The sequence below is a fragment of the Bradyrhizobium mercantei genome (assembly GCF_001982635.1).
In the GTDB taxonomy this organism is placed as follows: Bacteria; Pseudomonadota; Alphaproteobacteria; order Rhizobiales; family Xanthobacteraceae; genus Bradyrhizobium; species Bradyrhizobium mercantei.
Map to the genome: position 1 here is coordinate 958,563 of NZ_MKFI01000003.1, position 57,671 is coordinate 1,016,233.

The 57,671-nt window shown below is 58.8% G+C and carries 38 protein-coding genes and 5 pseudogenes (1 of these 43 only partly in view); 23 read left to right on the forward strand and 20 right to left on the reverse strand.

All coding sequences use genetic code 11. The features are described 5' to 3' along the window. The 6 genes from sctT to BI327_RS18090 form a co-directional block, all read left to right on the forward strand. Positions 1 to 704, forward strand: the 3' portion of a protein-coding gene (gene sctT, locus BI327_RS18065; RefSeq protein ID WP_076862078.1) for a type III secretion system export apparatus subunit SctT. It extends 85 nt beyond the left edge of the window; 704 of the gene's 789 nt are visible here — the last part of the coding sequence; the start codon falls outside the window, past its left edge; its stop codon occupies positions 702 to 704. 6 nt (positions 705 to 710) lie between these two features. Then, complete coding sequence (locus BI327_RS18070) at positions 711 to 1,775, forward strand: EscU/YscU/HrcU family type III secretion system export apparatus switch protein (RefSeq protein WP_076862079.1); 1,065 nt, start codon at positions 711 to 713, stop codon at positions 1,773 to 1,775. A gap of 935 nt (positions 1,776 to 2,710) precedes the next feature. Further along, positions 2,711 to 3,214, forward strand: coding sequence for a SycD/LcrH family type III secretion system chaperone (locus BI327_RS18075; protein ID WP_136626172.1), 504 nt, complete (start codon positions 2,711 to 2,713; stop codon positions 3,212 to 3,214). Further along, entirely contained in the window at positions 3,204 to 4,337 is a 1,134-nt protein-coding gene (gene sctE / locus BI327_RS18080) for a type III secretion system translocon subunit SctE (RefSeq protein WP_083742123.1), read from the forward strand. The genes BI327_RS18075 and sctE overlap by 11 nt, the downstream gene beginning before the upstream one ends. Before the next feature lie 43 nt (positions 4,338 to 4,380). After that, positions 4,381 to 5,253 (forward strand): hypothetical protein, encoded by an 873-nt coding sequence (locus BI327_RS18085; RefSeq protein ID WP_143271645.1) that lies wholly within the window; start codon positions 4,381 to 4,383, stop codon positions 5,251 to 5,253. Positions 5,254 to 5,306: 53 nt separating this feature from the next. Next, positions 5,307 to 5,837 (forward strand): hypothetical protein, encoded by a 531-nt coding sequence (locus BI327_RS18090; protein ID WP_076862082.1) that lies wholly within the window; start codon positions 5,307 to 5,309, stop codon positions 5,835 to 5,837. A 156-nt stretch (positions 5,838 to 5,993) separates the two neighbouring features. Here BI327_RS18090 and BI327_RS43225 read toward each other — a convergent pair whose 3' ends face one another. Then, on the reverse strand, positions 5,994 to 6,389 hold the full coding sequence (locus BI327_RS43225; protein WP_076862083.1) for an MATE family efflux transporter: 396 nt from the start codon (positions 6,387 to 6,389) through the stop codon (positions 5,994 to 5,996). Between the two features lie 631 nt (positions 6,390 to 7,020). On the opposite strand from BI327_RS43225, the gene BI327_RS18100 reads away from it, so the two are divergent. From BI327_RS18100 to BI327_RS18115, 3 genes and pseudogenes are all read left to right on the forward strand, one after another. Then, the gene (locus BI327_RS18100) at positions 7,021 to 7,299 is read left to right on the forward strand and encodes a hypothetical protein (RefSeq protein ID WP_076862084.1); all 279 of its coding nucleotides are present in this window, start codon (positions 7,021 to 7,023) and stop codon (positions 7,297 to 7,299) included. Between the two features lie 564 nt (positions 7,300 to 7,863). Continuing rightward, positions 7,864 to 8,184 carry a thioredoxin gene (trxA, locus tag BI327_RS18110; RefSeq protein WP_076862086.1) on the forward strand — a complete coding sequence of 107 codons (321 nt, stop codon included), beginning with the start codon at positions 7,864 to 7,866 and terminating at the stop codon, positions 8,182 to 8,184. Positions 8,185 to 9,235: 1,051 nt separating this feature from the next. Continuing rightward, positions 9,236 to 14,275 (forward strand): annotated as a pseudogene (locus BI327_RS18115) (shikimate kinase). 1,867 nt (positions 14,276 to 16,142) lie between these two features. Here the strand turns inward: BI327_RS18115 and BI327_RS18120 are convergent. The 6 genes from BI327_RS18120 to BI327_RS18140 form a co-directional block, all read right to left on the reverse strand. Beyond that, the gene (locus BI327_RS18120; protein ID WP_076862087.1) at positions 16,143 to 17,453 is read right to left on the reverse strand and encodes a glutamine synthetase family protein; all 1,311 of its coding nucleotides are present in this window, start codon (positions 17,451 to 17,453) and stop codon (positions 16,143 to 16,145) included. Continuing rightward, positions 17,450 to 18,313 carry a MurR/RpiR family transcriptional regulator gene (locus BI327_RS18125; protein WP_076862088.1) on the reverse strand — a complete coding sequence of 288 codons (864 nt, stop codon included), beginning with the start codon at positions 18,311 to 18,313 and terminating at the stop codon, positions 17,450 to 17,452. Before BI327_RS18125 ends, BI327_RS18120 begins: the two co-directional genes overlap by 4 nt. Positions 18,314 to 18,905: 592 nt before the next feature. Next, complete coding sequence (locus tag BI327_RS18130; protein WP_143271646.1) at positions 18,906 to 20,120, reverse strand: MFS transporter; 1,215 nt, start codon at positions 20,118 to 20,120, stop codon at positions 18,906 to 18,908. Positions 20,121 to 21,032: 912 nt separating this feature from the next. Further along, on the reverse strand, positions 21,033 to 21,299 hold the full coding sequence (locus BI327_RS18135) for a hypothetical protein (RefSeq protein ID WP_076862090.1): 267 nt from the start codon (positions 21,297 to 21,299) through the stop codon (positions 21,033 to 21,035). 8 nt (positions 21,300 to 21,307) lie between these two features. Then, entirely contained in the window at positions 21,308 to 21,607 is a 300-nt protein-coding gene (locus BI327_RS42365) for a hypothetical protein (protein ID WP_159450466.1), read from the reverse strand. Positions 21,608 to 22,048: 441 nt separating this feature from the next. Then, positions 22,049 to 22,525 carry an Lrp/AsnC family transcriptional regulator gene (locus BI327_RS18140; protein ID WP_076862091.1) on the reverse strand — a complete coding sequence of 159 codons (477 nt, stop codon included), beginning with the start codon at positions 22,523 to 22,525 and terminating at the stop codon, positions 22,049 to 22,051. A gap of 156 nt (positions 22,526 to 22,681) precedes the next feature. Here BI327_RS18140 and BI327_RS18145 point away from each other — a divergent pair, with 156 nt between their 5' ends. The 3 genes from BI327_RS18145 (at position 22,682) to BI327_RS18155 (ending at position 27,683) form a co-directional block, all read left to right on the forward strand. Then, positions 22,682 to 24,196 carry an NAD-dependent succinate-semialdehyde dehydrogenase gene (locus tag BI327_RS18145; protein ID WP_076862092.1) on the forward strand — a complete coding sequence of 505 codons (1,515 nt, stop codon included), beginning with the start codon at positions 22,682 to 22,684 and terminating at the stop codon, positions 24,194 to 24,196. 10 nt (positions 24,197 to 24,206) lie between these two features. Next, positions 24,207 to 25,607 carry an aminotransferase gene (locus BI327_RS18150; protein ID WP_076862093.1) on the forward strand — a complete coding sequence of 467 codons (1,401 nt, stop codon included), beginning with the start codon at positions 24,207 to 24,209 and terminating at the stop codon, positions 25,605 to 25,607. Between the two features lie 564 nt (positions 25,608 to 26,171). Next, complete coding sequence (locus BI327_RS18155) at positions 26,172 to 27,683, forward strand: porin (RefSeq protein WP_076862094.1); 1,512 nt, start codon at positions 26,172 to 26,174, stop codon at positions 27,681 to 27,683. 757 nt (positions 27,684 to 28,440) lie between these two features. Here the strand turns inward: BI327_RS18155 and BI327_RS18160 are convergent. The 9 genes from BI327_RS18160 to BI327_RS41775 all read right to left on the reverse strand — a co-directional run bounded on the left by BI327_RS18160 (position 28,441) and on the right by BI327_RS41775 (position 35,907). Then, positions 28,441 to 29,340 carry a hypothetical protein gene (locus BI327_RS18160; RefSeq protein WP_143271647.1) on the reverse strand — a complete coding sequence of 300 codons (900 nt, stop codon included), beginning with the start codon at positions 29,338 to 29,340 and terminating at the stop codon, positions 28,441 to 28,443. Positions 29,341 to 29,426: 86 nt separating this feature from the next. Beyond that, positions 29,427 to 30,416, reverse strand: a complete 990-nt coding sequence (locus BI327_RS18165; RefSeq protein WP_076862096.1) for a TylF/MycF/NovP-related O-methyltransferase — start codon at positions 30,414 to 30,416, stop codon at positions 29,427 to 29,429. An 87-nt stretch (positions 30,417 to 30,503) separates the two neighbouring features. Then, entirely contained in the window at positions 30,504 to 31,109 is a 606-nt protein-coding gene (locus tag BI327_RS18170) for a 2OG-Fe(II) oxygenase family protein (protein ID WP_076862097.1), read from the reverse strand. Between the two features lie 33 nt (positions 31,110 to 31,142). Then, positions 31,143 to 31,577, reverse strand: coding sequence for a GFA family protein (locus tag BI327_RS18175; protein WP_210191212.1), 435 nt, complete (start codon positions 31,575 to 31,577; stop codon positions 31,143 to 31,145). A gap of 33 nt (positions 31,578 to 31,610) precedes the next feature. After that, the gene (locus BI327_RS18180; RefSeq protein ID WP_083742126.1) at positions 31,611 to 32,510 is read right to left on the reverse strand and encodes a fatty acid desaturase family protein; all 900 of its coding nucleotides are present in this window, start codon (positions 32,508 to 32,510) and stop codon (positions 31,611 to 31,613) included. Beyond that, positions 32,507 to 33,892, reverse strand: a complete 1,386-nt coding sequence (locus BI327_RS41110; RefSeq protein ID WP_083742127.1) for a preATP grasp domain-containing protein — start codon at positions 33,890 to 33,892, stop codon at positions 32,507 to 32,509. The genes BI327_RS18180 and BI327_RS41110 overlap by 4 nt, the downstream gene beginning before the upstream one ends. Before the next feature lie 16 nt (positions 33,893 to 33,908). After that, positions 33,909 to 34,694, reverse strand: coding sequence for a hypothetical protein (locus tag BI327_RS18190; RefSeq protein ID WP_076862099.1), 786 nt, complete (start codon positions 34,692 to 34,694; stop codon positions 33,909 to 33,911). 50 nt (positions 34,695 to 34,744) lie between these two features. Continuing rightward, a complete protein-coding gene (locus BI327_RS18195; protein WP_159450468.1) occupies positions 34,745 to 35,314 on the reverse strand; it encodes a 2OG-Fe(II) oxygenase in 570 nt (189 codons plus the stop codon). Between the two features lie 374 nt (positions 35,315 to 35,688). Continuing rightward, positions 35,689 to 35,907, reverse strand: a complete 219-nt coding sequence (locus BI327_RS41775; RefSeq protein ID WP_076862101.1) for a hypothetical protein — start codon at positions 35,905 to 35,907, stop codon at positions 35,689 to 35,691. A gap of 518 nt (positions 35,908 to 36,425) precedes the next feature. Here BI327_RS41775 and BI327_RS18205 point away from each other — a divergent pair. After that, a complete protein-coding gene (locus BI327_RS18205) occupies positions 36,426 to 36,647 on the forward strand; it encodes a hypothetical protein (RefSeq protein WP_143271648.1) in 222 nt (73 codons plus the stop codon). 485 nt (positions 36,648 to 37,132) lie between these two features. Here BI327_RS18205 and BI327_RS18210 read toward each other — a convergent pair whose 3' ends face one another. Continuing rightward, the gene (locus tag BI327_RS18210) at positions 37,133 to 38,830 is read right to left on the reverse strand and encodes a DUF262 domain-containing protein (protein ID WP_076862103.1); all 1,698 of its coding nucleotides are present in this window, start codon (positions 38,828 to 38,830) and stop codon (positions 37,133 to 37,135) included. A gap of 823 nt (positions 38,831 to 39,653) precedes the next feature. Continuing rightward, on the reverse strand, positions 39,654 to 40,931 hold the full coding sequence (locus BI327_RS18220) for an acyl-CoA dehydrogenase family protein (RefSeq protein ID WP_076862105.1): 1,278 nt from the start codon (positions 40,929 to 40,931) through the stop codon (positions 39,654 to 39,656). A gap of 448 nt (positions 40,932 to 41,379) precedes the next feature. Here BI327_RS18220 and ectB point away from each other — a divergent pair, with 448 nt between their 5' ends. The 6 genes from ectB (at position 41,380) to BI327_RS18245 (ending at position 50,206) form a co-directional block, all read left to right on the forward strand. Then, positions 41,380 to 42,675: a diaminobutyrate--2-oxoglutarate transaminase gene (ectB, locus tag BI327_RS18225; RefSeq protein WP_076862106.1), complete on the forward strand. Its 1,296-nt coding sequence runs from the start codon at positions 41,380 to 41,382 to the stop codon at positions 42,673 to 42,675. Between the two features lie 315 nt (positions 42,676 to 42,990). Continuing rightward, the gene (locus BI327_RS18230; RefSeq protein WP_159450469.1) at positions 42,991 to 43,986 is read left to right on the forward strand and encodes a phosphotriesterase family protein; all 996 of its coding nucleotides are present in this window, start codon (positions 42,991 to 42,993) and stop codon (positions 43,984 to 43,986) included. Between the two features lie 1,519 nt (positions 43,987 to 45,505). Then, on the forward strand, positions 45,506 to 47,050 hold the full coding sequence (locus tag BI327_RS18235; protein WP_076862108.1) for an MATE family efflux transporter: 1,545 nt from the start codon (positions 45,506 to 45,508) through the stop codon (positions 47,048 to 47,050). 67 nt (positions 47,051 to 47,117) lie between these two features. Further along, on the forward strand, positions 47,118 to 47,399 hold the full coding sequence (locus BI327_RS41780; protein ID WP_245334854.1) for a hypothetical protein: 282 nt from the start codon (positions 47,118 to 47,120) through the stop codon (positions 47,397 to 47,399). A gap of 272 nt (positions 47,400 to 47,671) precedes the next feature. Further along, positions 47,672 to 48,340 carry an SDR family oxidoreductase gene (locus BI327_RS18240; RefSeq protein WP_076862109.1) on the forward strand — a complete coding sequence of 223 codons (669 nt, stop codon included), beginning with the start codon at positions 47,672 to 47,674 and terminating at the stop codon, positions 48,338 to 48,340. A 108-nt stretch (positions 48,341 to 48,448) separates the two neighbouring features. Next, entirely contained in the window at positions 48,449 to 50,206 is a 1,758-nt protein-coding gene (locus BI327_RS18245) for a GMC family oxidoreductase (protein WP_245334855.1), read from the forward strand. A 342-nt stretch (positions 50,207 to 50,548) separates the two neighbouring features. Here the strand turns inward: BI327_RS18245 and BI327_RS18250 are convergent. After that, positions 50,549 to 50,686 (reverse strand): annotated as a pseudogene (locus BI327_RS18250) (transposase domain-containing protein); the annotation flags it as partial. Between the two features lie 75 nt (positions 50,687 to 50,761). Between BI327_RS18250 and BI327_RS18255 the strand changes: the two are divergent. Next, positions 50,762 to 51,776 (forward strand): annotated as a pseudogene (locus BI327_RS18255) (IS110 family transposase). A gap of 273 nt (positions 51,777 to 52,049) precedes the next feature. Here the strand turns inward: BI327_RS18255 and tnpC are convergent. Further along, positions 52,050 to 53,384 (reverse strand): annotated as a pseudogene (gene tnpC, locus BI327_RS18260) (IS66 family transposase); the annotation flags it as partial. Here tnpC and BI327_RS41120 point away from each other — a divergent pair. From BI327_RS41120 to BI327_RS41790, 3 genes and pseudogenes are all read left to right on the forward strand, one after another. After that, on the forward strand, positions 53,319 to 54,023 hold the full coding sequence (locus BI327_RS41120; RefSeq protein ID WP_083742146.1) for an ISAs1 family transposase: 705 nt from the start codon (positions 53,319 to 53,321) through the stop codon (positions 54,021 to 54,023). The pseudogene tnpC and the gene BI327_RS41120 overlap by 66 nt on opposite strands. 1,067 nt (positions 54,024 to 55,090) lie before the next feature. Beyond that, positions 55,091 to 55,837, forward strand: coding sequence for a Crp/Fnr family transcriptional regulator (locus BI327_RS18270; protein WP_245334856.1), 747 nt, complete (start codon positions 55,091 to 55,093; stop codon positions 55,835 to 55,837). 1,263 nt (positions 55,838 to 57,100) lie between these two features. Then, positions 57,101 to 57,271 (forward strand): annotated as a pseudogene (locus tag BI327_RS41790) (transposase domain-containing protein); the annotation flags it as partial. Between the last annotated feature and the right edge of the window lie 400 nt (positions 57,272 to 57,671).

The following is a 57,671-nucleotide window of genomic DNA, read 5'->3' on the forward strand; positions in this document are numbered from 1 at the left end:
TCGTCCCAGTCCTCGCGCGCAATATGATGACAGGAATGGCACGCAACAGCGTGATCATCGCATTGTCGTTCCCTGTAATGGGGCGCGCCTGGACAACAAGGCCTGAGGACCTCGACTTGGCCAGCCTGACGCTGATCCTGGGCCTCGGACTGAAGGAACTTCTGCTCGGGCTTGTACTCGGCTTGCCAGTTGCCGCCGTCATGTGGGGCGTGGAGGCGTGCGGCACGTTCATTGACAACCAAAGGGGTGCAACGATGGCCAGTCTGCTTGATCCGGCAAGCGGCAATCAAACCTCGCCGCTTGGGACATTCCTGGGTGAGCTTTACCTCACATGGCTGTTCGTCACGGGAGGCTTCTCCAAGCTCCTGGAGGCACTCTATCGCTCGCATGAAATCTGGCCTGTGTGGACCTTTCGTCCGACAATTGGTCCAGCATTCGTCGGAGAGGTACTGAGCCTCGCGGACCTCGTCATGCTGTTGACATTGCTCCTCGCCGGTCCAGCCATCCTCGCCATGTTCTTAAGTGAATTGGGTCTGGCGCTGATTGGTCGGTTCGTGCCACAATTGCAGGTCTTCTATGTCGCTATGCCGGTCAAAAGCGTGGTTGGTCTGCTGCTGCTGATCCTGTCGCTCGCGACAGTTTTGACTCATACCGGCGATCATGGGCTATCGCCTGTCGCATTTGTTCGCCGCATCGCCATGTGAGTATTCATGCCAGCTGGTAAGAGCGAAAGACCGACCCGTCAGAGGCTGCGCGAGCTGCGCAAGAAAGGACAGGTTGCTCAGAGCAGGGAGGTTGTCTCGGCGGTGCTGACCATTGGGTTCTTCGCCTTGTTCGTCACCTCTTTGTCTCGCCTGGTGGACCGACTTGAGGCAGCGCTCCTGTTACCCATCGCGCATCTGAAAAATGAGAACTTTGTCGTTGTCGCGCTGCAACTCTTCGGATCGTACGGCCGTGAAATACAGAGCCTGACAACGCCGTTTCTCGGCGTCGTCCTGATCGGCGGTGTCGGCGGCCACATGTTGCAGACCGGAGTGCTCTTCTCGCCCTCAGCAGCGGCGCCATCGCTCATGAGGCTGAACCCAAGTGAGAACATCGGCAGGATATTCTCGTCGCAGAGCCTCTTCGAGCTGAGCCGATCAGTCGTGAAGGTGCTGTTGCTCGGTCTCGTTCTTGTATTTGTGGTTCGCGCAGCAGTAAGTTCGCTTGTATGGATTCCGAGCTGCGGAATATCCTGCCTGGCTTTGCTGACGGGTAACCTCTTATTCTATGTCGCGGTCTGGGCGGGGTCGATCCATCTTGTCGTGGCAATTGCGGACTTCGCGTTCCAGCGGTGGCAGTTCGAGAAGAGGAATATGATGTCGCTGGAAGAAGTGAAGCGAGAATACAAGGAAAACGAAGGCGATCCCCTGATCAAGAGGCGCCGCAAGCAACTTCGTTCGCAATTGATGGCCAAGAATCCTATCGCCCTGGCGCGTAGTGCGACCGCGTTGATCTCCAATCCCACGCATATTGCAGTGGCGCTTTACTACGATGGGCAACAGACTCCGCTACCCGTGATTGACGCTATTGGTACCGACCTGCTCGCACAGCAAATGATCGCGGCCGCCGCCGCCGCTGGCGTGCCGGTGATGCGAAATGTTCCGCTGGCGCGTGCGCTCCTGGAAGACGGTCTGGTCGATGAATATATCCCGTCACACTTGATTGAACCTATCGCAGAGGTGTTGCGAGCGCTCGGGGACCTTGCGACCGAGACCGGTGGTGATCGGCTCTGAATTCGTGAGGTCAGTTGCGAGCTTCGGAATAGTCAGCATGGCGCGAATGAAATAGACCCCTTGGGGCCACCTTCGACGCCATCCTCCTCAGAACCGAGTAATTTGTCGTGAATTGTTCGGCAACATTGTTCGGATCGCTATTGGGTGCCCCCTAGGATGGATGTGGGCAATTTAAGGCCTGGGCAGGTAGTGGCGGGTGGAACGCTAGGCGTCCGGAGAATGCCACGCGCTTCACATCCACGATAAGTCGCCGTTACGAACTCCGCCCTCATCAGGTTTCAGGGAAAGTTCAGAATAATCGTATTGTCCGACAACCTGAACGGTAGCCACGCTTGCGCCGGTACGAGCGGCCCTATCATTCGTGCCGATGCACCCATAATGACTCAATATTCTGCGCGCCGCGGACTATCGGGTACCGTAGGGCAGGAGCCGTCCAGTACTCCTGGATGCCGAAGCTGTTCTCGGCGTCGTTCAGTCGGGATAACGGGCATCTTGTGCAAGACGCAGATTGTCCCAGCCCTGGCGTCGAGCCGCCGATCTGGCGGTCGACGTTCTCGAGTGGTTTGCACCTGCGAGCGGCATGGCGCCGTCGGGTGCAGGTCGGACCCGGGTTGCATCGCATGAAGTTGGTGAGGAAGCGAACGTGGATCTAGACGAAACGATACAAAGGTCCCGACAAACGATCGAGCAAATGGACCGCCTTCTAAGGAGGGCGGATGCTCAACTTGAGTGGCTGGCTCAACTATCGGACGCCGGGGCGGCCGGCCCGGAATCTCCTCCTGCGAGTAACGGCGATTGCGATGGGGGCTCTGACGCATCTTATTCATGCGAGCAGGCGGCCCCAGGCGATGTTTTGCCTTCACCCGAAACGACTTTGAATCTTTCATGGCTCGGACAAAGGGTGTGATTTGGCGAGCGGGGTCGAGCAAGGCCTATTGAGCGATCCTGAGGCGGCCGATGCGATTGACGGCGGAGCCTCGTCGCACCTCGCGCTCGACTTCATGGCGGGGCGCGCGACGTTAGGCGATGTCGTTGGCATTACAGACGAAGAACTTGAGGCACTATATGCGCTGGGTTACCGCTATTACTGCTGCGGCAAATATGAGCACGCGCTGAGTTTCTTTCGCTTTCTATGCTTGCATCGACACACTGACGCGCGATCCTGGCTCAGCCTGGCTGCTGCCAGTCAGATGCTTGAGGATACAGAGGGGGCGGTGCAGGCTTACAAGTTGGCTGCGCTCCTGAACAGCGAGGACCCGCAGATACCACTTCGCGCTGCAGAATGTTTGGTCAAACTGGGGCGCCCGGCAGCAGCCATAGTCGCGCTCGGTGATGTCCTGACGCTCAGCGCCGGAAATTCCGAGCTCAACACGTTCGCCTGGCGCGCGCGACGGATGCTCGACCGTCTGAAAACGGAAAGGAACTCAAATGGTGCATAGCTTGAACGTAACCGGTTGGAACAGTGAAGCGCAGTACGAAGCAGGGACGCTAATTGTACCCGGCCGCTCCTTGATTGCTCGTTCAGGCACGCTCGATACGACAGCAATTGGCAATTTGCCGCCAGCAGTCTCCCGCAAAATCGTCGCATCGGGTTCGATTCCGAACCTGGCGCTGCCGCGCGGGCTCGACCCGGTAGAACTTGCTAACAATCTGCTGGCATTGAGGATCAAAATGGCTGACCGGCTAATTGCGAGCGGGATGGCGGATGTTCGACACGAAGGCGAACTGCTAAGGCAGCAGCACGAGACGATCGGCAACAAGATCATCGAAGCCGCTAACGCCATGGCGAAAGCGAAAAAGAGCGCACACATAAGGAAGTTCCTGGGGTGGCTCGCGGTCGGGCTCTCGGTCGCGGCCGCCGTGGTCACTGGTGGCACTCTTGCGACAGTTGCCGCGGCAGTGACAGTTGGCGTTGCGGTGCTCAACGAAACGGGTGTCGTCGACAAGATGACCCAGGCGATTGCCAAACGTCTCATGCAAGACGGCAACATGGATGCTGCCCAAGCGAACAAAGTGGCTGTCGGCATCACGATGGGCATCATATTGTCGGTTACCGTGCTGACGGCAGGCGCCGGGCTTATGGGTGGGGCTGCGAATGGAGCCCGCGCGGCCGCTATGTGGAGCCGCCTTGGTGAGGCCGGCGCGTCAGCTCTCCGTGGACTTGCCTCCCTCGCAAAGCAACCGGGCTCGTTGGCAACCGTCCTCTCAAGGGCCATGAATCAAGCCGCTTCCACGATCGCAGATACAACCTCGAACGCTACCAGGATTGCTCAGATCAGCCAGAAGGTTTCAACTGCCGCCCGCGTTGGCGAGGCAACTGCTTCGTTCGGCGGGGCCGCTGCGGGCATAGCGAATGGGGTTCAGCAGAAGGAGGCCGCGGACGCTCAGGCGGACGCGTTGGACATAAGGAAGCGAATTACGTGGATGAAAGAGCTTCAAAACAACGAGATGGACTTCATCAAGCAACTCGTCCTCGACCAAAAGGCGACCACGCAGAGGATTGCCGAGGCTATCGAGAGCCGTAGTGCAAGCGATGCGTCTCTCATCCGTGCCTTCGCCTAATCATTTCTAACAGCCTTCTCTTGCGAGCGTAAGGAACGCATTCATGCTAGGTGCTATCGAGCGTGTAAATGTCGTCGGCGTTGATCCATTGGACAATGCCGCGCATCGTCAGCTTTCGCCGAGTTCGCCCTCTGTCTCCCTCCGCGGCGCCCGCGCACCAGAGGCGACCACTACTCAGTCGTCGCTTGCCCATAGTGTTAACGGCGCGCCAAGTTCTGCACTGCTTGGAAACTCGGGGTTTCCTGAGCGTGTTACTCAGCAGACGCTTTCAGGTATTGCGCCCAAGCTCGAGGACTTTGCGACGGGGAGCAACATGTCGGCGATCGCGGCGCTCATTGTTCGTCTCAATTCTGAGCTTCGCAAAGCGGCCAGAGAGGACATGTGGGCTGCGGTTGGCGCCGATATCGCTGCGCAGGACGCGGCCGCCAAGTCGATTCGAAGTTCAGGGCTCTACCAGTTGTTTGGCTCGATCGCCGCATCGAGTGGCGCTATCGCCGGCGCCGGCATGAATCTCAAGGGTGCTCGCCAGAGTCAATTGCGATTCGAAAGCAATGCACCCAAGTCCTCGTCTGGTCTTGACGCCCACAGTTCTGATCGCATGGGCCATTTAGACGTTACGCGCATGGCTCACGCGCAAACCGCGGCCGCAGCGGAGACCATGAAATGGGGGGGCATGGCCGCCATGACAACGGAAACGTCCAAGATCGCGGGGGCCGGCATGAACATGGCGTCCACTCAATGTCAGGAAGAAAAGGCGAAGCATGACGCGGATAGCACCAAGGCGAAGGCCCACGCGGAGGACGAAAGGCAATTCATCGATTACTATCAGACGCAGATTCAGGACATGCTGAGCAAGCTTGCGGAGATGCGTAGTGCTGATAGCGAGACGAGGAGCAAACTCGTCAACATGGCCTGAGTGCAACCCATCATTTGAACAAACGATGTTTTAGACCGGAAGGAAGGTAGAAAATGATCAATGCAACTGCAAGCGTGCCGTCCTACAGTGCGGACTATGCCCTCACAGATGGGCAGTCGCTATATGCGACCATGATGCTGCTCATGATGGAGCGACACGGCATCTACGAGACGCAGCTCCGGGCTGATTATGCCAGCATGCAGGCGCGTAACAATCTTTTGAAAGACATGAATAGCGCATTGGCGACTCTGCGGGCCGAAAGGCCAAATGACGACAAGACTGTTAAAGCGTACGGCGCCTTTGTCGATTCGCAAGGCAAGACCCGAAGCGTCTATGAGTTCATGCAGGCGAATGGCATCGCCATCGAGAAAATCAAAGACGACGTATATGGCATACAGGCGGAGTTCGACGCCGCGATCAACAATCTCAAAGCGGCGATTGATAGCGCCAACAGCGAAGGGCAAATGGCAGTGATTTCGCTTCAAGGGCTTCTGGATAAGCTCAATCAGGTCACTCAATTGACATCTAACGTTCTGTCGAAAGACGAAAAGGCCAAGGAGGCCGTCATTGGCAATATTCGGTGATGGGCCAGTACTGACGGCTGCGGGCAGGTAATCGCTGCTACAATACAAAACGTTACAGGAAGGGTCGGCACGATGCGGTCAATCAATTAGTTGATAGATCCAAAACGGCCTGTTCTGGTCTTGTGGTGGATCGTTACGGAGGAGATCGTCTTTGGTTCATCCGCGGAAGGAATGATCGGTCCCGCTGCCCTTGCCAACAGGAAATGCTGGCAGTCTTTCGAAAAGTACCGCGATCGGAGTCGGCGCCCATAGAGCGAGTGCAATCCATAGCCCCATGCGCAGCGCACTCCGTACCAGGGCTGTGTTTGCCGCGCCATGTGCTTGCGCCGCGAGCGGCGCTACTGCCGAGATCACGCCAGCTGCGAAGGTCAGGCCAACCGATAAGATCATACCGGCAAGCGCGGCTGCCGCGAGGGCCTCGATGCCGATGTGGCCGATCCAGGCCAGATCCGTCGCCATCATCGCGATCTGCGCAAGCTGCGTGAGCGCGATCGGGGTCGCGAGTGTCGCGTTGCGGCGAGTTCGTCGCTGAGGTGATGGCGAGCCACCCATTTGGCCAACCCTGAGTTCACAAACGAAGTGCGACACTTTCTTGAGGAGGTGTTGCCATGGGGCGGACTTACAAGCCGCTCTCTCTGGACGACCCGACGGCCGAAATGGACGTCTAGATGCGGCACTTCTATCGACTCCGTTTCTCTGTTGTTTGCGGAGCCTTGGCCAGCGGACGCGCGTTAGATTGATGACGCAGACAGGGGCGTATCATCCGCGATTCCGACCGGACATCATCTTTCCGGATTGGGCCGCTCACGCAGAGTTCTTCGAACGCTATCGTTAGAGAGCTAAACCGGAGTGCTTAATCGGCCGTGATTGCTCGGTAAGATCAAGGTACGCCACGACCCGGGCAGTGATCGGGAAAGCTGACCAGCCTCATTGGGCATCGCCTGGATGTTATGAGAGCTGCCTGACTATGTTCCTCATGGTAGGTTCTCGAGCAGGGGCTGATAATGGCAATCACCTGAGTTCGCGGATGCCAAAAAGAGGATTCGAGGCACATCCAAATCCATATGCGGACAGCGATTTCGACAGCTTCCTGAAAGCTTGGACGAATACGAACCAACGTGGATAGGCTTAGAGATGAGGTTGGCGTGGGCTCGCATGGTTTCGACGCATCTGGTGCTGCACAGTGCCGCTGCAGAACGCCGATCTGGAACAGCAGCAAGCTCGGGCCGAACAAGAGGCCTTTGAGCAGCAGCTGGATGCAGCGCGGATGGCCGATGCTGCCCGCCTTCACCGGCGTCCCGGCCCTAAACCGCCGGCCAATGTGTCTGGTACGGATCGCGATTACACTTGGGCCATGATTGAGGCCGTCGGCAAGCGCCGAAAGCTGTCACACGCGACGGCCGAGAAATATACCTGGGCGAGAGACGCCAATCGCCCGAAGAAACTGATGACAAGACGTTAAATGAGCTTTTTGAGACGGTGTTCAAGAAGAACAAGTATGTGGGCATTGCACTGCAGGCTCTCCAGGAACAGCGTGGCGGGCTTAGAAGGCGTAAACGTGGCGCGACTGCTGGGTGTATACGTGGCGCGTATTCGGCATCCGTTGGGCGTATACCTGTCGCCCCAACCGAGGCTGATGCTCCGCTTATCGAAAGCATTATAGAAGAAGGGGTCAATAGAAAGCATTGGGCGCCGCCTAGCCGATCGCTCACCCGCTCCGCCAGACGGGGTCTCTTTGCCGCCTACGGATCAGTTCTGGATGTGGCAGTTGGTCCATACGAAAGGAACATGAGCGCATGTGAGCAAATGTTGGCCCTTCGCCCGAGCGGAAAGTCCATCAGCGAAGCCTACAGTCGCGCGAGCAGAGTTGAGGGCATCCCGCAAGCGCGAAGGCTCCACCTTGGAACGATGAGCGTCGCTGGCGTGTCTTAGAGCATAGAAAAGCTGATCGTCGGGTTGACAACTGAAAATTCTGCACCACACCGTCACATGTGGTTCAACATCTTCTTCGGTCAAAGGAGCAGCGATGGCTACCGTGAAGGTCGATATCAATAACTTCCAGTCGGAAGTTCTGGAATCCGCAGCACCCGTCGTCGTCGATTTCTGGGCCGAATGGTGCGATCCCTGCAAGATGATTGCTCCGAGCCTCGAGGAAATCTCCGTCGAGATGGAAGGCAAGATCAAGGTCGCCAAGCTCAACATCGATGAAAACCCAGAACTCGCCGCCCAATTGGGCGTGCGCTCTATTCCGGCGCTCGCGATCTTCAAGGGCGGCGAGGTGTCCGATTTCTCGGTCGGCACCAAAGCGAAGACAGCTCTTTTGAACTGGATTTCGAGCGCTGCTTGATCGATATCGATCAATTTGTCTTATTGGCGCGGGCCTCGCGTAGCTGCTTGATTTCCACTCGTACGGATCAGTGGCTCTTGGTTGGTTAGGTATTTGCCTGGACGGAGAAAGAGCCCGTGCTCCCGCTGTCCAGACAACGGTGCGGGTCGAGTCTCGGGAACTGAAACTGGAAGAAGGCGGCCTCAGTGGCCGGCAAATGACGCGAGGCTGATGGTAGCTTAGCCGGACGCGTTACTTTCTGCTAAGGGGCCACCCAACCGAACTGGAGAAAGGATGCTGTGGTCTTGCCGCATTTGGAAATCTCGAGCTTCCAAGCTTTCTCACTCTGATATCCATAGTTGCTAATCGGCGAGCTTATGACGCGACACCCTGACGCGGGTGCTCTCGTCGCGATCGTCAGCATCTCGTAAGCTGGACTCCGCAATATCCCGTGATCAGAAACCGGCGGCGGGCCTTTTAAAACGGGAGACTAGGCATGGAGTTTGTCGAGCGAGGCTGGGCTGATCGTGCTTTGTATACCATCTTCGAAGAAGATGAGGAAATCCAGCATTCGATTACGGAAGCTTCTCCGTCAGCAACTGACCATCTGGAGCAGCCAAGCGCAGTGAGCCCGGTGGAATCATCCGATGGGGAAGACAATTCGGTGGGCAGTATGTCGCCGCAGCTGGGCGCGGTGCTGGCCGAGATTGAACGTCGCCCGAATTCTCGCTTGAATCACCCCTATCGTCAGTCCGCATTGCTTGACAGCCCTCGCCTTTTGCGAATTCCGTCACAGCGGCGCGCTACTGACGGCCTTACAGGGATCATCGACCGCAACGCCATCTTGGATTCCTCGGGCGGTATCGCTTCGGAGATGGACATTCGCAGTTATCGGCTGTGGTGCCTCGAGCGGGGGGCCAGCAGCGCGCAGGAAGCCAATCCATTGACCTTGTCCGCCGCTTCGACGGAGCGCGATGATGGCCGTGAACTGACCATCCCGGTTCAGCAAGCCGCCTCATCACGTTCCGTCGAGCCCGTGCGTGATCAAGATGCCGAGACCCTGAGATGCGTTTTGCTGGATCGCGGAGGGTTGGTCGGACAAGCAGGGCGTCCTGATAGCGAAGGAGGCCCATGCCGTATCTCCGACGCAATGTCGGACGAGCAGAAGACGCGCGAAGCGACGCTTGCCGTCGCCGGCGCGGTGGTTGCCCGGGGCGGCAATCTCGACGGATTTTCGGATCCAGAGCTGGCCGATTTGGTGTACGGCTTCAGCAGATGGCCGGACCAGCAGAAGACGCGTGCAGCGACGCTTGCCATCGCCGGCGCGGTGGCTGCCCGCGCCGGCAATCTCGACGGATTCTCGGATCAAGAATTGGCCAATCTGGTGAACGGTTTCGGCAAGTGGCCGGAAGAAGAAAAAGCACGCAAGGCGATCGTTGCCATCGCCGGCGAGCTCGGTTCCAAGGGCCGTCGCTTCGCCACTTTCAGCACGCCTGCGCTAGTCAGGGTCGCCAACGGTCTGTCGCGGAGTATCGACGAGGGAGAGATCGCCGGCGAGGTCGCCGAACCGGCCTTGCTAAAGGACCGGCTGCATCGGCTGGCGCACTACCTCCAATATGCCGAGGATCGGCTGCAGCGGGCCGATGTCCATGCCATCGCGAGTATATTCAAGGCGTTGGGCAAGGCGCAGTTGTTGGACGATCTCGGTGCGCTGGCACGGCCGGGGCTGGACAGGCTCGAGGTGTTACGTGCCGCTCCCGAGTTTAAGCGCGACAACAACCTCGAGACGATGGGCAATCTTTGCGCCTCCCTGCTGCCACTGGCTCGCAGCCCGAAGCCGGTGTTGCGCTGGCACCGCAGGTCGGCGCTGAACCTGCTCAACGCCATCCAGCCGGTGGTGGAACGCAAGATCGATGCCTATCTCAAGCCAGGCCAGGCCGAGCGCACCAGCGGCGCCAATGCAAGCCGCTTCCCGGCGCTTTCGATCTATCAGGTGCTCAAGAGCCGGGCGGTGCTGGAGACGCTCTACCGGCGGCCCTATGTCGACGGCGACGAACTCGCCTTGCAGGCCAGGCAGCAAGAGCTGCACGGCAAGACCAGGCAGATCCTGGATAGTGCCCGCGCCCTCATCTACGCCGACCTTTCCTACAAGAGTTGGAACGTGATCGCCGAGATCGAGGCGAAGGAGCCGCTCGAAGCGCTCGACACCTTCATGGCGCAGAACGCATCGATGATCCAGGCCCAGCATGCAGCCGCGAGCTTCGATGTCCATCGGGTCCTTCAGGCCATGGACCACGAGCCGAGACCGCCGCAAGGCGATGCCGGACTGATGCGGCTGCCGGTGGTTGACATGCAAGGCCGGCCGCTGGGCAGCGAAGCCGAGTTGCGCTATTCCATTTTCCACCGCTTAACCGCGGGCGCGGTGAAGGTGGTGGCGGTGCAGCTGAAGGGAATTCCGACTGGCGCCATGCTCACACGCACGCTCACCGTGGAGGGCGTGCCCTACCGCATGGACCTGTTCGGCGGCAGCAAACTGAGGCCGCCGGAAAAGAGCCTGAACCAGCTTGCCTCTCAGCTGCCCTTCGCGGCCGAAGAGGTCCCAAGCGGCAAGCTTTTGGCGATCCCCTATGCCGAGACGGCTCCGGGGACGGCCTTTGAGCAGCTGTCGCGGGCCTGGGCGCCGTTCAAGGAAGCCTATTACTATACCCAGCGCCGCGGATTTGCCTCGCCGCCGAGCATCCCCGACGTTGGTCCGCATGATTATGCGCTGGAAGGGTGCTTTAAGCTGTCCCTTCTGCCCGACCGCCCCGCAGGCGCAGTGCATCCCTTCCGGATCGAGGGGCCAGACGGCGAGATCGCCTTGCGGCCGCATGACGGCTGCGGCTTCATCAGGGCCTCACTGGCCGAGCGCATGCCGGCCATTGCCCGAACTCGCCACGACGCTCCCGAGCGGATGCCGGCCTTTGCCGATAAAAGGCAATCGGCGGTGCCGCCCTCGGCGCTGCAACATTATCCACGCAGCGTCGAGGTGGCACAGGAGACCCGCGAGAAGGCTCTGGCTTGGCTCGAAACCCATCAAAGCCTCACCGCCGAGGAGCTGTTCCGGACGGTCACGGGCGGGCATATCGGGGGTTCGGGCGCTATCGCCGTGCCGTCCAGCGACGAATACCTGCATGTGCCGACGGGCAAGAGCAAGACCTTGACCCGTGACGCTGGCGTGCTTGTCGGACGCTCCCCCTATGACAAGCCCAACCTGCGCCCGTTCGCCGCCGACCGGGTCAGGTCGGCGGGCGATGGCGATCGGACCGCGGCGTTCCTGGATCGGTGCGTGGCCTTCCAATACAGCTTCAACGTCGCGCACAGGTCGGGGGCCGGGCTTGCCGCCGACGATCCGACCTTCTTTGCCAAAGGCATCTTGATCGTTGTGCCCGACGGAATGTGGCCGGCGGACTTCGCCGAGCGCGGGGTGGTGATGTCTGCCGAGGACGTAAAGTGCCATTCGCGCTGGCTGGAAGCAAAGGAACGGGTCAAGGCCGACACCGCGCTCGAGTGCGTCGGCATCCTGCAGGCGACGGAGGTGTTCGCGCCCGGCTCTTTGGTTGCGGTTCCGAGCGCCGAACAAAAAAAGCTCGACGGCGATTTTGACGGGGACGCCGTCATCATCATCGGCGACCGACCTCGCCTTTACGAGCATGTGAGCCAGTTCGACGCGCAGCTGCAGGCGCGCGGCATCGCCTCGCTGAAGCCGCCGAAGTCGCACACGCCGGCCATTGAGAAAGGCGGCTACCAGTTCAGCCGGTCCAAGCAGATCCTGTCGGCCTCCGGGCTGGTGCTGGAGACCTACAGCTGCCTGCAGCGCAACATGCTGGCGCAGCCGCTGGACGCGCAACGCTGGTTTGCCGAGCGTGCCATCTTCGGCACCTATGAGGGCATTCATCCTGAACTCAAGGCCGACATCCGCGCACTGTTGCAGGAAGATCGGCCGGATGGCCAGACCCTCCATGAGCTCATCGCCAGCGCGGTGGAAGACAGCAAGGTCGCCAGGCATCCGGTGGCCTGCGAACTGGCCGCCTTGCTAGTGGCCGAGCTCCAGGACTGGAATCTGCAGCTCAATAGCGAGCCGGCTCATGAGCAGTCGGACGTCAAGCAGCAGTTAGCGCGATCCGTGGCCTCAACCGGCGCGAAGCCTGCCGTCAGCGCCGACGCCGGCGCGCTCTTCCCGAAACTCAGCGAATCCTATCCGGCAGCCGCGGACGCCAGGACGCGCATCGACTTCCTGCTCGACCACTACCAGCCGCGCATCGATCCGCGGCCCGACGGCTACAATCGGGACGATCTGCGTGAAAGCGCCATCAATCTGTTGAGCGTCGGCATCAAGGTCGGCACGGACGCCTACAAGTCCGATACCGGTACGCGGGTGTTCACGCAAAAAGCCAACGTATTGCAGCGGCTCTTGGAGCGGAGGCCGGCCTTCAGGCCGGCGTCCTATGTCAAGGGGCAGGCGGCAAAGCTTCACCAGGGCCGATTTGACGTCGATGGCAGCCTGGCGGATCTGAAGGACAACCCCACGCTGGCAGCCTCGGTCATGGAGGCCTCGATCAGACTCGCCGTCGAAAAGCGCATCCTGCCCAGCGCCTTAGCAATCTCGGCCGACGACGACCCCGCCAGCAGGATAACGCTGAGCAGCGAACAGGCCCTGGAGCGCGCCACGCAAGAAAGCGCGATTACCGAAACTGTGCATGCGGTTGCCGAGCTTTTGCAGCAGGACGGCATCGAGGTGAAGGTGCCGCGTCTTGACCAACGGTCGCTCGGACAGGTCTGGATAGCCGACGAGTTGACCGGCCAGAGCGTAAGTGCAGCGCCGCAGGCCCAACTGGTCACCAATGCCGTGCGCCATGTCTTCGAGATCCCGGACGAGGCTTTTACGCGCGCCTTCAGGAAGGCGGCACTGGCCTTCGAGGAGCGGGACTGCAGCGAGGTCGAGACCACCAACTGGTTCATCAGGATGGACACGCCGAGGTTACGTGGCGTTCACACGACGTTCAGAACCGCGCAGAACTATCGCTTCGAGGTCGAGTTCCATACGCCGGCCAGTTACCGGGCCGAGCTCGCGCAGAGCGAAGGCGAGCTGGTCCCCGTTCCCCGTGGCGCCTGGGACATATTGCCCTGGGACCCGTCAGGAGAAAGCAGGTCGAGGGCGGCAGGGACCCACAGGTCGACCACCGTCGCAAGACAACAGATTGCCGTCGCTCGCTCGCCGCAAGCCGGCGAGATCCTCGCGGCCCTCGGTACGCGGCCGGTCGTGCTCGTCGGCATGCCGGCGAGCGGCAAGTCGCGCATCGGCGCCCAGCTTGCCAAGGAGTTGGGGGTGGAGTTTGTCGACATGGATAAGCGTATCGTCGCCGAGCACGGTAATCTGATGGAGATGTTCGCTGACCCTGGCCGAGGCGAGGCGCACTTCAGGGATCTGGAGACCAAAGAGCTCACCAAGCAGCTGGAGAGAGGGCCCATCGTCATCGCAACCGGCGGCGGCTGCTTTAGCAAGGAGTCCAATCAAGCCCTGATCCTTAATAAGGCGAGGTCGATCTGGCTCGACACCGAGCTGAAAGAGCTCCGCAGGCGCCTGAAGGGGGACACCAGCCGGCCGCTGCTGCAAGGCGTCGGCATCGAGCAGAAGGTTGACCAGCTGTACGAAGAGCGCAGTCCGTTCTACCAAAAGGCCGATATCAGGTTGCCCATCGTCCCGCCCTTTCAGAAAGAAAAGAAGGACGCCCGCATTTGCGTGAAGGAACTCTACGCTTTCCTGTGCAGCGACAGAGAAGCCGCTCTGCCCGCTGCCGAGATATCACATGTCTCCGGTGCTTCCGGCACCGCCATCGGCATGTTCCCAATAGCGTAGCGCATGCACGATGATCATCACAACGGCTACGATTGCGGGGGCGGCGTCGTGGAAACCATCCGGGCGCCGGCGGCACCATTGAGTGAAGGGGAACGGCCGCCGCACCTCAACACCCTCATCGCCGACCAGCAGCTTTTGCTGGCCGGCAGTAACGCACGAGCGGATTTAGCGTCTTCCACGAGAAGCAGAGAACGCTCAAGTCGAGGACGATAAGCTTTAGCCAGCATATCTCACGGAGTTACGGCAGCTTCCCAAGCTGCGGCTCCCGGCAGTAGGCACTCACGGTGATGAACATGACCCGCCAGGCGACGCGTGCGGTTGCGATGCGCTCTATGGCGACGATTTTTGCCCCTGAGCTGGGCCAAGATCGATACTGATCAACACAGCCTGTCGGCAGTTGACCCAAATCGAGTGCGCCGGGCCCAGGCTACGATGGATGACCGCCACCTTGAGTTTCTCAAAAGTCGCTTAATTCTTCCAGAATTCGTATTTTCCTGGAGGTTAGCCCGCATGAACACGTTCCTTCTGGATCGGCCCAGTCCGCGTAATGGCCGGTCCGAAGTCGGACAACGGGCATGCGGGAACGGTGCAGGTTGGAAATGACGAGTTCTGTCGCGCGCTCATCGTTCCTTGAACTGAGCTCCGCGTAGATAAGGCCTTCGTGAAGGTGGTACTCGCCAGGGCCGCATGAGGAGCATTGGAAGCCTACCGCACCGTGGTCCGGCGTCTGAAATACAGAGTGAAAGGACAAATCTTCTCCGAATCGCTGCGCGAGTCTCGATCGAAGCTGCCGTGACAATGGCTGTCCGCCTTTAATAATGTGCCTAATCCCAGCGTAAGTCAGATCGCTAAGTTCCAAGTAGGACAGGAGTGGAAGGAGAGCGCTCAGAGGTCCAAGGATTGCGGTCGCCCGCGACTCTCGCATGATGTCTGCATTTTCTCGACCTCTCTTGTAATCCCGGATGGGGATGATGGTGCATGCCGTTCGTGACAAGGCATAGAAGCTGCAATATTCGGCGTAATAGGTCCCGCTCCCTCCCAGTACGAGTACCCTGTCATCACTGGTGATGCCTGAAAGACAGTACGCTTTTCCATCGAAGCATGCGCTGTACAGCATCTCCTCATGCGTTCCGATGAGGGTCCGCGGCTTCCTCGCTCCTCCTATGCAAAGGATCATGTCTGAGCCCGGACATGATCGACCGGCTTCAGAGGGGGGAGATGAATGCAGATGCTCAGAGTGATCGTAAATGTCCCTTATGCCGACCGTTGCCCAAGCCGACTTGATGTCGGCCAACGTCGGTTGTTCGCCTCCGGCTGGGAATTGATGGCGCGTGGCAGGATGTCTGATCGCTCTGCGCCATAGCCTGAGCAACGACCGCCGATGGTAGTCGGCGCGGCCTTGAGCGGGAATGAAGTCCACGTCGATTGGGTTGACTTTGGGATCCACTGACTATCCTGAAGGAGGGCCATCGCTGATGATGATGATGATCCGGATGCACGTCTGTAGGAGTTGCCATGACTCCAGGCTCTTTGAACCGCAGTCGTTCTATTGTCGGCGGTGAACGGATCGGGTCGGCGATGCTGGCTCAGCGCGAGAGTGTTCGCTGCGGGGGATCTGTGGTCGCAGGAAGAGGACACATGCGAGGAAGGGACGCATCGATGAGGTAACCGAATGTAGAACTGGTGCCAGGGACAAGGCTCAAGGCTGCGGCGCTCCCGATGATGTTGCATTGTGCTGCACATTTAGGTGCATGAGTTGGGCCAAATATGGTGGCGAAAATTACTTAGAGTCTTGCCGGCGATTGTCTCGTTTGCGACGTATTGGCAGAATCGTGACAGCCAAGCGGGACGCTTCCGGACAGAAGGCACTTGGCGCTGCCGCGCGAGTCTTGGCCGTTGGTTACATCGAGAATGACTGTCGGCCGGCGCTCATGTGAGCGGTACGCTCTCCTGCCTATGGCGCAGGCGCGAGGATCGGGGATGCGTAAGGGCACTCCTGTCCAAACGGCTGATGGGACGAGTTTGTACTCCGAAACAGTAGCCCGATCCTCGATCGGAGCGAAAGTTGGAGTTTCCTCCCTCAGTAAACCTGCTCATACAAGCTGCAGATTTCCTGTTGAGGTTTCCCCTCGAGGAATGCCATCTCTCCCTTCTTGTGCTTTGCGTATGTCTTGGTGAAGCCGGCGGGAAACCAGCCGCTTACCGTGGAATTCGCCAGCAAGCGATCAAGAGCTTCGGGCAGCGATGTCGGCAGGCGGCAGTATCCACGCTCGGCCAGGGCAGATGGATCAAGAAGAGAGAGGTCCTCGGCGGTTGCGTCCGGTGTCGCCAGCTCCTCTTCGATGCCCTGGACGCCGGCGTGTACGATGGCGGCGAGTTGCAAGTGCGGGCTCGCCGTAGCGTCGGCAGCGCGGAATTCAAAATTGAATTGAGCTGCCTTGGAAATATCGCTCAAATCAGAAACGGGACAGATGCGCACTGAAGCTTCGCGGTCGCGGAAGCCAAGATTATTGAAGGCCGCGCTCCAGCGATGCGGTGTAAGCCGTAGGTAAGATATGACGCTCGGGGCTGTGATCGCGACGATCGCGGGGAGGTACTTGAGGATCCCACCGACGAATTGGCCAGCGGTTTTTGAAAGCTCATGTTTGCCGTTCGGATCCCAGGTCGCCGGCGTGTCGCTATTGAGAAAGCTGAGATGAATGTGAACGCCGTTGCCGACGCCGGCTGGGTTCCGGATCGGGGTGAACGTAACCTCTTTCCCAAAAGCGTTCGCAACCAGGCGCACCAGTTCGCGTAGGATCGTAGACTGATCCGCTATGGCGATCCCGCGCGACGGCCCCATCGTGACTTCATACTGACCAGAACCGAACTCCTTCATGAACGTGTCCGGCTCCAGGCCCGCCGCGCGCATGGCTGCTACGAGTGTTTCAGCCAGGCGCCGCTCGATACGGAAGCCGTTAACGCTGTACGCCTCTCCAATGCGACCCGCGTCATTCCGAAACTGGAACTCGTGTTCGAAAGCCCCGAACAGCGTCAGGCCGGTAACCCGATTGAGGCGGTCGAGAGCACTCCTGAGGATCGACCGGGTACAGAATTCCCACGGTCGCCCATCAGTGTGGCGGATATCACCGAGCGCGAAATGCTCTGCCGGCAAATCGTCGCTTAATAGTACGCGCACCCTTGCAGTTTCATCGGGAATGAGGACGAGGTCACCAAGCGAGCCAAACGGGCTTTCGGCAATGGTGTCGAAACAGGTGATCTGAGCGTTGGTTGGCGTCCAGCCGATGCCCCGCTTGGTCCGCTTGTCGAGCTGCGTAGCAGGAAACGCCTTGCCACGAACCTTGCCGGCAAGATCCGTACAGCATGCAATGAGCATTTCCTCAGCGATCATTGTTTTTCCTCCGAAGGCTGACCCGGTGGCACCAGGCGAAGCCTGTCCCAGGCCTCGAGCCGTTTTTTGGTCGTGGACCAGTTCGATTCCGATACTTTGACGATCAAGGCTTCGACGAGGGTGAGTGCGCAGACCAGCGTGTCCCACGCTGTTTCAATTTCGATCGGCAGGGCAATAACGTGGTCGCTGTGACGGGCAATTGGCGACATCCACTTGTCGGTGATCAACACAATTGACGGTCGGCATTCCCTTGCGACGATATCGGCGAGCGTCTGCAGGTCGGCCTGGTAGCGGCGAAAGTCGAACAGGACCAGGACATCTTGCCTGCGGATCGCCAGCAGCTGGTCCGGCCAGTGCTCTGGATTGGGTGGAAGATGATAGACCTTCGGTCGAATCTGCTTGAGGTGCACCGAGAGGAAACGAGCGATGCTGTCACTGACGCGGCCGCCGAGCACGAACACGGCTCGGGTGGGATCCGCGATGAGCCCCAGGATCCGATCGAATTGTTCCTGCGGAACGCTTGTGCTCATCTCATGTATTCGTTCGGAGGCCCGCCGCGCATAGTCGGCCAGAAATGCACGACGGCTGCCGAGCTTTTCAGTGGCCTTGAGCTCCAGCGGCGAGCGTCGGCTTTCCCGCAATTCTGCTATCAACTGGCGCTGGAACTCCTGATAGCCGGCAAAGCCGATCTTGGTGACAAAGCGCGTGATCGAGGGCGCACTGACGCCTGTACGCTCGGCCAATTCCTGGATGGTTTGGAGCGCGCCGAAAGGATAATCCGCGAGCACGGCATTAGAAATCTTGCGCTCGCTGGCGGTTAGGTTGGCGCTTTCACGCCTTATCGTTTCGCGCACGGTCATGATGACTTCAAAAGCTGATCAACGAAGAATGGGATATCCATCCTCAAGTACTATCGATTATGAAAAAAATTAGTCAAACGAAAAAATATAGTTGACTCTGATTGATAAGTTTTGTTGATTGCTGATGCCGAAGCCAAGCTGCGGGATCCGGTTGTCGCCGCGCATTTGCAACGCCTGTGCTCCGCACCAGGCCGACGTCTCGCGGCTAGCGCAATTTGTCGCGAAGAGCCAACGACGGACATCCTCGTTTCAGGTGATGTGCTCGATGGTCCAACTGTTCCGAACATTTTCAGCGCAGCCGCACCGCTCTGCCATAGGCTGATCCTGCCCAGGGGCGCTGATCTAGATGAGGAAGCGGAAGTGGCCGGGTGCGGATACCAAGCCAGTCATCCTCTTTACGACGCGAGCCAAGACCTTGGCGTAACCAGTGGTGACTGGAAGCGTAGAGAACATCGTTGCTTCAGTTCATCCTTGTGACGGCACGCGGTCCGATCCCGACAGCCGTGCCCAGCATGCCGTACCAGGCTGAGAAGCGAGATGAAATGTTGATGTGCAGCGATAAGTCAGCCTAGCCTTGGTGTGCGCTCGATCATCAGTCCCCCGCGACGCGCGTCGTCAGATCGGCGGAGCGCAGGAACGTCGCAGCGAGCAAGGCTGAGAGAGCATAGCCGAGGCCCGGCAGTAGCAGCGTGACGCCGTAGCCTAATCTCGCCCCAATAAATCCACTCGCCGCGAAGCCCACCAATGCAGACGCCGCCATCACCGAAGTCAGGAACGTGACATCTGTCCCAGCCTTGCCCGGCCGGGCAAGCCCGAGAAACCAGTTCGTGAATGTAACATGCTGGACTGCGAGTGCCACGAACACGATCCCAACGCTTACGACGGCGCTCACGCGAACGTCGACATAGCGGTCGATAATTGCAAGCGCTCCAAAACTGATAGCCAGGACCGCACAGCCCCAGATCACGCCTCGGTGCGGCGCCATTCGCTTCAGGATCGCGCCGGTCAGTGGCGCAACGATGGTATACGTTAATGCGTCCGACAACGCTCCGATCCACCCGATCTCTGCCGCGGCAAAGCCGAGGTCAACGAGCCGCAACTGCATCATTGCAAACGCCACAGCAATCCCGATAACGCCGGGCGCGATCGTTGCGGCCGTCGACCACAAGCCGTTGTTGCGCAAGATTGTGAGAATAGACAGGCGCTCGGACTGGCGCCGTCGGTCCTTGCGGAGGAGCGGTTCAGGAATCGCAAACACCCATGCAGCGAAAGCGGCCAGCAGCAGCGCTAGGCCGAGCAGAGCTGGACGCCAACCGAAAATTCCGATCAGTTGGAGGCAGACCGCGCCACCGATCACGTGGCCGATGACCCGACCCCAGCCCAGCAGTGTGGCCCCCAACGGACGCTCGCCGGAATCGAGAACTTCCGCTATGTAGCCCAACGTTGCGATCCGCTGCGTGGCGGCAATGGCCGCAAGGGCAAGAGAAACAAGAAAAACCGGTACGAAATCGGTTCTTGGGTTCAAGAATGCCATCACTGTCAGCACAGTGGCAGTACCGACTTGAGTCAACAGGATCCATGACCGCCTCAGTCCGAGACGATTGAGGCTCCATCGATCCACGACAGGGGCCCAAAGAAAGTTAACGGTGAAGGCAAAGAGTGCCATGCCATACAAGCCGACCAGTTGCAGGCTGGCGCCGTTGGCCCGAAGGACCACTGGAATGGCCGAATAAATGAACGCGATCGCCAGATACTGCTGACTAGCCAACGCAACCATCCCGATATGCGGCATGTAACGTCTTCCCATCAGTCTCTTCCTTAAGAGCAGTTTCACATGTGCCTCGATAGCTCGGTTTGAACAGGCGGCGGATCGTTCTAGCGCAGCAGCGGCTCAACGCAGGTTCTGCAACTCTTGAGAATGTCGAGAAGGCGCTGAGGCCGGAAGCTGCTTGCCCGTTTCCATCGTCTGCTCGAGGTCACCTTGCAACGTCGCCCGTTTGCGCGCAGAAAGAAGCCGGTCTTGCCACTCCTGGCTCTTGGCGCGACATCACCGCTGCGCTTTCTTGATTGCTCGGCTCAGGAGCGGGCAATGTTGTCCCCTCAGCCGCGCTCAGGGCCGAGTGTTTGGAGGTTGCGGTGATCGACGCGCTTCCGTGCAGGCGCAATTGGCCGCAACATTGCTGTTCGGTGCCGGCGCCGAGGGCGAGCCACCAAAAACGATGAAGTCCGCCGGGCCGGCGCTGATGAGGAAAACGCCTGCACGCTAACCCTTTCGATCGAGGTTTCCGAGCTAGGTCCAATCGGCGGCAGGGGCTGGGCTACATCGGAGCATCGGTTGCCAAAGGGCAGGGCGAGTGGCAGTTGCTACTTCGGATCAGGTCGTACCCAAAAGATGCGCACCGCGCGCGACTTCATCTTGTCGAGCAAAAGTCACCTGCCAGGAACGGAGGAGACGACATCGCTACATTGGCGAAGGAACACTGAAGAATCTCCCGTCGTAACCCCCGCCGGCCTGCGCCGATATATTCTCTAACTCGCAGAACGGTCGGCGGCTTACTGCTGGGCCAAAGCCCACCAAATTGACCTCGCAGCTTGCGATGGGCGCAATCATTGTAGGCTCGGCAAGGACGAACTCCAGATCACGTCAAACCCTCCACTTCGGCTTCTCGGTTTTCAGCTAATCGCCATGAAATTGGTGCATCGGCGACGGCGGTATGACTTAAGCAAACAGCGTGCCGTTTGAAAATTGGCGGTTCTCTTGTCGCCTTGTATCGGGTGTGTGCGTCAAATTCGGAACATTTGTCTCGAACCCGACAATCGCGCTGTTGGCATTGACGGTGCCGACTGCGTCCAACCATGCGCAATTCAGGGGCGGAACGCTGGGATGCGACACGGGCACCCAGCGCGCCGCGACCAAAAGGCGAATGTAATCTTCTTCCGTGATCAGGGACATCTCGATGCCGAACAGCAGATGGGCGGCTGTCAAGTTCTGCACTAGGAAGGAAGTTCAAGGGAACGGCAGCGCAAAAAAAGAAGATCAATCCGATTCGGCTTCCCATTGAGAAAAGGAAAAGTGTCGCTGGTTGGAAAATCTCCAGCAATGAAGGCAACCTTTAACCATCCGCGACGGTGCATCCATATCGGTGATCGCAAGAGTGACATCTGCGAACTGTCTGCATAGCGCGGGAGATCGGAACTCATTTCCTGACCAAGCCCTGCGTTGCCCGCCTGGCTGGAGACGGCGATCACACCATCGCCGCCGAAATGGACGAGGTCGCCGCCAAAGGGCTCCATCGCATCGAAGTCAAAGGCAGCACAGCGATTCCGGCCGTCTTGAGATCGGCATCGCAAGACACGCGTCCTACCGCCGACCGGAAAGCGGAAGCGCTATCCCGCTCTGAGCCTGATCCAGGCCGAAGAGCGGGGGCCGAAAAACAGAAAGGAGATCGGCTGGAACCCGATTACCGACTGCCTTCCCGCAGGCACACGAAACGACGAAAGGCCGTCCTTGAATGGCGACCAACTGAGCATCCCTCGCGCTATCCACGCCGACTGGCATGTCGCGAAGCTGGAGGTGGAAACCGGATGTTCATTGCTCTCAGCGCCTCATAAGGACTGGTCGAAGCATTATGAGTTGTCGCTTACGGCCAAATGATCTGCGGTTCGTCCCGGGTGCCGCACGACCAGGCGATGAAGCGCACTCCACTCATCGATCAGCGGGACGGGACCGCCACATCAATCCTCGAGCGGAGCCTCAATTGGAACAGCAAAGCCCGCCTTTACGCGGTCCATTATGACCATCGTTTTGAAGCCCTTTATGTCCGGGTTCTCATAGAAGAATCGCCGGGTGAACTGCTCATATTCTTCCATGGTCCGCGCGGTAACATACAAGACAAAGTCGGCGTCGCCGGTGACGTAGAATCCATTGACGACGTCAGCGGACGACTTGATCGCCTTCTTGAATCTGTCGATGATATCTGAACGCTCCCGCTCCAGGTTTACCAGCACGAGCATCTGAATTGGCCTTCCCACGGCCTTCGCAGAAACAATCGAGACATCGGCCTCGATGATGCCTTCTGAACGGAGCCTCTTCAGCCGTCGCTGACAGGCGGTCGCGGAAAGGCCCGCCATTTCGCCGATCACCTCGGATGTCAAACGATTGTTCTTTTGCACGATCTCGAGGATTTTGGCGTCTATCCGATCGTACTGCATGGTCGTCTCCAGCCTACAGGTGGATTTCGCCGCAAAATGCCTGCGTGATGCAGGAAATCATCCGAGCGGCAGGAAATGCGATGCAAATGTCTTGTGCGACACCAGTATCCTGAATGCACAGGAAATTTCAACAAAATGACCGCTTCGGACCTTCGAATGGCCCTTGAAACTATCCGGCGCAGAAGCCCTCGTTTACTCGGTCTCGCTGCCAGCCACCTGCAGAACTTGCACCGTCGCGATTTTTTGGCGGGAGATGCGCTGATCGACGGACGCTGGGTTGCGAGCGACCAACGAGACGTGGTGGTCGATCCCGCGACCGGGGAGGAAATCGCCGATGTGGCTCGTTGCTCTCCTTCGGATATGAGTCTTGCGATCGCGGCAGCTGATCAATCCTTTGCTGCATGGCGAAGACTGTTGCCAGCAAGGCGTGGGGCGATGCTCAGGTCCTGGGCGTCATTGATGCTCGACCATTCGGAAGAACTCGCCGTCCTTGTGACGAGCGAGCAGGGCAAGCCACTCCAAGAGGCGCGCCAGGAAATTGCATATGGCGCTGGATTTCTCGACTGGTTCGCCGCAGAGGGCGAGCGGGCATACGGAGAGACAATTCCCAGCCATAAGCTCGGAAGTCTGCTTCAGGTGCGAATGCAGCCAATCGGTGTGACTGCGGCGATCACTCCTTGGAATTTTCCTGTCGCGATGATGACCCGAAAGGCTGGGGCCGCCCTTGCGGCCGGTTGTCCGATCATCGTGAAGCCTGCACCCGAGACACCGCTCTCAGCTCTCGCTGTGGCCAGGCTGGCCCAAGAGGCCGGCATCCCGCGCGGCGTGTTTCAAGTGTTGGTTGGTCACCCGATCGAACTTTCGACGCCACTGCTACGCGATACAAGGATACGCGCCCTTTCATTCACTGGTTCTACCGAGGTTGGCCGTCTGCTTCTTGAGGGCGCCGCCGATACGATCAAGAAGGTCTCGCTGGAACTCGGGGGGCATGCCCCTTTCATCATCTTTGATGACGTTGATCTTGAGAAGGCCGTCGAGGGCGCGATGGCCGCTAAGTTTGCGACGTCAGGTCAGGACTGCCTGGCCGCTAACCGCATCTATGTTCAAGCAGGCATGTACGGGGCCTTCGTCGAGGCCTTTGCTGCGGCGATGGCTCAACTGAAGGTCGGGCATGGTCTCGAAGCTGCAACGGACATCGGACCGATGACCAGGTTGTCGGTCGCCAACAAGTGCAGAGCTCAGATCGATGACGCGCTGAAAAAGGGCGCCCGCAGTCTTTGTACTCATCAAGGCTCCAGTTTAGGTCCGAACTTCGTTGCGCCAACGCTTCTGAGCGATGTCACTGAAGACATGCTCATCGCGCGTGAGGAAACGTTTGGGCCGGTAGCCGCCGTACTTTCGTTCGAGTCCGAGGAAGAGGTCATCGCTCGAGCCAATGCCAACGAGATGGGGCTGGCCGGGTACATCTACACGGACAATCTACGCCGAGCGCTGCGGCTTTCTGAGCAGATCGAGTGCGGCATGCTCGGTATCAATACAGCCTCATTCACGGGGCCTCCGATTCCATTTGGGGGGTGGAAGCAGTCGGGCCTCGGCCGCGAGGGCTCGCGACACGGCTTAGCGGAATACATGGAACTCAAATACGTCTGCTTCGGCGATCTGGTAGCCTAGGAGAATTGAAATGATTGACATAAAAACCATCGCTGAACGAGATCGCACGAGTGTGCTGCATCCATTCACTCAGCTCAAGGAATACGCTACGGGAAAGATCGGTGATCCGACGATCGTCACAGGCGCCCAGGGCGTTCGGATCCAGGATGCCGAGGGGCGCAGCTATATCGATGCCTTCGCCGGCCTCTACTGCGTAAACATCGGGTACGGACGGACCGAGGTGGCTGAAGCCATCGCGCGGCAGGCTCACAAACTGGCCTACTACCACACATATGCCGCTCACACGACTGAAGAGCTGGCAACCCTGTCTGATCGTCTCGTACGAATGGCGCCGGGAAAGCCAAGCAAAGTGTTCTTCGGCTTGTCCGGATCGGACGCCAATGAAACCCAGGCGAAGCTCGTTTGGTACTACAACAACCTGCGTGGAAAGCCGAAGAAGAAAAAGATCATCTCGCGTGATCGCGGCTATCATGGCTGTTCGGTCGTTTCCGGCTCGATGACCGGCATGTCGTTCTACCATGATCATATGGATCTTCCCTTCCCAGGCATCCTGCACACAGGCGCACCGCACCACTATTGGGGCGCCGAGACAGGCGAGACGCAGGAGGCCTTTTCGCGCCGGCGCGCTGCCGAGCTCGAAGAGCTGATCCTGCGGGAGGGGCCCGACACGGTCGGCGCCTTCATCGCTGAGCCGGTGTTGGGGACGGGCGGTATCACGCCGCCGCCGGCGGGCTACTGGCGTGATATTCAGGCGGTGCTCAGGCGCTACGACGTCCTTCTGATCGCCGACGAGGTGATTTGTGGATTCGGACGAACTGGGGCGGACTTCGGCAGCACGCTCTACGAGATCGAGCCTGACCTCGTGACCGTCGCCAAAGGCCTGACCTCCGGCTACGTGCCGCTTTCGGCAGCCATTGTGGGTGAAAAAGTTTACGCGGTCATGGAGGAAGCTGCGGATCGAGTAGGAGCATTTTCGCACGGATACACCTATTCCGGCCATCCGGTCGCGGCAGCTGCCGCCAATGCAGTCCTGGATATTGTCGAGAAGGAACACTTAAGCGACCGCGCCAGAATCGTCGGCGCGCACTTCCAGAACAGGCTCAAGGAGCGGTTCGCGCAGCTCGAGATCGTAGGCGAAGTGCGAGGCGTAGGCTTGCTCGGCGCGATCGAGTTCGTTGCAGACCGCCACACGAAACGGCGATTTGACCCACAGCTCAAGGTCGGTGCCCGCATCTCGAAAGCCGCCCGCGATCGCGGGCTTATTGCCCGCGCGATGCCGCACGGAGATATTCTCGGCTTCGCTCCACCTCTTGTTGTCTCCGAAGCCGAGATCGACGAGATAGTCGAACTCGCGCACGGAGCAACAAAGCAGGTGCTCGACGAGCTCTCCAAAGAATCGGCCATCGGCTGAAGCCGAATTCCGCTATGTCGCTTGCCGATCGTTGCGAACTCTAGAAAAGCGCGTTCGCTGAGAAAATCAGCTCGAACTGAAGAACGGCTGCACGCAAGGCGCGCAGCCTGCTGGTGACGTCTAGGCATTCGAACCCATCGGGCACAAAACTCGCCCAGTGACGGGAGGCCGTGTATGGGTATCGCGAGCCTTGTCTCGTCGGCTTCGGCCACGCGCCTATCTGCATCGCGGGATTGGGTCGTGCCATCTAGGACAGTCGCTTTGTTGAAGTGACGGTTCAGCCATGCGGATCAGGCCGCCGGCTGAGTCCATCCTCGATCGACGCATAGAGGTTGGATCGTCCGATTCGCACAAAAACTGCGAAACCTCCCACGCAGGCGCAGAATTTGGAAGTTGCAAGCGCCAAGATCGGCAAACCTCGACTTCGGTAACCCAGTAACGTTTTCGTCAGACATCGAGGGGGGCCTCGAAGTCGTTCCGTCAAGCATCGTCCGTCGCGGTGAAAGTGACAGCGGCGGATCGTTGGAGGACGGGACTCAACGTTTCCAACTTGGAGATTCATCGATGAAATTGACGAAGAGTCTTGTCCTCTGTTCTGCGGCACTATTCGCGGGCGCTGGAGCGCAGGCAGCCGATCTTCCTGTGAAGGCCAAAGCGATCGAGTATGTGAAGATCTGCTCCCTGTACGGACCAGGTTTCTACTATATTCCCGGCACCGATACTTGCATCAAGCTCGGTGGATATCTGCGTGTCCAAACGGCGCTGGCCACGAACGCTGTTTATGACGCGGCCAGTAGCGGTGTGGCCGGTGCGCAAAATCGCCTCCGGAACTATTATAGCACTGCCTCCCGTGAAGATCTGTCCATCGACACGCGGACCCAGACCGAGTACGGCGTGGTTCGCACCTTCTTCGATGGTGTATTCAACTGGAATTCGGGCGGCTATTCCGGGGGCGGTACAACTGCCTCGAACGGTTCGACTGCCTACAGTGGAGCGACCGTCGCCGGTGGCACGCTGGGTGTCTACTATGCGTTCATTCAGTTCGCCGGCTTCACGATCGGCAAGGCGCAGTCGCAATTCTCCGCTCCGTGGGCCAACTATCCCGGCAACAATTTTGACGGCTTGCCGGGCGGCGGCGGCTGGGACCCGGTCAACCAGTTCACCTATACTGCAGACTTCGGCCAAGGCATCACCGCCTCGTTTTCGGCCCAGGACCAAGTTCAGCATGACACAACCAACATCTGGAACATGAGTGCTGCGACGGCCGCGGGTCTTGCGACCGGCGCGTATGGTGGGAACGATATCGCCGGTACGACGTCTCCGGATTTTATTGCCATGCTTCGCGTCGACCAGGCTTGGGGCCTGTTCCAGGCGGCGGTCGCCGCGCACGACAATCACGCCGCCTACTACGGCGCCGATGAAACGACAGGGCATCCCGCTGACAAATGGGGCTGGGCTGGACAGCTGGCACTGTCGATCAAGAACGTCCCGACCGGTCCGGGTGATACGGTCAACCTGGCAGGTGTTTATACGAACGGCGCTAGCCGTTACAACTTCCAAGACTATATGTCGACCAGCTACGCGATGTACGGTGGTACGGGCCTTGCTGGTGCTTATCAGAGCGTCGGACTTGGCGGTCTCTCTGACGCAGTGTTCGTTGCAGGCTCGGGCCAGGAGTTGACCACGACCTACGGCTTCCGCGGCGGCTACACCCACAACTGGGATCCGCGTTGGGCCACCAGTCTCTACGGTGCGTGGTCAGCAGTGCGATATAACAATACTGCTAAAGGTTATATCTGCGGCGCATTTGTCGCAACGCTTGCGCTGTCAAGCGGCGCTGCTGGCTGCAACCCGGACTTCAACTATTCGGTTGTCGGCATGACGACTGGTTGGACTCCTGTCAAGAACCTAACGTTCTCGGCCGATCTGGCCTACTCGATGCTCGACCAGAAATATGCGGGCGGGAGTACGGTTACGCTGCCGGTGCAGTCAGGTATCGCCAAACCAGGTGCTGTGTATGAGCTGAAGGACCAGAACAGCCTCACGCTTCTGCTCCGCGCTCAGCGCAATTGGTAAGTGTCAAATCACACCAGCGAAGGAGAAGACGAAACGGCTCTGTTGATCCGGCTTAACCTCCAGGAAGGCCTCCGGCATGCCCGCCGGGGGCCTTCATATTTTGATTGTGCCCATACCGAGTGCACTGGCCGTTGCGCTGTCGCGGCGGCGATTTCTGAAGGCCGCTGCTGTCCGAAGTCATCGCGCTGTCCGGGAAGTGCGCCCCGACGGGGAACAAACCTGCTCAACGGCGAAAGACTGCCGCTTTGTTCTGCACGCGCGCAATCTGGAGCCGTTCCACGCTGTCGGACATTCATCACATGATCGGGCGCCGGATTTCGGCAAATGGTCGCCTGATTGCGCCCGGTCGTCGGTAGAGGCGGCCACGTCGTGACGCTGATCGGCAGGATCGAGAAGATGCCTGTTGGCAAGATTACTCCTTCGATTGATCGGCATAAGCTCGAGTGCCCTGTCGTCGAGCAAATGATCAGATCTTTGAAACCGCGAGACCAAGCGAAGCCGGACCAGGTCGCCAACCGGGGCGCCGGCTGCCTTGTTCGACGGTCCTTACTCCCCGGATACTTCACGCCGGCGGCCTGTGCCGCCTGCTTCACCGCAACGGACGATCGGCTGCGCTACCCCGACCAGCTTCGCCGATCGTCCGTCGTACCACCTGGTGTACAAAACGCGACAACTCTTGCCGCTGCCGGATGAACAAGCAGTGGCAGCCAGTGCGACCCGGCTTCTCCGCCATGGTGCTGACTTTTCGTAGCCACAGCTATGCTGCGAGCTTCCGAAAGAACGCTGCGGCAACACGGCTCCGATGAGGCTCACTCAGTTCGCTGAATCCCCCGCCCGTTTCGAACTCGCAAAACCAGAACTCGGAGCCGGTCCATAGCCAGTCAACGCACAGGTATGTCGTTTCCAGGTGTTTTGCGAGAGCTCGAGAGCCTTCCAGTATCGCATCCGGCGTGGCGCACAATTCTCCTTCCTTCAAGGGTTCGCGCCTGCGGCACGCGACAATCTCGCAGCGATCGAGATAAACGCGATACTCGGCTTCGATCGAAATGCAGGACTGAATGATAAGCAATCGCCCTGGAAACGGAGGGTTTTCAATATATTTCTGCAGCCCGGCCCGGTCGTTTATTGTTCTCTTCCCCAGCCCCGATGTCAGATCGCGTGGCCGGATGAACATTGGATAGGAGCCCACGGTCTGCTCGGCAAAGTCCAGTTGTGAACGAGTGGAGCGCTCCGCCCCGAGCAGTGCCGTAGTCAATGCGTGCAGCCCAAGTTTCCGCGCGATATCAGTCCCACGAAACTTGTCTTTACAGACCATCGGGAATTTTGCCGTATAGTTCAGCAGTCGTACGTTCGTCGAATTCGCGATCAATCGATAAAGCGATTCCTGCTTTCTTTCCTTCTGCAGATCGGGATGTATCAGACCAACGTAGGCGGCTCCATCCTGGGTCAGTATGTTCCCGAATTCACTATGCCAGACGATGGGAGTCTCGCCGGTCGCGATGTACATATCCTCCAGATGGATCAACCGGAATTTGTAGCCCAGAGCTTCCGTATACGTGGCGTACAGACCGTTGTAGACATCAAGGGATGTCCTGATGACTTCATCCATTGTCTCTGGATATCCGTCGAATGAATCGATCCAATAGAAATTTTTCATCTGGTTCGTTTCGAAAAGAACGGAGTCTCGCCGCGGGACCAAGGCCGACTTCGGGAAGACCACAGGAGCCGACAGGCAGTGGAAATCTATATGGTGTAAACCGGCCTGTCATGGCGGTGATCCTGAAATCCGTTCCAGAAATCGCGCAGGGCGTACCAATACCCGTAAATGTCGGACTTCTTGGCATTTTCGTCAGCTCTTAGAAGCGAGAGCAGTAGGCCGGCATTCTCGGCCGGCTCGTGAGCGTCGGCACTGTCCCTTGCGCGGCGCCAGCATCCTTCCAGCGTATCGATGAAGAAGCGATCGCTTCGAAGATAATCCAGGCTGTAAATGTTTCCGTCAACGCTGGAGAGTGTGTTCTCAATTTCGGCTTTCTCTCCTTTCTTTATCACAACGGTGTAGGGAAAGGAGATGTGGAAAAGCGGAACTATCTGTCTCGCGTTGAAAAAGCCCACTGCCGCGCGAAGCGGTCCCTGGGCCGGATGAAAGAAATCGTCAATTACGATGTAACCCCCGTCCGAAACCCGATCATAGAGCGCGTCCAGCACCGGTCGAACACTTGTATAAAGATCGCAATCAATGTGGACGAACGCAAACTTGGCCTGAGAGGAAATCCGGGGAAGCGTGTCGTCGAAAAAACCGGGAACAATCTCAACGACGTCCTGGAGCCCGAAATTCCCGATCCTTTTTTCGAGGCGCTCTTTCCATTGTGTAACAGGGCGTCCGTCAGGGGGACCGTAGTCGCCTTTGCGAAACACCGGATTATCCAGTTCGGGGTGAAGTGCCGGCAGGCCGGTGAAACTGTCCAGGCAATACATCTTCCGCTGATGTTCGCGTGCCCGCAGGCCAAGGAAGAGCGACATTCCACCCATTCCAACGCCCAGATCGATGAAGTCACCCTCGATCTGCCTGATGTTCTCTTCGATCAATCGTCCGTACAGCCATTGCCCCCAGGGGAACGGGGGAAACATGCTGTAGCGGGCGAGCATACGAATATCGCTCCCGAGCTGCCCTGGCAGCTCGGAGAATTCGAAGAGATCGAACGGAAAGTAATTGTGCCGTTTCGTAAGCGCCATTGCGATCTCCAACCTCTAAGAGAGCTTTGCCCATCCGGCAGGCAGGATCCATGCCGCGGGATCGCCACTGCCGGGCGCTGAACTTGATCAGCATGTCTCGGCGCGGGCCAACCAGAACGCCAGCGTGCAGCGTCGTCCGGCCATGACCGGCATTACCTCGTGCTCCAGTTCGGCATCTGTCACCAGGACCGTAAAGTCGTGCAGGAACAGCGCGGGACGGTCGGGTGGGTAGATGGCGAACCCGCCGCCTGCCTCGGCGGCATTGAGCTGGACGATCACCGCTGCCAGATACCGCTTGCTGGATTCGCTGTCACGGTGCCGGCCGATGAATTCGCCCTCGGCCAGGACATGCGCCTGCATGCGGCGCACGACGAGTGGCTCGCTGGCGAGGATGTTCTCATACAGCGCCAGCTTGCCGGGTGCCGCGACAATGTCGAGCAGTGCATCAACCAGTACCGCGTCGGTCGCGCGCGGCCTGTCGCCATCGATCAGCAAGCGGTGCACGCGCACGGATACAGCCTCGTCCGTGTCGCCGGTGGAGACGACGACGAAGCGATCGGGATCATTCATGGCAAGATGGCGGATGCGGGCTCGTTCCTCCGGGGAGAACGGGCAGTCATGCGAACCGAACGCCAGGTAGCCGGTCTGCCTGAACTGATCGGCGAGCGATTCTTCGATTACTTCGCGCATCATCCACCCCCTGGTCCAGCGCGCTGCGGTTCACGTCTATTCCGTGGTCTTGTGCGTCCCGGCCGCGATACTCGCCGCCCAGTTCCTCCCATCGAATTCGACATATTCGAGCACGACATCGGGCGGGAATTCGACGCAGCGGGCATTGACGCTGCGAAACCCCGTCGGATGCGATCGGGGCTGATAAAACGGCTTGATGCCGCAGCGGACACAAAACTTATGAACGGCGAGGAACTCACCGAAGCGATACTGTTTCAGGTATTCCTGCCCCCGGTGAAGCCGGAAATGCTCCTCACGTACCATCAGCTCCTGATGGCCTGATTTGTGGCAGATACTGCAATTGCAAAGGGTGATAGTCAGGTTTCTTGTAGCTGCAGCCGAAAACGCTACGCCTCCGCAGTGGCAGCTGCCGTGGTACCAGAAGCGCCGGACGCCCGTCTCGTCCACGAATTCGGCTGGCAGGTCGATCAATTGCAGTCTCCGTCGTAACTAGGCAAGCCCGCCTTACAACTGCCCGCGCCGGATGAGACGAAGGGCGAGCCGAAGATGAAACGCCAGATACGACGTCTCCATTGGATCTGCGCGCCCGGTGTCGGCGCGATGCGCTGAATGGAGTGCGAAGGCGGGCAGCGCTGGCTGGCGATGATGGATCGCATGATAGTTCGCGTGCCATTGGAAGAACCGGACGACGGCGTTCGAGCGGATATTGCGCGCCCGGGGCCATGGCTTTCCCTCTTCGGCCAGGTCGAAATGTTCGGCCAGACTGAAGAACAGCGCGAACGCCGGATAGAACAGCAGCGGCAGCCAATAGACGATGAACATGGTCCGTGTCTGCCAAACCGTCGCCGCTCCGCAGGCCGCCAGCCAGAGCGAGATGGCAAGATTGTCGCGTCGGGCGGCACGTGCCCAGCGCCTGCTATTGATGCCTGCCGGAAAATCGCCCCTCCAGGTCAGGACCATGCGGCGGAAGATCGACCCCCAGAAGCCCAGTCCCGACTGAGCATGAAGATAGCCAGATAAATTCGCGAACCGGATCTGCGGCTCGGAATCTCCCTCAGTCGCCGAAAAGCGATGGTGTATCAGATGCTGGCGACGATAGATCGTGAAGTTCACCAGAATTGGCATGCACCAGAGAGCACCGGCAACGCGGTCCCACCGGCCTGCGCCGAAGTGGGTCTGGTGAATGCAGTCATGCCCGGCGTTGAGACAGCCGGACAGGATGAAGGCGCAGCCGAGGACGGGCACTGCCGCCCACGCGCGAGGCGAGATTACCAGCGCTGCCGACGCAAGAACCGCGTAGGCAGCCAGGATCACCGTTGCCCGCGCCAAGGTCCGCACTGGGCTCGGCAGCGGTGTTCGCGGATTCGAATCGCGCGCCGAAGCTGTTCCGGAAGCGAAGCTCATGCCGCGACATCCAGTTCGTGCCGGAGCATTTCGAGCAGACGCTGCTCCATCGCACGCGCCTCATGGCAGCCTTTGGCGATGACAAGCGCCTCAAAGGTATGCGTGTTCACATCGTCGCACGCCAGCACGACAATACCGCAACGATTGCCGGCGCTGAAAGCAAGGCCGCTTCGTTCGAGCAGGGCCACAAGTCGTCCGAAACCCGGTGACGGCACGTCGCGGAACGAGGCTGCGACATGCGATGCGGTGAAGCCGGAGTCGAGCAGCCGGCTTGCGACTTCGTGAAGAACAGTGCCGCCCCCCCAGCGGGCGTTGGCCTCGTTGAACAGCAACTGGTTGTCGGAGGTGATGATCGCGTCAATATTGATGTGGCCCCGATAGCCCATCATCGCGGCAAGCTGAAGCATTCGGCCGCAATGCAGGGTTGCCTCCGCCAGCCGCGCAGCCGGCAAGACGGCAGGCAATTGAAGACCTACCCAGAACAGGCTGGTGGCCGCCGGATCAGGGCTGCGGCTCAGGCGGATTGAGCCGGAGTTGAGAAACTCGGCCTGTCCGTCAGGCCTGATCAGAAACTCGAGATAGAACATGGCGTCGGCCCGGTGATAGGCCTCGACAACGAGCGGACCGGCATGGCGTCCTTGCAAAGTCTGCCATAGCGCAGAGAGCATCTCGGTTCGATCGTCCCTATTTGCGACAGGGAGCGGAATCGACCGGCAGGCGCCGGGGAACGGGCCGGTTTCCACTTCGCTCAGCACAATGTTGCCGGTTCCGCCCGCGCCATTGTCGAGCTTCACCATCACATTCCCCGTCAGGGGCAAAAGCGCATCGATGACACGCTTGAGATCTGTCTCCCCGGTTACGATCGCGCCCTCGGGTATCGGCAACCCGGTGCCGACCGCGAACTGGCGAAAATGACTTTTCCGGTTGAGTAGGTCGGTGCCAAAATGTGCGGCATGGCGTCGGGCGATCGCCTGACCGCCCGAAGCGCCCAGGCGCAACTCCTCCTGCAATCGGGCGGTACCGGCCGTCTGATAGCAAGCGAGCATCGACCATTCTTCAGGTGCGCCGATCGCGCGACGAAGTGCCTGGATCGTCCGTTGATCCAGCAGGACTTCGTCGTTCAGAACGACACTGGCTGCGCCCGTCTCGGGTGTTACGATCCGGACGGGCGCTTTCCCGTCCTGCGTCTGCCAACCGAGGACCCTGGCCATATAGGACAGAAACTCGTCGCCGGGGCGCCTGGTTGCCACCACAACATCGCCCGGACGCGCGAGCCAGACGTTCCGCGTCGCCGCTTGTGCCGCGAACAGCGCCTGCTGCTGGTCAAGCCGCTGACCAAGCATCTGCTCGGTCGCATTATTCATGATGATGATAGTCGGCATCCCTGATGCCTTGCGGTTAGGCTGGGACCGGCGAAGCCGCCACGAGACCGGCACACCATTCGTGGTTCATGGCGTAAGCACTGAGGCATTTCTCAAGGAAGCCCGCTTCCTCATCAGGCTTGATCAGTTTCTCGATCATTCCGCCGGTCATTGCCACGTGGACGGCCTCGCCGCTGCTGTCGTTTCCGATGTGAGCTTCGAAATAGTCCAGCCCTCTTGAAGCGTCCGCACCGAACAGCAACTGAATTGTTTCATACAGCGCCGTGATCATTGCGAAGGCATGCCGCTCGAAAGCGAGCATATGGGCGATATTACGGTTTCCGTCCGGATCGGACAGTCCGTCGTAGAGCCGGTCCAGATAGTCGGCCGTCTTCCGGTTGGGCAGGGCTTCCGTGAAACCGGCGCCGATCAGTTTCCTCACGTCACTGATCAGCATCGCCGAGTGAAAATTGCGATTCACTTCGGTCAGGCCCAGCAGTCCATTCGGCCCGCTGCGCATGACGAGTTCATGCCCGCCAAATTCGTCCCACGTCAGGAACGCTCCGACCGCAGCGCTGATCTGAATGTTGTCCTTCCATGCGGACTGACTGAGGCCTCCCCGGTAGGCCCGGTAAATTGCACCGCTCTGAATATAAGGGAAGGCAACAGACATCGCCGCATATTGCCCCATGAGCGCGCCGAAACTCTCACGGTCTATGCCGCTGCCGAAGGGGTGGTCGGGGTACAAAGCCGAGATCGACCTATCCAGCCGGCGCAGGAAGCCGTCCGCATCGATATTGGTCAGGACATCAGGAGCTCGCATCTTTCACCTTTGAAAATAACTAACCCGGTCAATCCCTGAGGAGCCCCGTGTCATGCCGACTCCGCTTCGACCTTTGGCCGGAATTGGGCGTGAATCTCGCGTTCATTGCCCAGGGCGTACGCATGACGCACCCAGCTGACAACTATCCACTTGAACCCGCTCGTGATGGGCAGGCAGGCGTGCCAGGCCTCCGGCCCGTTCTGCCAGACGACCGCACTGCCGACCGGCAGGTCGCGGAACACCTCACCACTGTCGAACGCCAATTCGCCGCCACCGTAGCCGCCGTTGAGGAAATAAACGATCGAGTGCGAGCGATGCGGGCCATCAAGGTGACGTTCGCTGCCGTTTCCCGGCGGGTAGCAGACAATCTCCATCGGCTCGATGCGCTCCCGGGTGATGGCCGTCTTTTCATGCCGACCGATCAGCCCGCAAGTCAGCCCGGCGAGATCTTCGTCGACCCATTTGCAGTTGTACGCCTCGCGGACCTTGGGATCGTAGACGCGTTCTCCCTTGGTCCAGAACATCGCTGGGCTCAGTCGTCCCGACATTTCCGCAATCAATTGTGCACAGCGTTGTGGCGGCAGGACCTCCGGGAATAAAACTGGCGCGATCAAAGACATATCTCTTCCTCCCGCCATTGCCGGAGCCAAAGCATGCAATTATCCGGTACGTAATGTACGATGCGGCACACACCTGCATGAAGCTTGGCGGGTCCGCATCGCTCTCCCCAAAACTTGGATCGGGCGCGCTCGCAGCGATCATTGTCAGCGGTCCCGTTCACCGGCAAACTGCTCTTCCTCCCCGGTTCAAGCACTGCGACGTTGCCGTCCCTCGGCTTCGCGTTTGCAAACCACCGGGATGGAGGGAACGTTCTTTGACGAAGGCTGCAATTGACCTTCCCGTTGCTCAAGTCTGCCTTGAGGCGTCCGCCCGATGACACGCCGGAGCGTGCTTGCGGGGCGCGGCTTTCGGCCGCGCCCCCATTACATTGCTGTCAGCCGTGCTCCGAGGCGTGATACTTGCTTGCTTCCTTTTCGTGATCTTGAGCGAGTATCAGTTCGCCACGCGCGACAAGCGCATGGTGCGCAGCCTTTTCGCCATTTCCGGCATCGTAACACTTGGCTGCATCACGATATTGTTTGGCTGCAAGTTCAAGGTGCTCTCCGGCCATATTGAGATGCTCGGCACCCAGGTTCTTTGCTCCGATGCTCATTTGAAATCTCCATTATGAACTGATCGCAAACGTGGCAACAATCTGAGGACCGGCGATTTCACGTGCTGGCGGCCCGCAACTTCTTTCGACAAGTCCGTGCTGTTGAAGACGACGTACCATACATCAACCGAAGATTGCTTACAACTCCAAGAGACGTCACTTGATAAATTCAATTTAACGACGAGCGTCTCCGATGGTCAAGAGCGCTGCCATTGTGTCGTTACAGGGATCGTCCAGGGCAGTCGCGGGTCGGTGCCGGTCGTCTCCGGCGGGCGTCTGCCGACGCTGCCCGCCTGCCGCATAGGACCACTGGAAAACGGCGCACGCCAATTGTACAAGGCAAATTCAGAAAGCACAGTGGCATTGAAGCTGCGACAGTTGCCGCGGGCTTGCATTCAAGGACCGCATGTTGCGTTCTGCAAAATCTTTCACACGTATGTGACAAGACGAGAAAACGCCGCTCTGTCCGTATCGGACGAAGGGCTGGCTCTCAGCGCACGCCCTGAAGCCGAGAAATCATGGAAAGACTCTCCGAATATCGACAGATGAAGGCGCGGCCTGGAGACGGCGATATAGGCGAGTTCGCGAACGTCGGCCATGCCGCGCGAAGCGGCATGCCTTTCAAGCTCCCTGAAATCACGCACATGCTCACCGCAATCCCCGCGAACAGCGCAGCCTGCCAGCCGAGCATCGGGACAAGATCGTCGGCGGCTACCAGAATGGCGATCTTCTCCGGATGAACCTCGTCTTCCGCCGGTCAGTGACCGCGGCTTTGCCGTGACGTTCAAGGCGATGCTTTCTGCCGTGCAGGCATGCCATTCAACTATGGGCCCTCGGGCCGTTAGCGGCGATCTCGAAGCTGCGGTAAAAGCGCCGGGCAGTGCCGTGTACATGCTGCACGTTGGCCGCGACGTGTCTGGAGGCTCATCGCACAAAGGTACTTCGATGCGCGGTTTTGGTTTTGGGCTGAGCCGATTGAAGAGCGCTTTGAAAAAAGCGGTACGCACGAGATATATCGGATGGAGTGCAATCCACGGGGGTTGCCGTCTTCGCACCCACGCGGCGTGGAATAGTGGAACTTCCCTTGAAGGGGCAGGGCACCGGTCGGGGAGTCCGCGCTCGAACGCGGGCCCGCCGGGAAGGGAAAAGCGCGCTGTGCCGCTCTTTGGGCGCTCAAGTACGCCCGACCGGACGACATTCGGCTTAATCGCACATATCGGCTGGATCACGCCGCTTTCCGGCTCTCCAGGCGCCAATGGGCTTCGAGCTTGTCACAAAGCTGCTTTTGGCGAGCGGCAACGATGGCAGGAGTCCAATCGTTGTGTTCGAGAACCTGTGTCGTGAGCACGAACGGCGATACGCCGTCCTTTGCGAAGTAGGCCTTCTTCTTGCGATCGAATTCCCAATTGCTCGCCGAGGCGTTTTTCTTTCTTGTCAGGAGGGCCAAGTTTCCCAGCGAGTGAACGACTTCGAGCCGCTTCTGCGCGTCCGGAAACCACTCGGCCCATTTGCTGTCCGCCTTGAGATTCTGCGGCAGCACGTGCTCGACGGTGATGGTGTCGTAGTCGTAGCTTGCGCCACCTCCGGACATGAGCGCATCGAGACGAAGCAATACTGCGGATCGTGCGCGGGCCGCCAGCGTATCGTATAGGGGGCCGCTCAGAACCTTGTATGTTGCCGCCTGTTCGGCCTGCGAAAGCTGCAATGCAGACTTCGTGCCGGTCAGATCGTCGCCGTTCTCGATCTCCCTGGTGAGCCGCGAGAATTTCTCGATGCGGTCGTTGATGCTGCTCTTGCGGATCAACATGGAGTACGCAAGCCGCTCCAGATCGCGGAAGAACGTCTCCATCTTCCTGGGCTGGCTGCGGTGGCGCACCGCGAAGGCGAGGGCGGGCGGCAGCCAATCGTTAAATTCGAGACGATTCAGCCATTTCAGATGCTCATTGACGATTTCCGCCTTTTCCGAGCTGACGTAAGCGGAATCGGTCAACTCGGCAAAAACGTCGCCGATGGGGACGATGACTTCATCGATCAGTTGCTTGGGCTTGTAAGCCTGCGCAACGTGTTCGCGGAACTCCTTGAGGACGGTGCCTTTTGGTTTCGCTTTGCGATAGATCATGCGGATGAGGCTCAGAAGCTCGCTGAACTGATCGCGCCCCAGAGACTCTTCCAAATCTTCCCACTTCCTGGTGTAGGCGTCGCGCTGGCTGTCTTCGATCGCGCCGACGATCTCGGCCTTCAGGATATCGCCCGGTGCGAGCGGCAGGCCACGGCTGTTCAGTATCGAGAAAATGCGATAAGCGGAGTCAAGGTCCGGGGTCGAGACCACGACGAGGAAGCATCGCGTGACCATGAACTGAGCGAGAGTCAGGCGCTCCGCGACCGTCATTTCCTTCAGCCGTTCATCAAAATAAAGAGCGTTCCGGCGGAGGTTCTGGCGGCTGTCGGAGTTTTGTTCGCCAAGGGCGACGAGACTGGTGAACCCTCCTTCGCGTTGAACGTAAGTTTGAAAGAATTCGAGGTCTCGGGAACGCAGAGCCAGACGAAATCGATCCTGCGTCCCCAGGATCTGACTGCCTTTTTCATAGATCAGCTGCGTTATGTCGCGGCCCTCGTCCGCAGACAGGTTTGCCCGGATCGCTGAAAGAAGGAGCGTTATTGTGGTCAGTCTCTGCTGACCGTCCACGACCTGGCAGTCGGGGACGGTCTCGGGCTTGATCAGGACGATGCTTCCCAGAAAATAGGGGGATTGCTCTTCGCCCGGGTCTTTGGCCCTGGCGGCGTCCCATAGGTCATCCAGAAGATCGCGCGCCTGCTCCACCGTCCATGCGTAGGGGCGCTGAAAACCAGGAATTTCAAAAACGTAGTCGCCGCCGAAAATTTTCGAGATCGGCTGTTCGTGCGCTGAAAGTGGTGAAACCATTATATCCTCTCTTTCTATAGAGAACACATGGCATCCAACACCCGGGGTTGTCGAGACTCATTCCACGAGCCAACAGTCCCCGCACCTTCCGTAAGCGAACAAGAGAAGGCGGCGTCCCGCGCGTGGCATGACCCGAATGGGCCTGGCATCCGTGTGCCGGTTACACTCGAGCAAAGTCGGACGAGGCGCGCGGCGCCAACAGCGCATTACACTGGTAGGCGTAACGCACTTGGCTCGTGATTCCGGCAGGCCGGAATGAGGAAAATACCGCGATGCCGGCCCGGAATGCGTCGAGGGACTTCGCCTGCGGCCATCGGAGCGACTGCCGCGGATCGGCTTGAAGCGCCGCCATTTCCAGGCGCGGTCGTCACGATGGCTGACAACGGTTGAATTGTTTTACCGGGCGCGCGTCACGCGTTTCAGCTTGTTCCTGCGGCCGGCCACGGCTGGCTCGGCTTCAAATGCCGACCGACGACTCGTCAATGCGACGTCGATCCGCGTACGTAGCTCACGTAAACTCTCGAACGGACGGCGACAAGGCTGGCCGATCTCTCGGATCGATGGCTCGCATGCGCTGGTAGTCCAAGGGCGATCCGCCGCCTCGGTAAAACGACTTAGCCTGAATTGCTCTTTGCTCGGCCGATTTACATGCCTCGAAAGCTCAACTCAAAGACGATGACTTAGGTCACCCTTCGTCCATCCGAGCACAGAGAAGTCCTGCTGCCTGGCGGGAGTCGAAGGGACGCGGCTTCCTTGCGCCTGCCATGGCAGCCTGCCGAGAACGGCGCGTAGCAGGTCGAATTCGGTCACGCGTTTCGTCCTCCTACTCCATGCTCAGTTCGTGGCGGCCGACGACCATCCAGTGGACTTCGTCGGGGCCATCAGTCATGCGCAACTGGCGGACATCCGTGTACATCTCGGCGAGCGGCGTCCAATTCGAGATGCCGGTTGCGCCGTGCATCTGGATCGCCTGATCGATGATTCGAGAGGCACGCTCCGGCACCATAGCCTTGATCATGCTGACCCAGACCCGCGCTTCCTTGTTACCGAGCACATCCATGGCCTTCGCAGCCTTCAGGACCATCAGCCGCATGGCTTCGATTTCGCAGCGCGCCTGCGCGATTAACTGCAGATTGCCGCCGAGACGGGCGATCTTCTTGCCGAAGGCCTCGCGGGTGAGTCCGCGCCGCACCATCATGTCGAGTGCCTTCTCCGCCTTGCCGATCACGCGCATGCAGTGATGGATGCGGCCCGGGCCGAGGCGGATTTGCGAGATCTCGAAGCCGCGGCCCCCTCCGAGCAGGATGTTTCCCTTCGGCACCCGGGCGTTGTTAAAGCGCAGGTGCATGTGGCCGCGCGGTGCGTGATCCTGCCCGAAAACGTGCATGGGCCCGAGGATCTCGACGCCGGGCGTGTCCTTCGGCACCAGGATCTGCGACTGTTGCTTGCTCGGTGGTGCATCCGGATTGGTCTTCACCATCACGATCATGATCTTGCAGCGCGGGTCGCCTGCGCCGGAGATGAAGTACTTTTCGCCGTTGATCACCCACTCGTCACCGACCAGCTTGGCCGTTGTCGAGATGTTCTTGGCGTCGGATGAGGCCACGTTTGGCTCGGTCATGGCATAAGCCGACCGGATTTCCCCGTTGAGCAGCGGCTTCAGCCACTTCTCCTTCTGCTCTGGCGTGCCAACGCGCTCCAGCACCTCCATGTTGCCGGTGTCGGGCGCCCCGCAGTTCATGGCCTCAGGTGCAAGCAGGTCCTTGCCAAGCTCGGCGGCGATGTAGGCGAAGTCCAAATTCTTCATCCCCTCGCCGGTGTGAGCATTGGGCAGGAAGAAGTTCCACAAACCCTCCGCCTTGGCCTTCGACTTCGCCTTCTCGATCAATTCGAGATGCGCTGGGGTGAAGCTCCAGCGGTCGGCTGCGTTCTCGGGAAGCTTCTCGATCTCAGCCGAAATTGGTTCCACGGTTTCTTGGATGAACTTGCGCACGCGCTCATACAATGGCCGCACCCCGTCAGACATGCGAAGGTCGTTCAGTTCGTCCCCCGGGTTCAAGCTGTAATTGGTGTGACGGACTGGTGCGGTGATGTTCATCATTCAGCTCCTTTCTAATTTGGGCTTGCCGCGAGGCAGCCATTTTTCATTCGGCAGGCTTCCCGCCTGAAAAGCCTCCTATCAAAATTCATGGGAGCAGTCGAAACGACAGCTGATAGCTTGATCCCGTGATATCGCGGTCCGGAATATTCTGTCTCTCACCTCACGTTGACAGATTGCGTTCAATACCGGGGTGCAAACTTGGACGCGCCGAATCTTGTTCTGGTCCTCGCGACAACCACGCCCCGATCCCTCAGGGATACTGCTGACCTTAGTAGGTCCGCGATTCTCAGTTCTCATGTAGGTACATGGGGTCGTGCTTGGCAGCATGCGTCGCGCAACACATCCTGACGCGGGTCCAGAACGCGCGTGTTCGAATCGCCCGTCCACAGTTAGCGCAATCTGACGAAAGCCGCTTGTTCATGAACCTCTCACTTGGAAAGGAAACACGATGGGCGAGGCAATTGGCGAGCCGGCTAACTTGCGAGCTTTCTCAGCGTTAGAATCGAACGTCCGCTTGTATTCTCGTTCGCTTCCGGATGTCTTCAGTCGGGCCCGCGGCTCTATTATGTTAACGGACGGTGGCCGAGAGGTCATTGACTTCCTCTCTGGTGCCGGAGCGCTGAACTATGGCCACAATAATCATGAGATCAAGGCGGCCATTGCCGAGTATCTGGCGTCGGATGCCGTTGTCCATGGGCTTGATATGGCCACTCCTGCAAAGCGCGAATTCATGGAGACATTCGATTCTGTCATACTTCGCGAACGCGGTCTGCAGAACTATCGCTTTCAGTTCACCGGGCCAACTGGTGCCAATGCGGTTGAGGCGGCTTTAAAGCTCTCACGCAAAATCACCGGACGCCAGAACGTCGTCTCATTCACGCATGGATATCATGGTCTCAGTTTAGGGGCCGCCGCGGCGACCGGTGGTCGTCTTTTTCGCGTAGCCAGTGGCGTGGCTTTGTCCGGCGCAACTTTCATGCCGTATGATGGTTATCTCGGGCCAGCGGTTGATACGTCCGACTACCTGCGGAAGGTATTGCTTGACGAGAGCAGCGGCGTCGACGCTCCAGCAGCCATTCTCGTTGAAACTGTACAGGGAGAAGGGGGAATAAATGTAGCCGGCAAGGAATGGCTGCAATCACTTCAGGCCATAGCAAAGGACGTTGGTGCCCTTTTCATCGTAGACGATATCCAGATGGGGTGCGGCCGCACAGGCGAATTCTTTAGTTTCGAGTTCGCAGGGTTGTCGCCGGACATCGTTGTGCTGTCGAAGTCACTAAGTGGGTACGGCTTGCCATTGTCGATGCTATTGATCAAGGAGGAACGGGACGCATGGCGGCCAGGAGAGCACACAGCTACGTTTCGGGGAAATAACCTTGCGCTTGTATCCGCTACCGCAGCTATTAACGTTTATTGGCGCAGCCGGACGTTTTCAGAAGGGGTCCAGCGCACGGGAGATCTTATGCGTCGCCGGCTGGATTCCATTGCATCCGAGCATGGAAACAGTTTTGCTGTTCGCGGACGAGGCATGGCGCTGGGGTTTGACTGCCAGATTGCTGAAATCGCGGAGGCGACGGCACGCAAGGCATTTGAGAAGGGATTGATTATCGAACGATGCGGCCCCAGTGATCAGGTCGTAAAATTCCTACCTGCGCTCACGATCGATCCGGAGACATTAAATCAAGGCATTGACATATTCGAAGTATCTCTGACCGAGACGATCAAGCGAGCCCAGGTTGCATGACCATCGCGGCATGAAATCAGTTACATAGAACTGCCACGCCCAGCATCCTGGAAAAGGTGAGCCCGACTTAGCTAGCCAACCCATGTGGAGGATCAGCCCGGGTAGGGTGATGAACTGCGACTGGGAGGAATCCGTGAGGTTACTGGTTGGAGCAGGTGTCATCGCCCGAAAAGAAGGATCAACGAGGGCAACTACAAGTCGGTTGACCGAAATTGGAGATGGCGAATTCGCTAAGACCAAGCGGGCAACTCCAGGTCGTCTAGGCGACACTTCATCTTGATGCGAAGCAATAGCGGTGCGAGGAAGGCTCAATCCATGATGGTGCAGACGGTGACCGGTCGGATTTCGGTCGAAAGCCTAGGGATCACACTGATGCATGAGCACCTGTTCATCGCCTTTCCAGGTGCCTGGTTCGATCCACTTGCCAAGTTTGATCGAGCGGAATTAGTCAAGGAGGCAGTCCGCCGGCTGATGCAACTGCGCACTGAGCATGGTGTACGCACTTTCGTTGACCCTTGTCCGATCGAAACAGGCCGTGACGTTGCGTTGATGAAGGAGGTCTCCGAAAAGTCCGGTATGCAGATCGTCTGCGCCACCGGATTTTACTATGAGGAGATGGGGTTGCCGATCTACTGGCGCGCGCGTACCGTCGATGAGATCGCCGAATTTTACATCCGCGAGATCACCCATGGCGTCGGCGACACCGGTGTAAGGGCCGGGGTCATCAAGGTGTCGACGGGCGCGCCAGTTGTCACCGAGCAAGAGAGAAAATTTCTTGCAGCAGCCTGCGTTGCGCAGAGGACGACCGGGGTGCCGATCGTCACCCATACCACCAACGGGTACGGCGGGCCAGAACAACAACATCTATTCGCAGCTAATGGCGTCGCCGCCCGTCGCTGTCTGATCGGCCATTGCTGCACAAGTCCTGACCCCGCGTACCATCGGCGCGTTGTCGAGGGTGGCTCCTACATCGGGTTCGATCAGATCGGAATGGATTATTGCCAGCGCGACGTTGTTCGTGCCGACAACGTGGCGAAGCTCGTGCACGGCGGTTTTCGTTCGCAGATCATCTTGAGCATGGATCGCCTGTGCGGCAGGCTCGGCAAATTCAATTTTCAGCCTACCCCCGAGCAACTCGCCGATTTCGAGCGGCTGAGGTCCCAGGGCCTCTGGCAGGCGCACGCCTACATGTTCACCGATTTCATTCCTATGCTGCACGCTCATGGTGTGAACCAAGCGGACATCGCTTCGATCCTAGAGGACAACCCGCGACGGTTCTTTGCTGGTGAGGTTCCGACGCAGAGGCGGTGAACCAGCTTAGAAGCTCGAATTGTTGGATTAGAATATCTTGTCCGATATCTGACAGCCGGTGTTCGTATTGCCGCAGTTGAGGAGCGCGCGTACGGCAGCCCATGGCATGCGCAAATAGCCTTGAGGCGTACGTCTACGTGCCGTAGCCAGTACCTCAGGATATCCGGCTTCTATGTTGAAGCTGTGGATTTGTTCGGCGATTTAGTTCCTGGGTAGTACTTGCTCAGCAAGGTCCTGCTCATACTCAAGCAGGCGAACAGCTTCGCACCGGCGGCGTAGGTGCCCAGTGCCAAGCGTTGATGGTGCATTCTCGTCGCACGATTAAGAAGACGGGAAGGACCTCGGCCTTCCTCGATGCTCATCGTATCCAGTTCCCCTTCCTCGCCGCGCTTTGCGGTCGACCGACAGCAAGATACGTGACGCAATGTTCCATATGCGATGCCAGGAAATGGCAAACTGAAGCCACCCAGCACGCTGGAATGAGCACCTACAGCCTCGGAGGCCGTGCGAATCTATGCCCGCCGCTCGTTACGCCCTTCCTGGACCGCCCTGCGCTTCCGCTAAAGCTTTCTTGCGTTTTCCAGGTCACATCCTGCAACTTCTTGTTCTCGCTCCACCGGTTCAGCCACCGACGTTTTTCGCCCTGTGTTGCCCAGGGTAATCTAACGGCCGCATCTCCGCACGTAGCAATTCGCACCTCTGGTTTCAATGGGAAGTAGGCCGCCTGATCGATTCCCGTTCTTCGGGCGAATCCAGCAACCTCCGTTTTTGCTTCTCAAATGCCCGCCCTCAACGCCTCAATCGTCATTCGCTCCTGCTAGCCAACGGGTTCAACTGCGCAAAACACAAGTCAGCAAGCGGAGCTTGCGGCCCTCGTATCACCAACGAGGCGGACCGTACTTGCAGCGTGGCCATAAAAGCGAACAATGTTGGGCATCGTATGCTGGGCTGTCGGGTAGCCGACATGTTGTCCGCGCCAGAACGCGCGGCGTTGAGCAAACTGCTTTGTAAATCAAGTTTTGGCGGTTGGCACGATGCTTGGAATGGAAGCTCATCCAGGGCAGTTGCTGAAGGAACCGCAGTGATGTCTTACGAGACTTTCGCCTTTCGTCCCCCGTATACGTTCTCCTTGAGTGCAAGTCCTTCAATCCGACTATCCTTCTCTCTCCCCCATCGCCTGCGTTGGATGGCGGGCGTCCATTGCGCGATGCTGATGATCGGCCGGTTTGCCGTGCTGGCCACTTGCCGTGTGTCCCCTGGATTTACGATGCGCGAAAGGTCAATAAGCTAGCAGAAGGGTTGGTCAAGTTGTTGTGGTGTTCTCATCGGGTGGCCGAGCAGGCAGCCGCAGCGGATTCGATGGTAGATCCCGACGTTCATGTTCGCCGTTCGTCAAATTCGCTGACAAAGCTGCGCACGAATCTGCATCACCATAAGCGCGATTTGGGGCGAGAGCGAAATGCTCTCCGCGAAGCAAAAATCCATTTGCTCGAGATGTAAATCGGGCCGCAGGAGCTCCATGGAAAAGCTGAAAGAAGCAAAACCGGTGTCGGCGTGGCGGCGCCGAGTGATAGGAGTGACGCGCCGTCAGCTTGCTGTCGAACTCGGTCGCACCGCTAAACTCGCATTGCCGACCGTGCTGGCCGAACTCGGACAAGTCGCGATGATGATAACTGATCTCGCGTTCATCGGGCGCATCAGCGCTGAGGCGGTCGGCGCCGTAGCGCTCGCCAGCAAGATTTATTTTGTCGGTTTAGCACTCGGCATGGGCCTCATGTCGGCGGTTGCTCCGTTGGTGGCGCAGGCAGTTGGCAGCGACAATCCGGCCGCTGCGCGATCCATCCTCCGCATGGGACTGTGGGCCGCGCTACTGCTGTCGCCAGCGATGGTGGCTTTTATGCTGGGCAGCGAACAGATCTTGGTTGCTCTTGGTCAAGATCGAGAAGCTGCACGGCTTGCCGAGCAGTATCTATCTGGACTCGCATGGGGCGTCTTACCGGCATTGTGGTTTCGGGCAATCCGAAATTTCATGGTGGCGGTCAAGCGGCCGGAGCCGACCTTGTGGATCACGCTCGTTGCTATCCCTTTCAACGCCTTGCTGGTTTATCTTTTGATGTACGGCGATTTCGGCCTTCCGCGGCTAGAACTGCTCGGGGTGGGCGTTGCCACAACTCTGGTGAACTGCGCGATGTCCCTAGCCGCCCTCTGGTTCGCCATCCGGCGTCAGCCCTTCAGAGATTATCAGATCTTTGCACATCCCTGGCATTTCGATTGGCCATTGATGCGGCAATTGATCGTGGTTGGCGGGCCGAACGCGATGGCCTTTCTCATGGAGTATGGGCTGTACTCGGCTGCCGCACTCTTGATGGGCCTGATCGGCACCACCGCACTTGCGGCCTATCAGATCGCCAGCCAGATCGCCATAGTTCTATTCAAAGTCCCGATGGGTATCGCCATGGCAGCGACCGTGTGCGTTGGCCATGCGACCGGCCGCAAAGACGCTTCCGGCGCCAGACGCGCAGGCTTGGTTGCGATGCTGCTCGGCATCATAGTCACTGCAGTATTCACGATCGCCGTTATCGCTTCTCGGTTCAGGATTGTCTCACTATTTTTGAGAGAAACAGCCGAGAATGCCGATGCGACAACCGATTTGGCTGCAACCCTCCTCCTAGTGAGCGTGGTATTCTTCATCACAGAAACTGTAGAAACCATTGCGGCAGGTAGCCTCCGCGGACTGAAAGACACGCGGGTGCCGCTCTTGTGTGCGGGCGTCAGCTATTGGCTGATAGGCTTTTCGATGAGTTACGTGCTAGGTTTGAAGATCGGACTTGGCGCCATTGGCGTCTGGATTGGCTTGTCGCTTGGGACGACTGCATACGCAACGCTTCTGGTTCTTCGGTTCCAAATACTGGTGAGGAGGTTTGCTCTTCAGAGCTTGCATTCGACCACAACTTCGATCGATTCAGCTCTCGAGAGACGAGCGAAAACTTCGAAGCTCGGCGACACTTTGTCAGAAGCTCAGTCCGGCTCAACTAACCATCAGCTAACACGTGGCGCGGGATAATGTAGCAGGCGTGCTATTGGGACTGATTACGAGATCTTTGGCGAAGGTGGCGACTGGCGTGATGTTGATGACGTCGACCGAATATGGCGGAATTGCCGAACCACTCCGTCATGGATACGGCTCATCGAACCCCACGCCGCAAAAACGCAACCCAATTTCGTTCGAGTTTACGGTGCGGCAGCTTGCCGGGCTCACTCGCGATGGGCTGGTGCAGGACTTTGATTGCGTGACCGGCTTTTGGTATCCTTGGATCGCCGTGGCCGATAGGCTCATACTTGTACTTATAGGCGCCATCTGCTCACGCGTTTTTGGTGTTGAGAGGCGGCAGCGACGCGAATCGCATGCGTGAGAATTCGAATATCACATTAGTACCGATGCTTTCTGGGACTATGGCTGCTGCACCAAAGCTTGGCAGGGCGTCTGCACGATGTTGCCTATTCCGCTTGCCTGTCCTCGGCGCGTTCGGCATCGAAGCGATGGAACGTCATTCCGACGTCTAAAAGGTCCCGAACGCCGTGTAAAGGAACTTTGCAGCGTGAACCTTACGAGCGGGCCAAAACATTGGGCGCGCCCCGCCGAGGACTTGTTCCGATTTCCAGGTTTCGAAGAGAGGCGAATGCAATGCAAACTGTTCTTGTGACCGGGGCAAACCGCGGCTTGGGCTTGGAGTTCGTTCGGCAGTACCGCGAAGCCGGCTGGTCCGTTATGGCGGCTTCGCGCCGCCCCGACGAAGCAGTTCGGGCGCTAGACTGCGACGCCGCGCTACTAGCATTAGATGTTCAAGACGAACAAGCCATACGTGCGTTACCCGAAGTATTGAGAGGACGGCAGATCGACTTGTTAATAAACAATGCAGGTTATCACCCAGGCATGCAGCAACTTGGGAGGATAAATTACTCGAACTGGCAAACGGCGTTCCATGTAAATACCATTGCGCCACTCCAGATAGCGGAAGCACTTTTTCCTCTAATTCCTTCGGGAGGGAAGATCGTCAACGTTGGCAGCCGGTTAGGCAGCATCGCCTGCAATCAGGGAGGCGGAAGCTACATCTACCGCGCGACGAAGGCGGCACTGCATTGCCTTACGCGGAGCTTAGCGATGGACCTCGCACCAAGAAGCATCCTGGTCGTGGCCTTGCATCCAGGTTGGGTGAAGACCGACATGGGAACATCAGCCGCAGACATTGAGGTCGGAGAAAGCGTATCCGGAATGCGCAACGTAATCACCAATCTCGGTCCGCAGAATACAGGGTGCCTCATCAACTATGACGGCGTGGAAATCCCTTGGTGATATCGTGCAGGCACCTACTAGCGCATTCGACCGTTTCTTCGGTGGACATTTGTACCTTCATGGTCTTCGTCGTGACGGAGCAGGCTCTGTGTTTGCAGGCGTTTCTCGATGTCGCGATTTCCGGGTGCCCATTATCCGCAATTCCAATCCAATGTGACGGAAATGTTTGCCGGCTGGGTGGGCTTGAAGTGCCCGTCTTGCGCCGTGACTATGTGGGTTACTTCTGAGAGGTTCCAGCAAATGCAAACCATGGCCGCATGGGATTACATTATCGTTGGTGGCGGTTCGGCTGGCTGCGTGCTCGCCAGTCGCCTGAGCGAAGACAGTAACACGAAGGTGTTGCTGCTGGAGGCTGGTCCGCACGACAGATCAATGTGGATCGACATCCCCGCAGGCTACACTAAACTAGTGAACCGGAAGAAGTTCAACTGGAACTACTATATAGAGGCCGAGGATGGTCTAGCCGGCCAGCGTCTCTCGTATCCGAGCGGTCGCGTCCTAGGCGGCTGTAGCTCGATCAACGGCATGCTCTACGTGCGCGGCCAGCCACTCGATTACGACACCTGGAGTGAGCTCGGCAATCCTGGATGGTCCTACGAGGACGTGCTGCCTTACTTCAAGAAATCCGAGCACTACGAGGGCCAGGGTAACGACTCGCGTGGCAAAGCTGGGCTTCTCCATGTCTGCGACCCCGAGGAGCGCCATGTGCTTGGTGAAGCCTTGATCTTTGCTGCCGAAGCCAGCGGCTTTGCGCGTACCAACGACTACAATAACGGCCGGCAGGAAGGCTTCGGCTATTGCCAGGCAACGATCAAGAATGGTCGGCGGTGGTCGGCCGTTCGCGCCTTTCTAGATCCGGCGCGCCGCCGCCCCAACCTCCGCATCGAGACCGATGCGCTTGTTGACCGTGTCCGGCTCGATGGCAAGCGCGCCGTCGGCGTCGCCTACAGCGTACACGATGGAAAGCGCGAGGTCCGGTGCAACCGAGAGGTGATCCTATCGTGCGGCGCGGTCCAGTCGCCGGCCTTGCTAGAGCGTTCTGGAATCGGCCAACCCGCACTCCTCAAGAGATTCGGCATAGCGGTCAATCACGAATTGAAGGGAGTCGGCGAAAATTGTCGTAATCACTTCGCGCCACGTATAACTTGGCGGGTGAACCGCGCTATCACGTTCAACGAGAAGACGCGAGGCCTAACGTTCCTGCGAGAGATTCTACGATACTACGTGAGCGGCACAGGCGTCCTCACTCGGCCAGCGGGCTTAGTGTTCGGCTTCGTGCGTACTTCGCCCGGCCTGGAAACGCCTGACGTACAGTTTACAATGGCACCAGCGAGCTACGACCCGGGACGGCCGGGGTGCCTCGAAAGGGAGCCCTCTTTGACAATCGCAGTGTCTCAGTGTCGGCCCGAGTCGCATGGGTCGATCCATATCAAATCGCTGGTGCCTGGTAGCCAACCTGCCATCCGGTCAAACTTCCTAACAGCGGGAACGGATCGAGCCTGCATTGTCGCCGGCATGCAGGTCGCGCGCAAAATCATGAGCCATCCCGCCATCGCTAAATACATCGCATTGGAGTGCCGGCCCGGCGACAGGGTACAGAGCCACGACGAATGGCTCGACTACGCCCGTTCCACTGGACAGGCGATGTACCACCTTGTCGGAACCTGCAAAATGGGCGATGACCTCATGGCCGTCGTCGATAGTCGGCTTCGCATGCACGGCCTTAGCGGTCTGCGTGTGATTGATGCCTCGATCATGCCAACCGTTCCCTCCGGCAACATCCACGCGCCCACGATCATGATAGCCGAAAAGGGCGCGGATATGATCAAGGAGGATGCTAAGGATTGCGTGAAGCCTTTACCCTGAGCGCTCCATCGTTCCGATTCGGTGTAGGGGTCGTCAGGGCTTTGCCGCTGCGAGCGTCAATCGAATCGTCTGATCATGACGATCGCCAGATGCTCTCCCGACCGATCCGACACTGGACGAGATCTGCTCGCGCTTGATGCCGAGAGGCTCTGCGTGGCAATGCAGACGCTTAAGGAGCTGATCTTCGGGAAGGCGCTTGGAGCGGCTTACCGCGCTTGTGCCTGATGCAGCGCGCTAGATCTCAACGATCTGGAGACCACGTCCCGCCACCTGCCGCTGCCAATGGCAATGTCGGCAGGGCTTGATCTTGGCGAAGCGTCCGTTCGATTGTAAGCGCTGTTCTCAGGCCACGGCTTTGAGGTCTTGACGGCAATGAGCCCATGGAAGCAGTTGATCGATGTCGCCGTTTGGATGGCCGTTGACGATTCTGGTGAGGGCGCCGGTCAGGTAAGCAAGCGGATCGACATCGTTCAGCTTGATGAGGTGGATGGCTCCCGCTTCCGGCGCCATAGTGCGGAGGTGGTCGCGATGATCGCCGTAAGGGAGATGTCATTCATGAACGAAGTAACTACCGTCGGGCTCGATCTGGCAAAGCGGGTTTTTCAGGTTCATGGGGCTGACGCAAAAGGCCGCCCCGTTCTCCAGAGGAAGCTTCGCCGTGAGGAGGTGCTAAGTTTCTTCGCCAAGTTGCCGCCTTGCGTTGTCGGCATGGAAGCATGCGCATCATCGCATTACTGGGCACGCGAGATTCGCGCTCTTGGCCATGACGCTAAGATGATTCCGGCTTCATATGTGAAGCCTTATGTGGCACGGCAAAAAGAACGACGCTGCGGACGCCGCAGCGATCTGCGAAGCGGTGACGTGACCGGCGGTTCGGCCCGCTCCCGTCAAGTCATTGGCGCAACAGGCCGCGCGGGTGGTGCATCGCACGCATGAACTTCTGTCGCGGCAGCGTGTTTCGCTGATCAACGCGATCCGGAGTCATATGGCAGAGTTCGGTGTAATCGCAGCGGCGGGCCCTCAGCATGTCGGTCCTCTCATCAAGAGGATATCCGATCCGGCGACACCGATCCCCGATACGGTACGAGCACCGTTAAATATCCTGGCCGACCAGCTCGTCGCCCTAACCGCTCAGATCAATGCGCTCGAAGCCCAAATACGGAGGCATTGTCGTGCAGAACCCGAAGCCGCTAGGTTGCTCAGCGTTCCAGGCGTCGGTCCGATCACCGTCAGCGCGATATTAGCCGGAGTGCCGGATATCCGCGGTTTCCGATCAGGCCGCGACTTCGCGGCATGGCTTGGCCTTGTGCCACGTCAGAACTCGAGCGGTGGCAAAGAACGATTGGGCCGCATCACGAAGATGGGCGACCGCACCATCCGCCGCCTCCTCGTCATTGGCGCCATGTCCACGATCCGCTGGTCGCGCGGCAAGCAGAACTTCGCTCAAAGTTGGCTAGGACGCATTATTGCGCGTAAGCCCATCAAGCTCGCCGCGGTCGCCCTGGCCAACAAAATGGCAAGGATCATCTGGGCCGTGATGACACGAGAGGAGACCTATCGCACGGCATAAGTATCGGCCGGAAGGACCAGCCGGGTCCTGCCGGTCGTGGTTGCAACGGCGCTGAATGGGAAGATGACGCGACGGTTGATAGACGAGATCGGGACACCCAGTAAACCTGTAGGCGCTTTAAGCGCGTCAGCTTGTTATGGACCCGATCCGCGGATCTCATCTGGGCCGGCGGCCAAACGTGCCGCCTTTTACGTAGGCCGGACACATGCAAGCCGCCGACTTGTCGCGCATCGCTCAAACAAACCTCTTGCACCGAGGGAGCCATCCACACATACAGGTTTCGACCATGGAAGCGATGATGGCCCAGTGCTCGGCGCCGCCATCGGAACCTGCGAACAACGCATTTTTCCGGTTGAGGGTGATCGGGCGGATCGCGCGTTCGACGGCGTTGTTGTCGAGCTCGATATGACCATCATCGATGAAGCGCGTCAGGCCATCCCAGCGTGAGAGCGCATAGCGGATGGCGTCGGCCAGCTTGCCCTTTTGGCTGATCAAGCCGAGTCTTGTTCGCAACCATTTTTGGAACGCATCGGCGAGCGGCCGGCTTTCCTGGTGTCGAACCAGACGACGTTCCTCGGCGCTGCGGCCGCGGATGGCCTTCTCGATGGCATAAAACTCGGCAATATGCTTGAGCGCCTCACCCGCAATGGGCGCGGGGCCAGGAGAGGCAAGTTCGTAGAAGTTACGCCGCATGTGCGACCAGCAGAATGCAAGCTGAACGTCACCACGCTCGGCCAGCTTGCCATAGCCATCGACCTGCAGGACACCCTTGAAGCCTGCCAGATGGGCGATCGGTCGGTCGGCTTTGCGATCGGGGGCATAGACATAGGCGACGCCTGGCGGATTGGCGCCGCCCCATGGCCGGTCGTCCGCTGCATAGGCCCAGAGCTGACCGGTTTTGGTGCGCCCGCGGCCGGGATCGAGCACCGGCATCGTCGTCTCGTCGGCGAACAACTTTGGCCGTTGCCTGAGCTTGCCAAGGAGACGCTCATGCAACGGACGCAGATGGAAGGCTGCCTGGCCCACCCAGTCTGCCAACATCGAACGATCGAGCTCAATGCCCTGGCGGGCGTAAATCCGCGCCTGCCGGTAGAGCGGCAGGTGATCAGCATATTTGGAGACCAGCACTTGGGCGACGGTGGCCTCGGTCGGCAATCCGCCCTCGATCAGCCGGGCTGAGGCCGGCGCCTGTCTGACGCCGTCCTCGCAAGCACGGCAGGCGTATTTGGGACGCCGGGTAACAAGGATCCGGAACTGCGCCGGGACCAGGTCCAACCGCTCGCTTCGATCCTCGCCAAGCCGGTGTAATTCGCCCTGGCAACAGGGGCAGGTCTTGTCCTCGATGTCGACGATGACCTCGATCCGCGGCAGGTGCGTCGGCAAGGCACCGCGGTTGCTGCGGCGCTTACGAGCCCGCACCTCACGGCCTTCAGGTGCGCTGACGTCCTGCGCCGTCTCGCTGTATGCTGCCACCCGCTCAACGTCTTCCAGGCCCAGCAACATCTGATCTTCAGGCAGCGTCTCTGCCCGCCGGCCAAACCGATGTCGCTGCAATTCCTTGATGATCTGACGCAGCCGTTCGCTTTCGCACCGCTCGGCAAGCAGCATCGCTTTCAGCGTCTCGGGATCGTCAGGCAGGGCGTCGCTCACACCCAATTCAGAGCATATTCGCCGCCATCTGGCGACGCGGCCATCCGCGATCGGAAGGGCCACTACGTTCTGGCCATCAAGAGCAACCGCGGCCGGCTCTTCCAGGCCGCCAAGGCGCTGCTCGACACCGCCCGGAAGCCAGCGCGGGCGAGCCAGCGAAGAACCTCCGCTCACGACCGCGTCGAGCGCCGGCAGGCCATCGTCGTGCCGGCACCTCAATTGGCGAAGCAATACGGCTTCCCCCCTGTCGCCGCCGTCGGCCGTATCGACAGCTGGCGCGCCAGTGCCAGCAAGTCTGCCAAGCAGACAGTCCGATACTTTCTGGCTTCCCGCCTGCCGTCGGCCAAGAAGCTGCTCGACATCGTGCGCGCACACTGGGGCATCGAGAACAACCTGCACTGGGTCCTCGACGTTCTGTTCGACGAGGACGCCTGTCGCAGCCGCAAGGATCATGCTCCAGAAAACCTCGCCGTCATCCGCAAGCTCGCCATCAATGCCTTGCAAGCCACGCCAGGTCCCGCGCGTACCAGCCACAAAATGCTCCAGGCCAGATGGAACAACGACTTCCTTCTCTCAGTCCTCGCCCATATGCGATAGCCCTAGGTCACACCGGAAGGCGCCAAGGAATGTCAGCGTCCGCCAATGACCGCCCTACTACCTTTGGCTCCCACCCGCGCTGTGGGCCATATTGCTCCTTATCCGGATCTCGTCGATAAAGACCGAGCGTCGGGGATTGATGTTGGCCTGTCATGAACGCCGGCGTTAGCGTCTACCGCCATGTCCAAGCGAGCTCACTCGAGGCGAACAGCGCTTTTTTTGAACCGCAGGCCTTCGCCTCGCCTCGCAGAAATCGCCACACCGCGCTGCGGGGCCGTCGGCAAACAAGGGAACGGATCCACAAATGCTGGGTCCGAAACCCTGCCGTTTTTTTGGTGCAGTCAGGCCACAGCTCATGCTTCAGAAAGCCGGGAAGGACACAAATCAATTCCAAGCTGGTATCGTTCCCTCCGAAATCGGTATTGGCGTCATGCAAGGCGGTTAGCCCACAATTGTCACAAGTCAGCACCGTTGCTTGCCCAATCCGAGGAGAGAGCGGGGGACATCAACCTTTTCGTTTCGATCATGCCAGCTCGTGCCCGAGCCAAGGGGGCTTCGTTAGGCTGAGGAGGGCAAGTGGCGATTTATTGCGGTCGTGTGCTCGACGAAGCTTTGCAAGCTCGATTGCACTTGCCTCGCCGAGGCTTGATGGGGGTGGTCCGAAGACTAGGGCTGCTCAATCTCATCCTTGTCCCACTCCAGGATAGACCATGAGAGCAGGATCATAACGGTAGATTATCGCTTGGACGAAATCAAGACGAGCCCCGATGCTCTGGCTCTTAAGACGTGTGCCGATCGAGCGATTGCACGTTCATGCACTCTCAATTGCTTCGGAGGCGCCTTGAACAAGCTCGAACGAATGACTCGGCAGATGAACGAGAGCGTGAAGACGACCAGGGTATTCTGCGGCCGTATTGAGAATGCCATCACTGTTGGATGTTCAATTTCTCGTAAGGGCCACAGTGGTTTAAACGCGATAGGCAAACGTCGCTGGAGACGATTGTTGTAGGAATTGCTTGGACACGAGTGGACGTTTCTTAACTGCTCGGATGCGAGGGAGGCAGTTGATGCTTTATCGGCCTGAAAGCGTGCCTCCTAGTGCGCCATTCTTCGTCAAGAACGCGATTTTGGCGAGCCTTTCTCTACAGAATCTCGCGACTATGAGAGAATTCGTAGAGCCAATCCGATTGAAGAAACGTATGGTTTTGCAAGAGCCGAAAAGGCGCGTCGAACACGTTTATTTCATAGAGTCGGGTCTCGTCTCGCTAAGGATCGTCGCAGCGGGAAGCGTCCTTGAAATCGCAGTGATAGGCTATCGAGGCGCGGTCGGCGCTTCGCTCCTATTGGGAGGACATCTTTGGATCCATCAATCTGTTGTGCTCGTTCCTGGAAGCGCGTACAGGATTCGAGTCGAGGATCTGCGTCGCCTGGTGAACGAGCGCACCGAAATTAGGGAACATCTCCTTCGATATGTTCAAGCGCTCAGTTTGCATTGCGCTCAGACAGGATTATGTGGCGTTCGACATGATCGCGAGGAGCGGGTGGCAAGTTGGCTCTGCTTGGCGAGCGACGCCGTTGATACAACTGTTCTACCAGTTACCCATGACTATATTTCATCCGTTTTAGGATTACGCCGCGCCAGCGTGACGGAGACGCTGCTCCAATTCGAGGAACAGCGGTTGATCTGCAAGACGCGCGGTGTCTTGCAGATCAAGGAACGCAAATGCCTTGAGCAAAAGGCATGCGGTTGCTACAGGCTCATCTCAAGCGCTTACTCTGATCCCGTCATTCCAGCAAGTGATCCGGCACTTTAGCAAAGCCTAATCATGACACGCCTAGTCTAGCCGGTGCTCCAACGGCTGATGGCAAATCGCAATCTACTGTCTATCTCTAGGATAACTGGACGCTTTGGCCTCTCATGTCTCTGGTCAGCTGAATCGATGCAAGCGCAACCTGCGCTCGGACGCTCAAAGATGAAGCCGTCAACTAACTGACGCAATGCAAACTGTTTGTACGAAGCGAACTGATCTAGCGCTGAGAAGATAAGCACATCGGTTTTGCGCAGCTTCTACGGATCCTTCAATCTTTGCACGAGAAAGCGTGATCTTCCTCAAGTCCACAGGGTTAAAGCTGCCTTTAGCTCCATCTCGATCGCGGCGGGTTGCCCTTGCAGCGGGGGCAGGTCATGGCGATCGAAGTCAACACGGCGTCGATCCAAGGCAAATACGTCGGTAGTGCCTCCGCCATTGTTACGGGGCTTGCGTGCGCGCTCCGCCCGACCTTCCGGAGCGTCTCGTCCTGGCTGGCTTCCATACAGGCCGCAACCCGTTGGACGTCCTCGATACCGAGCAGCATCTGCTCCTCGGGAAGCGACTCTGCCTTCTGACCGAGGTGATGACGCTGCAGCGCTGCAGCTCATTGATGATCTGGCGCAGCCACTCGCTCTCGTGCCGTCCGGCAAGCAGCATCGCCTTCAGCCTCTCGGGGCATACCAGGAAGGTTATCGCTAACACTCAAATCAGAGCATATTCGCGCCCGCCTAACGACGTGCTCGATGCCCCGTTCACTTTGTCGCGAGGGCGTTGTTCGTGGGGGCGGAATTGCTAGTGAGTAAGCCGCAAAGAGACCCCGTCTGGCGGAGTGGGTGAGCGATCGGCCATCGGCTGTGAGTTTGTGAGTCGATATGAGCATCTATGTCTGCGCCAAGTTCTGGAACTAGAACCTTCCATATAATTGAAGCGGTCGCCAACCGCCTCGAGGGGCGCCGCGGCAGCTTCGTCGAGGCTGGTCGGACGAGTTCAAAGCGCAGGTTGAGACAGAGGCGCTGGAGCCCGGCGCGAGCGTCTCGGCGGTCGCCCGCCGGATCGGCATTCATCCATCGCAGTTGTTAGCCTGGCGCCGTGACGCTCGAGCCGAGCGGCATTGTCGCTCGCGGCACTCGAGTTGCGAAGGTGTGGTGGCGTCTGTGGAAGGCGCGGTGATCGAGATTGTCATTGGCGAGATCGTCGTGCGCGCCGGCATGGATGTCGCCGAGGCGCGCACTTGCAACGGGTGATCCGGGCGGTCCGTTCGGTATGATCTTCGCGGGCAGCGACGGCGGCGGACAAACCATCGCAACACTGCTGCAGACAGCGAAAATGAACAACGTCGATCCGTTCGCCTGGCTCGCCCTAGCGCTTTAGCGTATCGCCAACGGCTGGCCGAGCAGCGAAATCGACGCGCTTATGCCATGGAACCACGCCGTGTGACGGCCTCAGCTTGCCGCTTACGCTAGTGAGCGCCTTGCGCTCGGAAGCTACGCTACAGCGGGCGCGTGTGCCGGGTGGGAAGCTGGCTCGCCACATCCACCAACGCAACACCCGTTATGATACGAGGGTTCGTCGACAACGTTCTGCTGCCGGAGTTCGCCGAACTGGAGAGGGCGTAGGAAGTCTATCTGCAGGAAATGACGCTGCACGTAATTGGCGAGAAGATATATGACGACGTTCCGCGGTGCGCAGAAAGCGCCGGATGCAGCTGCTATCGAACTGATCAAACGGCAAGGTTTGCCCGCGAACCTTCGCGCTCGGGCTTCCAACTAAGGAGCTGCAGAGAGCTTTCCAGAGGCTTAAGGCGAACCTATTGTGAAGAAGTCAATGGTGGGAGGAA

Coding starts and splice junctions, on each gene's coding strand:
- BI327_RS18070 (WP_076862079.1), top strand. CDS start 711: ATGCCAGCTGGTAAGAGCGAAAGACCGACCCGTCAGAGGCTGCGCGAG.
- sctE (WP_083742123.1), top strand. CDS start 3,204: ATGGTGCATAGCTTGAACGTAACCGGTTGGAACAGTGAAGCGCAGTAC.
- BI327_RS18085 (WP_143271645.1), top strand. CDS start 4,381: ATGCTAGGTGCTATCGAGCGTGTAAATGTCGTCGGCGTTGATCCATTG.
- BI327_RS18090 (WP_076862082.1), top strand. CDS start 5,307: ATGATCAATGCAACTGCAAGCGTGCCGTCCTACAGTGCGGACTATGCC.
- BI327_RS43225 (WP_076862083.1), bottom strand. CDS start 6,389: ATGGGTGGCTCGCCATCACCTCAGCGACGAACTCGCCGCAACGCGACA.
- trxA (WP_076862086.1), top strand. CDS start 7,864: ATGGCTACCGTGAAGGTCGATATCAATAACTTCCAGTCGGAAGTTCTG.
- BI327_RS18120 (WP_076862087.1), bottom strand. CDS start 17,453: ATGATCGCTGAGGAAATGCTCATTGCATGCTGTACGGATCTTGCCGGC.
- BI327_RS18125 (WP_076862088.1), bottom strand. CDS start 18,313: ATGACCGTGCGCGAAACGATAAGGCGTGAAAGCGCCAACCTAACCGCC.
- BI327_RS18130 (WP_143271646.1), bottom strand. CDS start 20,120: ATGGGAAGACGTTACATGCCGCATATCGGGATGGTTGCGTTGGCTAGT.
- BI327_RS42365 (WP_159450466.1), bottom strand. CDS start 21,607: ATGGAGCCCTTTGGCGGCGACCTCGTCCATTTCGGCGGCGATGGTGTG.
- BI327_RS18140 (WP_076862091.1), bottom strand. CDS start 22,525: ATGCAGTACGATCGGATAGACGCCAAAATCCTCGAGATCGTGCAAAAG.
- BI327_RS18145 (WP_076862092.1), top strand. CDS start 22,682: ATGGCCCTTGAAACTATCCGGCGCAGAAGCCCTCGTTTACTCGGTCTC.
- BI327_RS18150 (WP_076862093.1), top strand. CDS start 24,207: ATGATTGACATAAAAACCATCGCTGAACGAGATCGCACGAGTGTGCTG.
- BI327_RS18155 (WP_076862094.1), top strand. CDS start 26,172: ATGAAATTGACGAAGAGTCTTGTCCTCTGTTCTGCGGCACTATTCGCG.
- BI327_RS18160 (WP_143271647.1), bottom strand. CDS start 29,340: ATGAAAAATTTCTATTGGATCGATTCATTCGACGGATATCCAGAGACA.
- BI327_RS18165 (WP_076862096.1), bottom strand. CDS start 30,416: ATGGCGCTTACGAAACGGCACAATTACTTTCCGTTCGATCTCTTCGAA.
- BI327_RS18170 (WP_076862097.1), bottom strand. CDS start 31,109: ATGATGCGCGAAGTAATCGAAGAATCGCTCGCCGATCAGTTCAGGCAG.
- BI327_RS18180 (WP_083742126.1), bottom strand. CDS start 32,510: ATGAGCTTCGCTTCCGGAACAGCTTCGGCGCGCGATTCGAATCCGCGA.
- BI327_RS41110 (WP_083742127.1), bottom strand. CDS start 33,892: ATGCCGACTATCATCATCATGAATAATGCGACCGAGCAGATGCTTGGT.
- BI327_RS18190 (WP_076862099.1), bottom strand. CDS start 34,694: ATGCGAGCTCCTGATGTCCTGACCAATATCGATGCGGACGGCTTCCTG.
- BI327_RS18195 (WP_159450468.1), bottom strand. CDS start 35,314: ATGTCTTTGATCGCGCCAGTTTTATTCCCGGAGGTCCTGCCGCCACAA.
- BI327_RS41775 (WP_076862101.1), bottom strand. CDS start 35,907: ATGAGCATCGGAGCAAAGAACCTGGGTGCCGAGCATCTCAATATGGCC.
- BI327_RS18205 (WP_143271648.1), top strand. CDS start 36,426: ATGGAAAGACTCTCCGAATATCGACAGATGAAGGCGCGGCCTGGAGAC.
- BI327_RS18210 (WP_076862103.1), bottom strand. CDS start 38,830: ATGGTTTCACCACTTTCAGCGCACGAACAGCCGATCTCGAAAATTTTC.
- BI327_RS18220 (WP_076862105.1), bottom strand. CDS start 40,931: ATGATGAACATCACCGCACCAGTCCGTCACACCAATTACAGCTTGAAC.
- ectB (WP_076862106.1), top strand. CDS start 41,380: ATGGGCGAGGCAATTGGCGAGCCGGCTAACTTGCGAGCTTTCTCAGCG.
- BI327_RS18230 (WP_159450469.1), top strand. CDS start 42,991: ATGATGGTGCAGACGGTGACCGGTCGGATTTCGGTCGAAAGCCTAGGG.
- BI327_RS18235 (WP_076862108.1), top strand. CDS start 45,506: ATGGAAAAGCTGAAAGAAGCAAAACCGGTGTCGGCGTGGCGGCGCCGA.
- BI327_RS41780 (WP_245334854.1), top strand. CDS start 47,118: ATGACGTCGACCGAATATGGCGGAATTGCCGAACCACTCCGTCATGGA.
- BI327_RS18240 (WP_076862109.1), top strand. CDS start 47,672: ATGCAAACTGTTCTTGTGACCGGGGCAAACCGCGGCTTGGGCTTGGAG.
- BI327_RS18245 (WP_245334855.1), top strand. CDS start 48,449: ATGTCGCGATTTCCGGGTGCCCATTATCCGCAATTCCAATCCAATGTG.
- BI327_RS41120 (WP_083742146.1), top strand. CDS start 53,319: ATGTCGCTGCAATTCCTTGATGATCTGACGCAGCCGTTCGCTTTCGCA.
- BI327_RS18270 (WP_245334856.1), top strand. CDS start 55,091: ATGCTTTATCGGCCTGAAAGCGTGCCTCCTAGTGCGCCATTCTTCGTC.